The sequence below is a fragment of the Streptomyces griseorubiginosus genome (genome assembly GCF_001514195.1).
Lineage (GTDB): Bacteria > Actinomycetota > Actinomycetes > Streptomycetales > Streptomycetaceae > Streptomyces > Streptomyces griseorubiginosus.
Genome location: NZ_KQ948744.1, coordinates 165,553 through 220,072 on the forward strand (window position 1 = coordinate 165,553; position 54,520 = coordinate 220,072).

Sequence of the window (54,520 nt, forward strand, 5' to 3'; positions counted from 1 at the left end):
TTGCTTCACGCTGACGGCACCGGCGGCCGGTCTGTATCTCGTGTCGGACGACAACAGTGGGACGTACGCGCAGGTGTCGGCGGCCGACGGCACCGAGGTCGACTGCTACGACGAGCGGACCGGCCGGAACGGCGTGTGCGAGGTGCCCGCCGCCGGCACCTACACGCTCAGGATCGTCAACGGCGGGTGGGCCGACGCGCCGACCTCGTTCACCGTCGTGCCGCTCGGAGCGGGCACCGCGGGCTGCTTCGACTCCGTCGGCACGGGGTGGGACCTCGACCCGGTCAGCCGCACCTCCGTGGGCGGACTGGAGGTCGACTGCCAGGAGTTCGAGGGCACTCCGGGTGAGCGCGTCCGCCTCACCCACGGGACGAAGGTCTACGGCGACACGCTCGCGTGGATCACCGACGAGAGCGGCGCCTGGATCTGTCCGCGCGTCACCGAGGACGACGAGGACACCCGTAGTTGTGTGCTGCCCGGGGACGGCCCGTACCGGGTGCTGTCGACGGTGACGTACGCCGGGAGCGGCTATCCCGCCGAGTACGCGGTCAAGGTGCGCTCGCTGTCCGACCCGCGGGGCTGCCGTACCGCGTCCGTGCGGTCCTTCGGCAAGCTCGCCGGGCTGGAGTACGGCACCAACCCCTGCTTCACCTTCAGCGTCGACAGGCCGGGCAGCTATCTCGCGCACGCCGTGGACGTGTACTCGGCGGACGCGGTCCGCGTGTACGACACCGACGGGAAGATCGCCTGCCGGGAGAGCGACCCGTGCCGCCTGCCGGCCGCGGGCACCTACACGGCGGTCCTCGACGACGCCTACCCGTTCCCGTACGCGGACGGCGAGCCGGACGACCTGCTGCTGCTCGACCGTGCCTCGGACGCCGGGTGCGTGGCCACCGGGACCGGCGGACACAAGGGCGAGCTGAGCACGGTCGGGCAGTACGACTGCCTGACGCTGGACGCCCCGCAGGGCGCCCACATCGCCGCGCTCACCCCGCTCGCCTCGTCCGGCGTGGACGCCGAGGTGGCGGTCTACGACCGGGACGGGGTCACCCAGTGCACCGCGACGGAACTGGCCGACGGGGACTGCGTGTTGACGGGCGCGGCCCCCTACCGGGCGCTGGTGCACACCGACGACGTCGGTGAGGACGCGACGGGCCCGTACGCGATCGCCTTCCACCGCACCGACACCGCGAACGACTGCCCGGTCCTGCCGGCCGGCAGCTTCGCCGCGGACGGCGCGAAGGCCGAGCTGACCACCGGGGAGGGCGTCTTCTCGGGCTGCCTGAGCATCCCGGCCGACGCGCACACCGGTGCGGAACTCCTCCAGCTCGTGAACACCTCCGGTGGTGTACCGGCGAAGTTCTCCGTCCTGGACGCCGACGGCAGGAAGGTCTGCGACCGCACCTCCAGCACCAACGGCTGGACGGTCTGCCCGCTCACCCCGGGCCAGGCCCACACCGTCCTGGTCACCGGCCGCGACCTGGCCGCCACGTACACCCTGGCCCGGCGGGACGTCACCGCGACCGCCTCCTCGGCGGGCTGCGTGAGGACCGCCGCGACGACGGTCGGCGGACCGTCCGTGGCCGGCACGGCCGGCGAGCCGGGCACCGTGACCTGCCACCAGGTCACCACCGACGCGGCCTCCGACGTGCTGCACCTCGACGTGCGCGACGCGCTGGGCACCGCCAACATCGCGGTGTTCGGCGGGGACGGCGGCGCCGAGTGCTCCTACCGCAACCGCGCCTGCGCGGTCACCGGGTCCACCAGCCACCAGGTCCTCGTGCAGACCCCGGTCACCCTGAAGGCGGCGCCCGAGTACCGCCTGGACGCCCTGCGTGTGGCGACGGCGGACGGACCGGCGCCGGAGTGCACCAGGGTCCCTTCGGTGTCGTACGGCTACGGGCCGGTCACCGGCACGCTGGACGAGCGGCACACCGCGGTGTGCGCGGTGCTGCCGACCGCCGGGTTCGACCGTTTCGACATGGAGATCACGGACACCACCGGTGCCACCACCACCGCGGTGCCCGCGCTCTACAACAAGGCGTGGAACAACGGCTGTTCGCTGTACATACCGTCCGGCTACCAGTGCGCGGCGGGTGGCTCCTCCTCCGCGGCGAGCCCGAGCGTGTTCGTGCTCGGCCTGCCGGAGAAGGCGTCCAGCACCTCCTACAGCGCCCGGTTGGTCTGCCGGTCCACTCCGTGCGGTCCGGACCGGGTGGCCGTCACCGCCGTCAGCCCGACCACCGGAGTCGCCGGGACCAAGGTGAAGCTCACGGTCACCGGGACCGCGCTGCCCGCGGACGCGACCGTGCGGCTCACCCGGAGCGGCAAGACCCTGACCGCCACCGCGGACTCGGTCTCCGCCGACAACCGGACCCTGACCGCGACCGTTGACCTGACGGGCGCGGACGCCGGCACGTGGAACGTCAGCGTGTTCGCGGGCTGCTGCGAGTTCCAGCGGGGCCTGTTCACCGTCACCGAGCCCCAGCTCACCGGCACGGCCGCACCCAGGATCACCGGGACGGCGAAGACGGGCGCCAAGGTCACCGCGGAGCCCGGGAGCTGGTCGGCCACCCCGACGTCGTACACGTACCAGTGGAAGGCGAACGGCACGGCGATCAGCGGGGCCACGGCGAAGACGTACACCGTCGCCGCCGCGGTCGTCGGCAAGAAGCTGACGGTGACCGTGACCGCGGTGAAGAGCGGCTGGCAGAGCGGGACTGCGACCTCGGGCGCGGTGACCGTGGCCAAGGGCGACGCGCCCAAGGCAACCAAGCTGCCGGTGATCAGCGGTACGGCGAAGGTCGGCCGGACGCTGAAGACGTCCAACGGGACGTGGAGTCCGGCGGCCACCTCGTACACGTACCAGTGGTACACGAACGGCAAGGCGATCAGTGGGGCCACCAAGTCCTCGCTGGTGCTGAAGACCGCCCAGAAGGGCAAGAAGATCACCGTGAAGGTGGTCGCGCGCCGCACCGGTCACAAGGACGGGTCGGCGGTGAGCAAGGCGACGAAGGCGGTCGTCAAGTGAGCTGAGAACGAGGGGGCGGCATCGGAGTCATCCGGTGTCGTCCCCTTTTCTCATGCCTCCGGTTCCGGCTTCCTCATGCCACGGACTCCGGCACCGGTGCCGGAGCGGGCGCCCCCTGCTTCGGGGGCTTCGCCGTGACCATCAGGCCCGCGATGAGGCCGGCCAGGAGCATGATGCCGGCGGCCCACCAGATGGCCACCGTGTAGCCGTGGACCACGCCTTCCTTGACGACGAGGGCCTTCTGCGCGGGGTTGGTGAGGTGTGCGGTGATGTACGCCGTGCTGCTGGTGGTGGCGATCGTGTTGAGCAGGGCCGTACCGATCGAACCGCCCACCTGCTGCGAGGTGTTGACGGTCGCCGAGGTGACCCCGGAGTCCTGCGGGGCGACGCCCGCCGTGGCCGTGGAGAACACCGGCATGAAGGTGAGGCCCATGCCCAGGCCCATCAGGAGCAGCGCGGGCAGGATCTCGGTGGTGTAGGAGCTGTCCACCGTCATCTGCGTGAGGATCACCATGCCGCTCGCCGCGAGGATCATGCCGGGGACCATGAGCATGCGCGGTGCGACCCGGTTCATCAGCCGGGCCGAGATCTGGGTGGAGCCGACGATGATCGCGGCGGTCATGGGCAGGAACGCGAGCCCGGTGCGGACGGGGGAGTAGGCCAGCACGACCTGGAGGTAGTAGGTCATGAACAGGAACAGGCCGAACATCCCGATGACGGCGAGCCCCATGGTCAGGAAGCAGCCCGCGCGGTTGCGGTCCTTGACGATGTGCAGCGGGAGGAGGGGCATCGGGGCCCGGGACTGCCACCACACGAAGATCGCCAGGAGCACGACGCCCCCGAAGAGCAGCGTCATCACCAGCGGGTCGCTCCAGCCCCGCGGCTGGGCCTCGCTGAAGCCGTAGACGATCGCGACCAGGCCGCCGCAGCCCAGCAGCACGCCGGGCACGTCGAGGCGGGCGCCCGCGTGGCCGGGGCGGTCGTGGAGGAGGACGAGGGCGCCGAAGAAGGCGATCACCGCGATGGGCACGTTGACGAACAGGCACCAGCGCCAGTTCAGGTACTCGGTGAGCAGTCCGCCCACGATGAACCCGATCGCGGAACCGGAGCCCGCGAGGGCGCCGTAGATCCCGAAGGCCTTACCGCGCTCCTTCGGGTCGGTGAAGGTCGTCGTCAGCAGGGACAGCGCGGAGGGGGCGAGGACGGCCGCGAAGACGCCCTGGAGGGCGCGGGCGGCGAAGAGCATGCCGGAGCCGGTGGCGGCGCCGCCGAGCGCGGAGGCGGCCGCGAAGCCGACCAGGCCGATCATGAAGGTGCGCTTGCGGCCCACCAGGTCGGCGATGCGCCCGCCGAGCAGGAGCAGACCGCCGAAGGCGAGGGTGTAGGCGGTGATCACCCACTGCCGGTTGGCGTCGGACATGCCCAGGTCCTGCTGTGCGGAGGGCAGGGCGATGTTCACGATGGTCGCGTCGAGGACGACCATCAGCTGCGCGAGGGCGATGACCACCAGGCCCCACCAACGGCGTGGATCTTCACCTGTCCGGGTGACATTCACCTGGCCAGAAGACCATGGATCGGTACGGGACGCATCTGGGCGTGTCATGGCTCGAGGACCACCTTTCCGGTTGTGCCGCGGGTCTCCAGCGCGCGGTGCGCGGCGGCCGCCTCGGCGAGCGGGAAGCGCTGCACGGCGGGCCTGAGCCGGCCCGCCGCGGCTTCGGTGAGGGCGCGGAGTTCGAGGGTGCGGAGCGGTTCGGGTCCGGCCTTGCGCAGCATCGCGGGGCCGAGGACCTGTTCGGATACGCCTTCGACGAGGTAGGGACTGCCGTCGTGGATGCCTTCGCCGGACCAGCCGAAGACGATGTGCTGTCCTTCGGGGCCTAGGAGGCGAACGGATGCACGGGCGATGTCCCCGCCCACCCCGTCGAACACGACGGTGGCGGGCCGGCCGCCGAGGAAGGCGCGGACCTTGCCGGCCCACGCGGGGTCCGTGTAGTCGACGGCGAGGTCGGCGCCGTTCTCCGCGACCAGGGCGACCTTGCGCGGCCCGCCCGCGAGGCCGACGACGGTGGCCCCGGCGTTCTTCGCGTACTGCACGAGCAGCGTGCCGATGCCTCCGGCGGCCGCCGGGATCACCACGACGGAGTCCGGGCCGAGTGCGGCGAACTGCACGATTCCCATCGCGGTACGGCCCGTGCCGATCATGGCGACGGCCTGGGCGAAGTCGAGGCCGGCGGGGATCTCGTGGACGCGCTCCACGTCGGTGACGGCGAGTTCGGCGTAGCCGCCGGGGGCGAAGCCGAGATGGGCGACCACGCGCTTGCCGAGCCACAGCCCGGCGACGCCGTCCCCCAGCGACTCGACGATCCCGGCGACCTCGCGGCCGGGAACGGTGGGCAGAGCGGGCGGCTCGGGCAACGGTCCCTGGTGGCCCTCGCGCAGGGCGGTGTCCAGGAGGTGGACACCCGCGGCGCGTACGGCGACACGGACCTGGCCGGGACCCGGTGTCGGGTCGTCTGTGGTCTCGTAGGTGAGGTTCTCGGCGGGTCCGAAGCTGTGCAGGCGGATGGCGTGCATGGGAAGAGCTCCTCTGTCGTCCTGTCGGTCCGTCCTCGGGGGCCCACTCTTCGACCTCAAGCGTGCTTGAGGTCAAGGCCCCTGAGGCCCAGTGCCAGGGACACCCCCTATGACTGCCGGAGGGCGCCGGAATGTGACATGGGGGCTGTTGTTGCAGGTCGGGGAGGTTGTCAGCGGTGGGGTGCAGGATGGGGGCATGGTGAGCCGAGGGACGGGTGCGGGCAGGGTGAAGGGGGCGCGGCGGCCGGAGGTGCGGTTGCCGCCGCTGGAGCCGTTCGGGGGAGGGGAGCTGGAGCCGGACGGGGACTACGACGGGCTGGAGTTCCCGGAGACGGACTTCGCGGGCCAGGACGGGGCGGGGGCCCGTTTCATGGACTGCGCGCTGAGAGGCTGCGCACTGGACGAGACCCGGCTGCACCACGCCCGCTTCCTGGACTCGGTCCTCACCGGGGTCCGGGGTGTCGGCACCGATCTCGCCGAGTCGACCCTCCGGGACGTCGAGCTGGTCGACGCCCGCCTGGGCGGAGTGCAGTTGCACGGGGCGGCCCTGGAGCGGGTCGTGATCCGGGGCGGCAAGATCGACTACCTGAACCTGCGGACGGCCGTTCTGCGGGACGTCGTCTTCGAGGGCTGTGTGCTGGTGGAGCCGGACTTCGGGGGCGCGCGGCTGGAGCGCGTGGAGTTCGTGGACTGCGCGCTCAAGGGCGTGGACCTCACGGCGGCGACCCTCAAGGACGTGGACCTGCGCGGCGCCGCGTCACTGGAGATCGCGCGGGGGGTGGACCGCCTGGCCGGGGCTGTGATCAGCCCGTCCCAACTCCTGGACCTGGCCCCGGTGCTGGCGGCGGAGGTGGGGATCAGGGTGGAGTAGGGGTCCCCGGGGTCCGTCCGGACAGGTCAGCGCTCGGTGAGGACCCGGCGAGCGGCACCCCACGGCCGGGGTCGACCCGAGGAGATCCGGGAGCTGCTCTCGGTCACTTCACCCGTGGGAAGCGGGCCTGGAGGGTCCAGATCGCCGGGTTCTCGCCCAGGTCCTCGTGGAGGTCGATGAGGTCGGCGATCAGGTCGTGCAGGAAGTCACGTGCCTCGCGGCGGAGTTCGGCGTGGGAGAAGGTGAGCGGGGGCTCCTCGGCCCGCATCCAGTCGGCCTCGACGTCCACCCAGCCGAAGCGGCGCTCGAAGAGCATGCGGTCCGTGGACTCGGTGAAGTCGAGTTCCGCGTGCTGGGGGCGGGAGGCGCGGGAGCCGGCCGGGTCGCGGTCGAGGCGTTCGGCGATGTCGCACAGCGCCCACGCGAAGTCGAGCACCGGCACCCATCCCCAGGCTGTGGACAGCTCCCGGTCCTCCTTGGTGTCCGCGAGATAGACGTCCCCGCAGAACAGGTCGTGCCGCAGCGCGTGCACGTCCGCGCGCCGGTAGTCGGTCTGCGGGGGGTCAGGGAAGCGGTTGGAGAGGGCGTAGCCGATGTCGAGCACGTACGTGATGGTGTCACGGGGGGCTCGTAGGATCGCCGCGTGCCCCGTTCCGCGCCGTACGCCCCCCTCGCTCACCTCACTCCCCTCTCCGCCCGCTCCCCCCTCTTCCTGTTCCTCGCGGTCGCCCTGACCACGTGCCTGCTGACCGGGTGCGACGGCGGGGTGCACGGCACCCCCGGCGGCTCCGGCCTGCGCGACCCGTACTTCCCCAAGGCGGGCAACGGCGGCTACGACGTCTCCCACTACGACCTCGACCTCGCCTACGACCCGCACACCGAGCACCTCTCCGGCACCGCGACCCTCACCGCCCGAGCCACCCAGGACCTCACCGCCTTCGACCTCGACCTCGACGGCCTGGACGTCGAGAAGGTCACCGTCGACGGCGACGGGGCCCGCTGGAACCGCGCCGGTCAGGAGCTGACCGTACGGCCGCACCACGACCTCGACGAGGGCCGCGCCTTCCGGGTGACCGTCCGCTACTCCGGCACCCCGAAGACGATCACCGACCCGGACGGCTCCGAGGAGGGCTGGCTGCCCAATGACGACGGCGCGGTGGCCCTCGGCGAACCCACCGGGTCCATGGCCTGGTTCCCCGGCAACAACCACCCCTCCGACAAGGCGTCCTACGACCTCACGATCACCGTCCCCGAGGGCCTCCAGGCCGTCTCCAACGGCGAGTTGACGGCACAGCGGACCGCGGACGGCCGTACGACGTCCACCTGGCACACCGCCGAGCCCATGGCGAGCTACCTCGCCACCCTCGCAATCGGCCACTACGACATCCAGCGCTCCACCACCCCCTCCGGCCTGCCCCTGTACACGGCCGTCGACCGGACGGAGGTGGCCGCGAGCCGGAAGGTGCTGGCGCGGACCCCGGAGGTGCTGCGGTGGGAGGAGGACACCTTCGGGCCGTACCCCTTCTCCTCCGCGGGCGTGATCGTCGGCCCCCGGGGCTCCGCGGGGTACGCCCTGGAGACCCAGAACCGCCCCTTCTTCCCCGGCCCGCCCGACACCGCGACCCTCGTCCACGAGCTGGCCCACCAGTGGTACGGCGACTCGGTGTCCCCGCGAAGCTGGCAGGACATGTGGCTCAACGAGGGCTTCGCGACCTACGGCGAGTGGCTGTGGGAGGAGAAGCACGGCGGAAGAAGCGCGCAGCAGATCTTCGACGAGGTGTACGCCCGCGGCGCGGACGACGACGTCTGGGCCTTCCCTCCCGCCAAGCCGTCGAGCGCCGCGCACATCTCCGACAGCCCGGTCTACGTGCGCGGCGCGATGGTCCTGCACCTGATCCGGCGGACGGTCGGCGACACCGTCTTCGCCCGCATCCTGCGGGGCTGGGCGACGGTCCACCGGCACGGCACCGCGGACACCGCCGACTTCACGGCGTACGTCGAGAAGCAGGCCCCGGACAAGGACTTCACCTCGATCTGGGACGACTGGCTGTACGGCGAGGGCAAGCCCCCGAAACCGGGGTCCTGAGGCCATCGGCCGTCCTGCTCACCGCCCCTCAGCCGCGGCTCCCGCCCGACAGCTCCTTACGCAGCACCGCGCAGGGCCGGCCCCGGCCGCGGTCGGCCCGGTGGTCGATCACCTCGTAGCCGAGGGCCGTCCAGAAGGCGAGGGCGCGGTCGTTGCCGTCGAGGACGGCGAGGCGTACGGCGGTACGGCCCTCGGCGCGGAAGCGGTCCTCGACGAGCTCCGCCATCGCCCGCCCGTGGCCCTGCCGGTGCACTGCGGCGTCCACCATCAGCAGCCCGATCCAGGGGTCCGGGTCGGCCGGGTCGGGGTGGCGGCCGAGCGTGACCACGACCCCGACGAGGTGCCCCTGGCTGCGCGCGAGCAGCACCTCCGCGTCCGGCTGCGCCAACTCGTCGGCCAGTTCGGCGGCCACCTGCTCCGGGCGGATGTCGTCGGGATCGGGAAAGTCACCGCTGAGGGCGTGGAAGTCCCGGTTGGCGGCGTAGAGGGCGGTGAGTTCGGTGAGGAGAGGGGCCGGGATGTCACGGTCCGGCGTGAGGGGGAGGGGGCTGAGACGCATACCGGCACGGTAGTTGCCGCCTGCTGTCACCCGGGTGCGGCAGGGTCCCCGGCGGGGCGGTCGCGGCCGGGTCTCCGGGTCCGGCTGGGTCTCCCGGCGGGGCGGTCAGAGCCGGGTCGCCGTGCGGATCAGGGTGGCGAGGGGGAGTGAGCGGCTGTGGGCGGGCCAGACGATGTGGGTGACGACCGGGGGCGCGTCGGTCAGGGGGACCGCGGCGTGGTCCGACCACAGCCAGGCGCGGGCGGAGTCGGGGAAGACCGCCACCGTGCGGCCGAGCGCGATCAGTTGGGCCAGTTGCGTCTGGTCGTGGATCTCGGGGCCCGGGCCGGGCGGGTAGGTGCCGTCGTGGGACCAGCGGGCCAGCGGCAGGTCCGTCACGTCGGTGACCTCGGCCAGGGACAGCGACGCGCGCGCGGCGAGGGGGTGCCCGGCGGGCAGGACGGCGATCTGCCCCTCGGTCAGCAACTCCTCGCTGTCGAATCCGGCGAGGGAGTTGAACGGTGTGTGCATGAGCGCCACGTCGGCGCGGCCGTCGCGCAGCATCTCGCCCTGCTCGCACGTGCCGCTCGGCAGCACCTCGACCTCGACCGCGCCGGGCTCGGCGGCGTAGGCGTCGAGGAGCTTGTGCAGCAACTCGTGGGACGCGGCGGCCTTGACCGCCAGCACCAGCCGGTTGCGGCGGGCACCGGTGCCGTCGGTCGCACCGGCCCGGGAGGTCCGGCGGGCGGCGGCGGTGACCGCGTCCAGGGCCGCGCGGCCCTCGTGCAGCAGCATCTCTCCCGCGTCGGTCAGGGCGACCCCGCGGCGGTCGCGCTCCAGCAGACGGACGCCGAGCCGCCGCTCCAGCTGCTGGACGGCCCGGGACAGCGGGGGCTGGGCCATGCCGAGGCGCTGGGCGGCACGGCCGAAGTGCAGTTCTTCGGCGACGGCCAGGAAGTATCTCAACTCGCGGGTTTCCAGGGTCTCCACCCGTCCAGCGTAACCGGCCGGTGATACCCGCCGGGTATCACAGGACACCGCTTCGGTATTGGCGGCGCCGGTCCGGGTCGGCCGACCATCGAGCACATCGACGGCGTCGCGGCCCGATGTCCTTTTGACTCACCCGACGCCCTTTCGGCTCAGCAGGGGAGACACAGCCATGAGCACATCGTCCGCCGCACCGTCCACCGCACTGCCCGGTGGCACCTGGGCCCTGGGCGACCTGACCGTCACCCGCTTCGGCTACGGCGCCATGCAGCTCGCCGGACCAGGGGTCATGGGCCCGCCCGCCGACCATGACGGCGCGCTCGCTGTCCTGAGGGAGGCCGTGGACCTGGGCATCACCCACATCGACACCGCCGGCGCGTACGGGCCACGCGTCACCAACCGGCTGATCCGGGAGGCGCTGCACCCCTTCCCGGCCTCGCTGCACATCGTGACCAAGGTCGGTGCGGAACGCGACGGACAGGGCGGCTGGCCTCCCGCCCGGCGGCCCGAGCAGCTGCGTCGCGCGGTCCACGAGAACCTGGAGGACCTCGGTCTCGACGCGCTCGACGTGGTCCACCTCCGCCTCAGCGATGCGCAGGGCCCCCGCCCCGGCTCGCTCGCCGAGCCTTTCGAGGCGCTCGCGGAACTCCGGCGGCAGGGCCTGATCCGGCATCTGGGAGTGAGCAACGCGACCGCGGAACAGGTCGCCGAGGCGCGGGAGATAGCCCCGATCGTGTCCGTCCAGAACCTGTACAACCTCGCCCACCGCCACGACGACGACCTGATCGACGACCTCGCCGCCGAGGGCATCGCCTATGTGCCGTTCTTCCCGCTCGGCGGCTTCACCCCGTTGCAGTCGTCGGCGCTGACCGCCGTGGCCACCCGGCTGGACGCGACGCCGATGTCGGTCGCCCTGGCCTGGCTGCTCCGGAGGTCCCCGAACATCCTGCTGATCCCCGGCACCTCGTCGGTGGCCCACCTGCGCGAGAACATCACCGGCGCAGGCCTGACCCTCTCGGACGAGGACGTCACCGAGCTGGACAAGATCGGCACCTGAACATGCCTGGGGCCCCGGGAACGAACCTGCCCGGGGCCCCACAAACCGGCTGCTGCTTCCCTGTGACTGCCTACCAGCGATACCAGCGGCCCTTACGACCGCCCGCGTCCGCGCTGCGCAGCACGAAGCCGAGCAGCCAGACGACCAGCACGATGACGGCGAGCCACCACAGGGCCTTCAGCGCGAATCCCGCACCGAAGAGAAGCAGGGCCAGAAGCAGAACGACAAGCAGGGGAACCATAGTTATCAACCTCCGCCGATCCTGTTGCCCGGCGATTCGAAGAACACACAGCCAATCTGCCTGGTTTCTTCACGACTCTTCCGGGAACTGGACCCAGTTTCGTCACCGGCGTTCAGTGCGTTGCCGGTCGGCCGATCTCCGTGGCGTCCATGAAGTCGAGCATCTTCCGGTTGGTCAGTTCCGCGTGGTCGATCTGCGGGCCGTGGCCGGTCCGGGAGATGATCTCGGCCCTGGCGCCGGGGACCAGCCGGGGTACGCGTTCGACCTGCCGGTCGGGGTGGACCAGGAGGCTGCGCCTGCCGAGCACCAGGTACAACGGCGTGCGGATCGCACCCAGTTCGGCCTCGGTGAGTGGCTGCGGCACCGGACGGCGGATGCGGTAGGCGCGGACCGCCGTGCGGATCATGGTGCGCAGTTCCGGGACGACGAGTACGGGTTGCTCCAGCCAGGACGCGAGACGTGGCCGCAGCGCCTTGGGCGCGAAGGTGGCGAACAGGCTCGCGAAGATCCATACGAAGAAACGCAGCCCCACCTTCTCCAGGCCCCCGGGGTCGAGCAGCGTGACCGACGCGAGGCGTTCCGGTGCGCGGTGTGCCTGGTTCAGGACGAGCCAGCCGCCGTACGACGAGCCGAGGAGGTGCACCTGGTCGAGCTCGAGCCCGGCGAGTGTCTCGTCCAGCCACTGTGCGGCCCGCTCGGGCTCGTGGAGGGGTGCCCGCTGCACGCTGCGGCCCGGGTCGCCCGGGGTGTCGATGGCGTAGACAGGCCGTTCGGCGCTGAGGGCGGGGGTGTTCGGATACCACATGGCGGAGCAGGAGCCGGCGCCGTGGACGAGGACGACGGGGGTGCGCTCGCGGGCGGCCGGGTCCTGGGGGTCGTAGCGGTAGACGTGCGTGGTCCCGAAGGACGTCTCCACGTCCAGCTCCGCGGCGGCGGGTGCGCCCAGCGCGTAGACCGCGTCGCAGGCGGCGAAGTAGCGGTCGCGCCAGGCGTCGCTGACGAAGCGGCCGACATCGGGCTGGGAACGGGCGGTTGTGGGCTCGGGCACGGCCACCTCCTGGGCAGTCGATCTTTGTGATACGAACGTACCACGAAAATGGTACGGCTGTATCATAAAAAATCGGTGGCGGAGTCCCGGTAGCGGACCAGGAGCGGAGAGGTCGAACCATGCCCAAGCGCGTGGATCACGCGGAGCGGCGCACCGAGATCGCGCGGGCCCTCGTCCGGGCCGCCGGGCGGCAGGGGCTGCACGCGGTCGGGATGCGGGACGTGGCGGCCGAAGCGGGTGTCTCCCTGCGGCTGGTGCAGTACTACTTCGAGTCCAAGGAGAAGCTGCTCCTGTTCGGACTACGGCACCTGGCCGACAGGTTCGGGGAACGGGTGGCCGCCCGGGTCCGCGCCGCCGGTGACGACCCCGGGCCGCGGGCGGTGATCGAGGCGCTGCTGATGGCGGCGCTGCCGGTCGACGAGGAGAGCCGTCTGTTCCACCACCTCTACACCTCGTACGCCGTCCTCTCGGTCACCGACGAGGCCCTCGCGGCCCAGCCCTTCATCAAGGACCCCGACGCCGCTGAGACCACCCTCGCGGGGCTGCTGCGGCAGGCTGCGGACACCGGGCTGCTGCGGGCCGGTACGGACATCCACGCCGAGGCGGTCGGCCTGCTGGCCATGTCCGCGGGCCTCGGCACCAGCGTCCTGGTGGGCCAGCGCGACGCCGACTCCGCCAAAGCCGTACTCCGGTACCACCTGGACCGGATCTTCCGGGGCTGAAGCTAGTCCTGGTACCTCGGCAGGTCGTCCGTGGAGATGGTCCAGTCGCCGATGGTGACGGCCTCGCCGTAGACGAAGTCCTTGCGGGTGGCGTAGCGGGGGCCGGCCGGGGTGGGGTGGATGTCGGTGAGGACGGCGCCGGTGGCGGTGCGCGGGTCGAAGATCGCGTAGACGGGGACGCCGATCAGGGGGTAGTCGCGAACCTTGCTGACCCAGTCGTTGTCCGGGTTGGAGCGGGAGACGACCTCGATGGCGGCACGGACCGTCCGGGGGTCGAATGAACCGTCCCCTTCCATCTCCGCCTCGGTGATCACCATGACATCGGGGCGGCGCATGATGCCTTCGGGCTCGTCCTCGACGTCGGGTTCGCCCGTGTGAGCCACGAGCGCCTCTGGCATCACCTGCTCCAGACGTTTGCGGACGCGCAGCACGGTGAGTTCGTGCGGCTTGGAGGGCGACATCATGTCGAGGACGATCCCTTCCTTGGTGATCTCGAACTTGCCGGGAAGGGTGTCGTCCGTGGAAAGCACGAAGTCCCGCATGGCCCGGTAGAGAAGCGATGCGCCCTGCCGCATGTCGTCCGGGGCGATGGTCATGGCACTCGCTCCTCGTCGTCTGTGCCCAGGGGCCAGGATCGTCACGTCCATGCTAGGCCGCGCTCGCGAGATCGCCTCGGCAGTCGCGGCAGTGGCCCGGGGATGGGGCGCGGAAGGCGCGGTCGCAGGTGTCGCAGGTCTGGAGGGGGTGGCGGGTTTCCGGGGGTTGGACCGGAGGTCGGTACGGGGGCAGGGGTGGGAGTTCTGCTGTGAGGCGGTGGGCCAGGAAGGCCGCCGGGCGGTGCAGGGGTTCTGAGGGCAGGCGGGCTGTCAGGGCGTCGCGTACGGCGGTCGGGGTCAGGTCTCGTTCCAGCCAGGCGGCGACCCCGGGGGCCAGGTGTTCCGTGTCCGTGGCCGACAGGAGCAGGCGGGGGTCGTGGCGGCGCAGGGTGCTCAGGACGTCGATGGCCTGCTGGATGAGGGCAGGGGATCGGTAGCCCGGCTGCGGTACGGCGGGCAAACGGCGCGGGCGGGGCTCTTGCCGCTTCTTCGGCGGGCCGGGGGCCTGGTCCTCGCCGGCGCGGCTGCGATGACCAGGCCGGTTGCAGGAGACCGTGCGGGTGACGATGTGGCCCCCGGCGACGCGTTCGCGGGTGCGGCGCAGGTAGCCGTGGGCCTCCAGTTCCCGCAGGGCGGCGGCGATACGGTCCCGGCCCTCGGGGAAGCGGGACGCGAGGGTCTTGATGTCCACGGAGGCGCCGGCGGGGAGGGACTGGATGTACAGGGCCAGCCCTCTGGCCACGAGCGAGAGCTCGGGGTGCTGGGCGAGGTGGTTGCCGATCACCGTGAAGCGTTCGGTGTGCCGGGCGTTCTCGTGAACGAGGCCACCCACGCGGGGGTGGTTTTTGCCCTCGGTACGGGACTGGGGGCGCGGGGGCGCGCTAGGGTTTTGCGTGTCCATCGGGAAGCTCATTTCTTCCTAGGTGGCTGCCACCAGGAAGCGATCTCTTCCTTGGTGGCTAGGCCCTCGCATCGGGATGCCAGTCCCCGCGAGGGCCGTTGTCTTTCCGCGGCAGGTCCGCGGTCGTGTTGCGCTGACTGTAGAGCAAGCAACCGGGCCGAAATCCAGCTGAGTTGGCGATGTTCACTCGGGCGAGTGAGGCGAGTTGAGCTGCGGCTTCGGCGGGAGGAGGGGTGGGGCTTGGTGAGGTTTCTTTCTCCCGGAGTTCTTTCAGAAAGAGCGCCCGCGACACCGGCGCCCGGATCCCCAGGTGCCGGTGCTTACGCACTTATTGCACAAAAAATCTTCACCCCACCAGCGCGTGTTCCTAGGATGCGGAGATCAACAGACCCGTACGTGGGGGATACATGCGAATACGCCTTGTGGTCACCGCCGTTGTCTCCGGAGCCGTCGCGCTGTCCGCGCTCGCCGTTCCGGTCGCCGCGCAGGCAGCGGAACGTGTGCCGGCGAAGCTCCGGCCGAACGACTCGCTGGGGAACACCAAGTTCTCGAACGCCGTCGTCAACGGTGGCAAGGACATCGTGCTCGGCACCAGCGGCACGAAGTCCGTCGTCGTCACGTACACCGCCACCGACCAGAACGGCATCGCGCTCACCGAGGCGTTCCTCTGGCAGGGCACCGACAGCTCGACCACGGAGGGCATCACCGGTGGCCTCGGGACGGACGACGACCCCGACTGCACGGAGACGGCCACGCAGGGCACCTACCACTGCAAGGCCGTCTTCAACATCCACCCGGCCACCGACATGAAGGACAACGGCGTCGCCGGGACCTGGAAGCTGTTCCTGGGCGCCTGGGACCTCTACGCGAACGCCAGTTACAACGACGACGTCACCACCGCGTCCATCAAGAAGGCCGCCACGCTGACCGCCGACGCGACTCCCGAGCCGGTCAAGAAGGGCAAGACCATCACGGTCACGGGCAAGCTCGCCCGCGCGAACTGGTCGACGGGCAAGTACGCGGGCTATGTCTCGCAGCCCGTGAAGCTCCAGTTCCGCAAGAAGGGCAGCAGCACCTACACCACCCTCAAGACGATCAAGACCAACAGCACGGGCGTCCTGAAGACCACGGCCAAGGCCACGGTCGACGGCTACTACCGCTACTCCTTCGCCGGCACCTCCACCACCGCCCCGGCCACGGCCCCGGGCGACTTCGTCGACGTCAGATGACAGTGGAGGAGAACGCCGGCCGTGGAGACGAGGTCGTCGGGTTCGTCGCCCTGATGCTCCTGGGCAGAGCGGCCCTGACCTTTGTGTTCGACCTGTTCTCCCTGGCCCGCGACTTCTCCGTCGGAAAGCTGGCGGACACCCTGCTCGACCTGGTTGTGGGAGTGGCCGTCTCTCTCCTCCTGCTCTGGCTTCTCGTCCGGCTCAGGGCGTGGAAGAGGCGGCGGACGCAGAGCTAGGGGAACGTCACCTCGGCCCACACCGTCTTGCGCGGTGCGGGGCCGGGGGAGACGCCCCAGCGGGTGGACAGGGCGGCCACCAGCAGGAGGCCCCGGCCCGACTCCGCGTCCGGGGACGGGAGTTCGGGGTACGGGAGGCGGTCGCCCCTCGTGTCCGTGACCTCGATGCGCAACGTGTCGCCGACCACGTAGAGCGTCAGGCGGAAGTCCCTCCCTGGCACCCTGCCGTGCGTCGCCGCGTTCGCCGCCAGCTCCGCCACGATGTGCTCCGCCGGGTCCAACGGCAGGCCCCACTCCCGGAGTTGTTCGCACGCCAGCAGTCTCGCCAGGCGGGCTCCCCGGGGAGTGGCCGACAGCGGCACGCTGAAGTTCCTGATGACCGCGGTTTCCTGATTCACGTCACTCAGCGTGCTGACGCTCGCTTACCGTGAACAGTGACTGAGCCGATACGTACGGTGACTGTCCGGAGCTTGTCCGGTCGTGTCCGGGCTGTCCGGGGCGGTCGTACGGGTAGGGCGTCGCGGTAGGCACGTACGGCGGAGGGGCGCGGAATGAGCGTGGACGGCGAGACGGTCGATCCGGACGACGAGTGGGGTGTCGCGGTCATCGCGACGGTCGGACGGCAACTGAAGCTGCGGCGGGAGGCCGTGGGGATGCGGGCCGGCGAGTTCGGGGAGGCGGTCGGGTACGGGGAGGACCTCGTCTACAAGATCGAGGGCGGCAAGCGGATTCCCCGGCAGGAGTATCTGGACAGAGCGGACGAGGTGCTGGGGGCCGGTGGGCTCATCTCCGCGGCCTGGGAGGACGTCAAGAAGGTCCGGTATCCCAAGAAGGTCCGCGAGCTGGCCAAGTTGGAGGGGCAGGCCGTCGAGATCGGCGTCTACGAGTGCAACATCGTCGCCGGGTTGTTGCAGACCCCGGAGCATGCGCGAGCCGTCATCTCCGCCGCGCAGCCGCCGTATTCGCCGGACGACGTGGAGCGCATGGTCAACGCTCGGCTTGCGCGGCAGGCCGTCTTCGAGCGCGATCCGGCGCCGTCCATTCACTTCGTGCTGGAAGAGGCGGCCTTGCGTCGTCCCATCGGAGGCACAATGGTGTGGCGACGGCAGCTCGAACGCCTGCTGGAGGTGGGGCGGCTGCACAACGTCGTGCTTCAGGTGATGCCGCTGAACACCGAGGTGCACTCCGGTCTGGACGGAAGGATCGAGGTGCTGAAGTTCCCTGACGGTACGGCGGTTGGGCGGTCCGACGGTCGTGCGACCTCGGATCCGAAACAGCTGCGCATCCTGGAACTGCGGTATGGCACGATCCGCGCGCAGGCTCTCTCACCAGGGGAGTCGCTGGTCCTCATCGAACAACTGCTGGGAGCAACATGATCCGCAAGCCCGCTGCCGGGGAGGTCTCCGACCTGGCGTGGTTCAAGAGCAGTTACAGCGGCGGCAATGACGGCAACTCCTGCGTCGAGATCGCGGTGGCGCCCCGCACGGTCCACGTCCGTGACTCCAAGCACGACACCACCGGCCCCCGCCTGGCCTTCACCTCGGCCAGCTGGACCGCGTTCGTGTCGCAGGCCTGACGCCGGAGCCCCCGGCCGGTACGACCAGGGGCTCCCGCTCAGCTCAGCGCAGCGGAACGTCAGACGTTGACGCCGAAGTCCTGCGCGATGCCCGCCAGGCCGGACGCGTAGCCCTGGCCCACCGCGCGGAACTTCCACTCCGCGCCGTTGCGGTACAGCTCGCCGAAGACCATCGCCGTCTCCGTGGCCGCGTCCTCGGAGAGGTCGTAGCGGGCGATCTCGGCGCCGCCGGCCTGGTTGACGATGCGGATGTAGGCGTTGCGGACCTGGCCGAAGTTCTGCGAGCGGTTCTCCGCGTCGTAGATCGAGACCGGGAAGACGATCTTGTCGATGTCGGCCGGGAGGCCGGCCAGGTTGACGTTGATCGCCTCGTCGTCGCCCTCGCCCTGGCCGGTGCGGTTGTCACCGGTGTGGACGATGGTGCTGTCCGGGGTCTGCTTGTTGTTGAAGAACACGAAGTGGGCGTCCGAGTAGACCTTGCCCTGCGTGTTGACCGCGATCGCGGAGGCGTCGAGGTCGAAGTCCGTGCCGGTGGTGGTGCGGACGTCCCAGCCGAGGCCCACGGTGACGGCGGTCAGGCCCGGAGCCTCCTTGGTGAGCGAGACGTTGCCACCCTTGGACAGGCTTACAGCCATTGTTGGGAGTCCCTTCCCTCGTTAAGTAACGGGCACGAAGCTACAGCTACCTCTATGAACGCCGCGAGAGGTGTCCAAGGTTCCCCGCTTCTTTACTTTCTTTACCCAAGCCGGAGCAGGCGGCGGGCCGGGGATATTGGGGTGACGTGGACCGGTCAGAGGCGGGAACATGGACCCCATGTCCGGTCCTCACGTCATCCGCGGCTCCGTCTCCCTTCCCGAGGCCGAGCTCATGTGGCGTTTCTCGCGGTCGTCCGGTCCGGGCGGTCAGCACGTCAACACCAGCGACTCCCAGGTGGAGCTGCGCTTCGACCTCGCCCGCACCGAGGCCCTGCCCGACGTCTGGAAGCAGCGGGCCCTCGACAGGCTGGCCTCGCGACTCGTCGACGGGGTCGTGACCGTACGGTCCTCCGAGCACCGGTCGCAGTGGCGGAACCGGGAGACCGCGGCCGTGCGGCTGGCCGCGCTGCTCGCCGAGGCGACGGCGCCGCCGCCCAAGCCCCGGCGGCCCACGCGGATCCCTCGCGGGATCAATGAGCGGCGGTTGCGGGAGAAGAAGGCGCGGTCGGACACGAAGCGGGGGCGGTCCGGGCGGGACTGGGGGTAACCGGTCGTCGGTCGGGTGCGGCGCCGTCGTGGCTGGTCGCGCCCACGCGGCGGGGCCGCAATTGATACAGTCCCGCGCCCCTTAAAAAGCAGGCTCGCCGCGTTCACGTTCGTACACGGCCTACCCGAGGTCCAGGACCCCCACCGTCTCGCCCCCGCTCAGCTCGCCGTTCCTCCGGAAGCCCAGCCTGAGGTAGAACTCCGCCGGGCCCTTCTCGCCCTCGTGCCAGGTGACGTACAGCTCCTTCGTGCCCCGGCGGCGCAGCTCCGCGGCGACGGACTCGACGGCGAACCGGCCGTAGCCCTGACCCTGCGCGTCGGCCGCGATGTTCAGCCGCCACAGGCCGGAGCGGCGCAGGGTGCCGCCGTCGGCGCGCCAGTCGATGTCGAGGAAGGCCATGAGGAAGCCGACCGTGCGGTCGCCGTCGACGATCAGGCGCGGCCAGGCCACGCCCGGGGGATGGACGTAGGCCTCGGCGAGCGACTGCATGACGGGGGAGACCGCGAATTCCTGGTCGGGGTGAACGCGTATCGCGGTCGCGGTTTCGAAATTCCCGGGTGTGACTTCTTCGAGGCGTGGTGCGAATGTCATCCGGGGACCTTAGGCGGGAGCATGCGTGCGCCGCCAACGGAATTCATCCCAACTGCCGATACCTGCCCCGGAAATAGGCAAGCGGCCCGCTGTCCGCGCTCGGCACCTCCGCCGTCAGGACGCGGCCGATCACCAGGGTGTGGTCGCCGGCCTGGACGCGTTGCTCGGTGCGGCACTCCAGGGTGGCGAGGGCGCCGCCCACCAGTGCGGCGCCGGTCGCCGCGCCGCGGACGTACGGGATGTCCTCGAACAGGAGGCGGTCGCTGATGCGGCCCTTCATGGCGAAGCGGCCGGCGATGTGCCGCTGGCTCTCGGACAGGACGGAGACCGCCCAGTGCGGCTGCTCGTCGAGCAGGTCGTCCATCCGGGAGCCGGTACGCAGGCTGACCAGCACCAGAGGCGGGTCGAGGGAGACCGACAGGAAGGCCGTGGCGGTCATGCCGACGTCCTCGCCGCCGGGGCCGTCGGCGTCGAGCGGGGGCTCGAACGCGGTCACCAGGACCACACCCGCGGCGAGCCTGGACATGGCCGCGCGGAACTCGTCGTTGCTCACCCCCACAGCATGCCCGGAGGTGGGCGAGGGGATCATCGGGGCGGCGGGGGCGGAGGAGTTCGACACGCCGGAAACGCTAATCTCGGCGGCGCGTGCCGCGCATCGGGCCTCCGCCCGAGACCGGACCTAGGTCTCCCGGCGGAGCGCCCACCAGCGTCTCCACAAAGAGCCAAAGTTTGTGCTCAGTAAGTGCACAGGAAAAACGCAGAAACCCCGCTCAATTGCTCACCTTTCGCTGTGACTTGAGTCACAAGAGGTGCCAATTGTTGACCCTGTGTACCGAGCGGGCAGCGCGCTGTGATTCAGTGGCTGGACAGATGACCCTTGATTCGCTGCGAGGTCTCGGGGGGAGGGCAAGCAATGGAGACCGAGTCGGAGCCCTACGTCCGTCTAGCGTCCTTGCGACAACTGCACCAGGTCATGGCCGACATGAACACGGCCCGTAGCCTGGCCGACACATTGCAGACCGTCGCCAACGGCGTGGTCACCGCACTCGGTTACGAGCTGGCGTGCGTCAATCTCGTGCGCCCCGACGGCGACCTCGTGGTCGCCGCCCTCTCCGGCAACCAGGCCGCCGAGGCACTGATCACCGGCCGGACCGGCTCCCGCGAGTCCTGGGAGCGACGGCTGAGCATGGGCGAGACCTGGGGCGACCTGGTCTTCATACCGCACACCGAGGGCTGGGTCCTCGACGACGACGACGTCCCGCAGTGGTACACCGACGGGCCCGCGCCCCGCTTCGAGGACGAGTGGCACCCCTCCGACCGGCTCTTCGCGCCCATGTACACCCCGAGCGTGTCCGGCGGCCAGTGCGGCGAGCTGATCGGCGTGCTCTCCGTGGACCGGCCGCGCAACGGCCGCAGGCCCGGCGCCTGGGGTCGTGAAGCGCTCCAGATGTACGCCTTCCAGGCCGCCATCGCGATCAGCAACGCGCGTCTACGTGCGAACATGCAACGGGCACTGGTCAGGCTCGAAAGGGAGCAGCAGGCCCTGCGGGCCAGCGAGGAGAGCTTCCGGCAGGCGTTCGAGTACGCCCCCTCCGGCATGGCCATCGCCGAGATGGGCGGCGACCAGCACGGCCGGATCCTGCGCACCAACGACGCCCTGTGCCGCCTGCTGGGCCGCCCCGCCTCCGCGATGCGCCGCTACTCCTTCTCCGACCTCGTCCACCCCGAGGACATAGGCACCCTGCTGCGCACCTCGGCGGAGGGCGGCCGCGCGGAGCTCCGCCTCTGTCGCCGGGACGGCACCTACCTCTGGGTCTCCCTGCGCAACTCGGTGGTCGCCGACGCCGCCGACGGACCGCGCTTCCTGCTCACCCACGTCGAGGACATCGCGGAACGCAAGCAGCGTGAGATGCAGCTCGCCCACCGCGCCTCCCACGACTCCCTGACCGGGCTGCCGAACTCCGCCGAGCTGCGCGCCCGGCTCTCCTCCCGGCTCTGTCAGCGCCCCACCCACTCCGGCGCCCTGGAGCCGATCGACGCGGCGTTCGGCCACCCCGCCTTCGACGCGGCCGGCCACGGCTTCGACTTCCGGCAGGGCGGCGCGCAGGCGTACGACACCTTCGACCACCATGTGCACACCGTCGCCCCCGAGGGGGACCGCGACGACGGCACCAAGGGGCTCGCGGTCCTCTTCTGCGACCTCGACGGCTTCAAGTCGATCAACGACCGGTTCGGCCACAACGCGGGTGACGCGGTTCTCATCGAGGTCGCCCGGCGGCTGTCCCAGTGCGTCCGCGACGGCGACACCGTGGCCCGGCTCGGCGGCGACGAGTTCGTGATCCTCGCCGACGGGCTCGGCAAGGCCGACGCCGCCGACCTCGCCGTACGCCTGCGCAACGAGATCATCCAGCCGATCCGGGCCGAGGGACGGGCCGTGCGGGTCGGCGCCAGCTTCGGCATCGGCTGGGCGCACTGCGGGATGACGGCGGACGAAGTGTTGAAGTCAGCCGACGAGCGGATGTACGTCGAGAAACGATCTCGTCCCAAACAACACAGACGCGCGGGCTGACGCCCAGGTCAGCGAGTTGATGCGATCCGGGTCACCCGTTTGGGCCATCGAGAGCGGGTAGGCTCGCCATTCTGACTCCACGTATCGCATCCGATCGCACCTGCTTGAGGAGTACCAAGGGATGACGTCCGGCAACAACGGCGCGAGCACGCCAGAGGACGACGACCCGTTCGGCTACCTCTACGCCGACGGCCAGGCCAATGGGGCCCAACCGCCCTCCGGTGGTTACGGCTACCCGAACTCCGTCAACAGAGTGCGTTCGGTCGGCCAGCGGCAGTACGGCCAGCAGCAGGCACCCACCGCGCCGACCGCCGCGTACGGCCAGGTCCCGCAGCAGCCGCAGGGCGCCTACGGCCAGCCGAGCGCGCACTACGCGGCCCCCGAGACCTTCCCGGGCTCGGCCCCCACCAGCCAGCAGCCCATGCCGGGCTACAGCGGCGGCGGCGGTCGCAGCGGCGGCCCCAACACCAAGGGTCTGCTGATCGGCGCGATCGCGGTGGTCGCGGCGGTCGTCATCGGCATCAGCGTGGCCATGCTGGGCGGCGACGACGACAAGAAGGACACGGGCAACCAGGCGGGGACCACGCCGAGCGTCTCGCAGAGCGCGGAGCCGAGCGCGTCCGCGTCGTCGACGGAGGAAGAGGCCGACCTTCCGCAGGCCGACGTGAAGACGATGCGACTGGAGGGCGGCCCCAGCACCGCGTCCGACGTCGAGGGCGCCAAGTCCGACGGCGGCGTGTACGTCCAGGGCTTCAACCAGCAGGGCGCCTCGGTCACCTGGACGGTCAACGGCATCAAGAAGGCCGGCGTCTACCGGGTCTACGTCCGCTACGGCCTCCCCGACGGCGACGCCAACGCCACGGTGACGGTCAACGGGAAGTCGTCCCCCCGGCCCCTGAACATGAAGAACTTCGGCAAGCTGCCCGCCAACGGATGGCAGGAGACCTGGGCCCAGGTCTCCCTGACCAAGGGCACCAACACCATCCAGCTCTCCTGCCAGCAGGGCAACCAGTGCAACGCCCTCCTCGACCAGTTCAGGGTGACGGAGAACGTCGACTCGTAGGAGTCACGCCGCGCTGACCTCCCCGGTCACCGTCACCCGCTCCAGCAGGCCCTCATAGGCCGCCTGGTCGAAGTCGCCCGCTGTGCCGGCCATCACCGTGGCCGCGGACAGCGCCGTCGCCCGGGTCAGGCGGTCCGGCCAGGGGAGGTTCTCCACCAGGGCCGACAGCAGGCCCGCCACCACCGCGTCGCCCGCGCCCGTCGGGTTGCCGTGGACGGGGGCCGGCGGGGTGGCCCGCCAGCGGCCCTCCGGGGTGGCCGCGAGGAGGCCCGACCTGCCCAGGGACGCGACGACCGCGCGGGCGCCCCGGCGGCGGGTGTCCTGGGTCGCCCGGAGCGGGTCGTGGGAGCCGGTCAGTTCGGCCAGTTCGTCGGCGTTCGGCTTGACGATGTCGGGGCGGGCCGCGACGCCCCGGCGCAGGGCCTCGCCGCTGGTGTCCAGCAGCACCGGCACCCCGGCCGCCTTCGCCGTGCGGATCAGGGCCGCGTACGCCCCCACCGGCACCCCCGGCGGCAGACTCCCGCACAGGGCCACCGCCGAGACGGACGGCACCAGATCCTCGTACGCCTCCTGGAAGGCGGACCACTCCGCCGCGGACACCGTGGGACCCGGTTCGTTGAGCTGCGTGGTGTCGCCGGACCGCTCGTCCACGACCGCGATGGTGCGCCGGGTCGCGCCGGTGACCGGGACCAGCGCGTCCACCAGGCCCGGCACGGCGGTGAGTTGCTCCTGGACGGTACGGCCCGTGGCGCCGCCCGTGAAACCCGTCACCGTCACCTCGTGGCCGAGCGCGGCCAGCACCCGGGCCACGTTCAGCCCCTTGCCGCCCGGGCGTTCGACGACCTCCGTGACCCGGTGACTGGTGTGCGGCCGCAACGACCGTACGCGATAGGTGATGTCGAGCGCGGTGTTCAGCGTGACCGTGAGGATCACTGGGCCGGCCTCCCCGACGACGGAATGATGTGCCCCTGCGCCCTCCAGTCTCCCAGGGCTTACCCGGCCCCAACAGCCGGACACATCACCCCAGTTGGGGATCGACCACCCATTCTCCCCGGCGCATGACTCCCTTGAGGTCGAACCGCTCGTCGAGAAGGACCAGGTCGGCGTCCTTGCCGGGTTCCAGGGAGCCGATGCGGTCGGACATCCCCAGCAGCCGGGCCGGGTTGGCGGAGATCGCCGCGACCACGTCCTCGACGGGCAGGCCGTCGACGGTCACCGCCCGCTTGAACGCCCGGTCCAGCGTGAGGGTCGAGCCGGCGATCGAACCGCCCTCCACCAGACGGGCGACCCCTTCGCTGACCTCGACCTCCAGGGGGCCGAGCATGTACCGGCCGTCGCCGAACCCCGCCGCGTCCATGGCGTCGGTGATGAGGGCGACCCTCTTCGCCCGCGCGTGATGGAACGCCAGTTGCAGCGCGGCCGGGTGCAGATGCGTCCCGTCGTTGATGAGCTCGACCGTGATCCGCTCGTCCTCCAGGAGGGCGGCGATGGGGCCGGGATCGCGGTGACCGAGGGGCGGCATCGCGTTGAAGAGGTGGGTGGCCACGGTCGCGCCCGCCTCGATCGCCTCGACCGTCTGCTCGTAGGTCGCGTCCGTGTGGCCGATCGCCGCGATGACCCCGTGCTCGGCGAGCAGCCGCACGGAGTCGAGGCCGCCGGGGAGTTCGGTGGCGAGGGTAAGCATCCTGGCCTGCCCACGCGCCGCGTCGATCAGCTTGCGGACCTCCGCGGGGTCGGGGTCGCGCAGCAGCGCCTCGGAGTGCGCGCCCTTGCGGCAGGGGGAGATGAACGGGCCCTCGAAGTGGATCCCGGCGATGTCGCCCTGCTCGGCGAGTTCGGAGAGGAGGCCGGCCCGTTGGGCGAGGAAGTCCATGTCGCCGGTGACGGTGGATGCGACGAGGGTGGTGGTGCCGTGGATCCGGTGGGTGTGGATGCCCTTGAGGATCTCCTCGGGGGTGCCCGAGGTGAAGGAGGCTCCGCCGCCGCCGTGGTTGTGGAGGTCGATGAATCCCGGGACCAGGTAGTGGTTGGTTACGTCGATGAGCTGGGCGGTTTCCGGGGTGGTGCTGGTGATGCGGGTGCCCTCGACTACTACTTGGCCGTTCTTCACCGGGCCTGTGGGGAGGACGACCGTTGCGCCGGACAGGACGAGGGGGGTGTTGGCCGTTGCGGGGTGCGGGTTCGTTGTGGCTGGTCGCGCCCGCGCGGCGGTAGCCGCAAATTCAGCACTGTCCCGCGCCCCTGGGTGGGCTGCCATCAGCTCGTTGCCTCCGTACCGTCGGTCTTGTCGAGGAGATCCCAGGCCAGCAGGCCCGCGCCCAAGCAGCCCGCTGTGTCCCCCAGCGCCGCGGGGACGATCGTCGGGGATTTCTGGAAGGTGATCCGGCTGCGCACCGCCTCCCTCAGCGGTGTGAACAAGGTTTCCCCCGCCTCCGCCAGGCCGCCACCGATGATCAGGGTGCGGGGGTCCAGGAGGGTGAGGGCGGTGGTCAGGCCGTCGGCCAGGGTGTCCACGGCGTGCTGCCAGACCTCCCGGGCCTTCGGGTCGTCGGCGTCCACGGCCCGCGCGCAGTCCGCCGCGTCCGCCTCCGGGTTCCCGGTGACCGCGGCCCAGGCCTCGCTGACCGCCGCCGCGGAGGCGTAGCGCTCCAGGCAGCCCCGCTGGCCGCAGGGGCAGGGGGTGCCCCCGGGCCGTACGACGACGTGGCCGATCTCGCCCGCGAAGCCGTGCGCGCCTGCCTCCACCCGGCCCGCGATGCCGATCGCGCCCGCGATGCCGGTGCCCAGGGCGACGAACAGGTAGCGGTCGGTGCCCTGACCGGCTCCGATGCGGCCCTCCGCGAGACCGCCGGTGCGGACGTCGTGGCCGAGGGCGACGGGGGCGCCGCCGAGGCGGTCGGTGAGCAGCGCCCGCAGGGGGACGTCCCGCCAGCCCAGGTTGGCGGCGTAGGCGGCGACGCCGTGCTCCTCGTCGACGATGCCGGGGACGGCGACGCCGGCCGCGAGCGCGGGGGCGCCGAGCTGTTCGACGCCGTACGCGCGCAGTTCGGCGGCGAAGTCGAGGATGCCGTCGACGACCGCGTCGGGTCCGCGTTCGCGGCCGGTCGCGCGGCGGGCCCGGTGCAGGAGTTCGCCGCCCGCGCCGACCAAGGCCGCCTTCATCCCGGTGCCGCCCACGTCGAGGGCGATGACATGTCTCACGGGGAACAGTGTGGCCCTTCGACCCGCAAGAGGTCTAGTCCACTTACGTGGTGTAGACCTTAGGGCAGAGATATGTATGACTTTTCGAAAGTTTCGAACGTGAGTGTGGGGCGGTTGTCGGTGCGGCGGCGTAGGACGGGAACGATCGCGGCGGTGTCCGCACTGGGCATGACGGCGGCCCTGGGCGGCTGCGGCCTGGGCGGCGGATCGGACGAGGTGACGCTGAGACTGGTCGCCGCCGACTACGGCGACAGCGCCGCCAACAGCTCCCGGAAGTACTGGGACACGCTCGTCAAGGAGTACGAGGCGAAGCACTCCGGCGTGCGGATCGACGTCAGCGTGTACTCGTGGACCGACGTCGACCGCAAGGTCAAGGAGCTCGTCGCCGCCGGGGAGGCGCCCGACATGGCGCAGATCGGCTCGTACGCCGACTACGCCGACAAGGGGCTGCTCTACAAGGCCGACGACCTGATCGGGATCCGCGAGCAGGCCGACTTCGTCGCGCAGCTCGGTGCCGCGGGCCGGATCAACGGGATGCAGTACGGGATGCCGTTCGCCGCGTCCACCCGGCTCCTCTTCTACAACAAGACCCTCTTCGCCGACGCCGGCCTCACCCCGCCCAGGACGTGGAAGCAGCTGGCCGCCGACGCCGAGGCGCTCAAGGCGGACGGGGTGAAGTACCCGTACGCGCTGCCGCTCGGCCCGGAGGAGGCGCAGGCGGAGACCATGCAGTGGCTGCTCAGCGGGGGCGGCGGGTACATCGACTCCGTCGGCACGTACGGCATCGACTCCGACGAGAACGTCACGACGATGAACTGGCTCAAGGACGACCTCGTCGGCAAGGGGCTGACCGGGCCCGCCGCGCCGGAGAACCTCAACCGGGCCGCCGCGTTCTCGGCGTTCGCCGCGGGGGACGTCGGCATGCTCAACGGGCATCCCTCGCTGATGAAGATCGCCGCCGCGAAGGGGGTGAAGTTCGGGATGGTGCCCATGCCCGGGGCGGCTGGGCCGACCAAGAACTCCATGGGTGTCGCCGACTGGATGACGGCGTTCAAGCAGAACGGCCACGCCGAGCAGGTGGGGGACTTCCTCGACTTCGTGTACAGCGAGAAGAACGTGCTCGCGTTCTCGCGGGAGTACGACCTGCTGCCGGTGACCAACTCCGCGTCCACGACGATGAGCGGGGCCTCCCGGGACGCCGACCTCAAGCCCTTCCTCGACGCGCTGCCCACCTCCGAACTGCCGCCGGTGGACAAGACGTCCTGGGCGTCGGTGAGCGCGGCGGTGAAGAAGCGGATCGGGTCGGCGGTGAGCCCCGGCGGGAGCCCCGAGGAGGTGCTGCGGGAGCTTCAGCTGACCGCGCAGAACGCGGAGTAGCAGAACGGCTCGCGTTGTCAGTGGCGGGGGCTACGGTTTTCGGTATGGAGCATCCGGAGCTGGACCGCAGGGAGCGGGACGTCCTCGCCCTGGAGCGCCGCGGCTTTTCCGGCCCCGGCGCGAAGGAGCGCGCGATACGCGAGGAGCTGGGCCTGGCGCCGGTCCGCTACTACCAGCTCCTCAACGCCCTGCTGGACGACGAACGCGCCCTGGCCCACGACCCGGTGACGGTCAACAGGCTGCGCCGGGTACGGGACGCGCGACGCTCCGAGCGGTAGCCGTCGGCGGCGGGACGGGGTCGCCGGGTGAAGCCGTTCGGTCAGGTGAGGTGTTCGGCCAGTGTGCGCAGCAGGGTGACCACGCCGTCCGGGCCGTCCACCACCAGGTCAGCCCTCTTGCGTAGCTCCGTGACCTCGTCGCTGCCGCTGCACACCAGGAGGCCGGGGGTGCCGGTGGTGCGGAGGTTCTCGACCGTGGAGAAGGCCGGGAGGTCGCCGAGGTCGTCGCCGGCGTAGAGGACGGAGGTGGCCGACAGCTCGCGCATGTGGGTCTGGAGGGCCACGCCCTTGTCCATGCCCGGCGGCCGCAGTTCCAGGACCAGCCGGCCGGGTTCGACGATCAGGCCGTGCCGGACCGCCAGGTCGGTGAGGGGAGTGCGGAGCGCGTCGAAGGCGGCCTGAGGATCCGGGGCACGGCGGGTGTGGACGGCCACCGCCCGGCCGCCCTTCTCCTCGATCCAGGCGCCGGTGCCGTCGAGGAGGGCGGGCAGCTCCGCGCGGACCGCCGCCACACCCGGGTGCGGTTCCGGCGCCGTGACCTCGCCCGTCGCCGCGTCCCAGCGCTCCGCGCCGTAGTGGCCGAGCACGGTCAGGTGCTCCAGACCGGCGACACCGGCGAATCCGCCGTGGCGGACCGCGACCTCGGCCGGGCGGCCGGTGATCACCGCCACCGAGGCCACCTTCGGGGCCAGCGCGGCGAGCACCGACACCGCCTCCGGATGGGCCCGCGCCCGCTCCGGGTCCGCCACGATCGGCGCGAGCGTCCCGTCGAAGTCCAGCCCGATCACCGCTCCGCTCGGGTGCGAGAGGAGTGCCTGGAGACCGTCGTGGCCGGCCGGGGTGCTGGGCGTGGGAAGGCTCATGCGTCCAGCGCCTTCAGCGCGTTCAGCTGGTCCAGGAACCACTGGGCCGGGGGCAGGGCGGTGGCCGCCGCGGCCAGCCGCTTCGCGCGTTCGGCGCGGTCGTGCGGCGGCAACGTCAGGGCCTCGTGCAGGGCCGCCGCCGTCTGCTCGACGTCGTACGGGTTGACCGTGATCGCGTCCTCACCCAGCTCCTCGTACGCCCCGGCCTCCCGCGACAGCACCAGCGCGCACCCCTCGTCGGAGACCACCGGCACCTCCTTCGCGACCAGGTTCATACCGTCCCGGATCGGGTTGACCAGCGCCACGTCGGCCAGCCGGTACGCGGCGAGCGAGCGCGCGAAGTCGTCCTTGACGTGCAGCACGACCGGCGTCCAGCCCGGCGTGCCGAACGCCTCGTTGATCTCGTCCGCGACCCGCTGCACCTCGGCCGTGTAGTCCCGGTACACCGCGAGGTCCTGCCGGGACGGGTAGGCGAACGCCACGTGCACGACCCGCTCCCGCCACTCGGGCCGCGACTCCAGCAGCCGCCGGTAGGCGAGCAGCCCGCGCACGATGTTCTTCGACAGCTCGGTCCGGTCCACCCGCACGACCGTCTTCCGGCCCGCGCCGATCTCCTCGCGCAGACCGACGATGCGCTCCTCGACATCGGCCGCGTGCGAGCGCTCGCGCAGGAAGTCCGCGTCCGCGCCCAGCCCGTGCACCCCGACCTGCGTGTCCCCGAGCCCGCCCGCGAACGCCGTGGCACAGGCCGTGAAGGCGTCCGCCCACCGGCGGGTGAGGAAACCGAGCCGGTCGGCGCCGAGCATGCCGCGCAGGAGCTGCGCCGCGATGTCGTCCGGCAGCATCCGGAAGTAGTCCACCGGCGCCCACGGCGTGTGCGAGAAATGGCTGATCCGCAGGTCCGGGCGGAGCTCGCGGAGCATCCCCGGCACCAGACACAGGTGGTAGTCCTGCACCAGGACCGCCGCCCCCTCGGCCGCCTCCTCCGCCAGCGCCTCGGCGAAGGCGCGGTTGTACGTCTCGTACGACGCCCACTGGCGCCGGAACTCCGCGTCGAAGACCGGCTCCAGCGGGGTCTGGTAGAGCAGGTGGTGGACGAACCAGAGCACCGAGTTGGCGACGCCGTTGTACGCGTCCGCGTGCACGTCGGCGGGGATGGCGAGCATCCGCACGCCGTCCTCGCCGACGCCCTGCGCCACGGCCTCGCGGTCGCCGTCGGAGAGCGCCGAGCAGACCCACAGGGCGTCGGCCTCCGGCCCGATCGCCGAGAGGCCGGAGACCAGGCCGCCGCCGCCGCGCTTCGCTGTGAGTTCGCCGTTCTCCTGGACCTCGTACGAGACGGGGCCTCTGTTGGATGCGACCAGTACGTGGGCGGTGTGGGAGGGAGCCATGACTCGACATCTAGCCCGGGGTGCAACCGCTCAAACGTTCCCTTGGGGCGCGTGGTCGGCTACCGGCCGGTGGGGGCTGGTCGCGCCCACGCGGCGGAGCCGCACATCGATACAGCCCCGCGCCCCTGACGGGGCGCTCTTACGCAGCCTTTTTCTTCATGTACTCCGGGATCTCCGTCATCGGCGGGCGTTCCTCCGTGTCCACCGAGTACGTGCGCGGTTCGAAGCCCTCCTGGCCCCGCTCGAACTGGGTCAGGGACGGGCGGATCAGGTGGCCGCGGGCCAGGCGGAGCTGGGCCGTGCGGTAGATCGCCGCCGACATGCGGCCCAGGGCCTGGCCGTCCTGGTGGCGGTGCTTGCGGACGCCGACGTCGACCTGGGCGAGGGCGTCCAGGCCCACCAGGTGCAGCGCGTCGACCAGCATGCCCAGCTCGACGCCGTAGCCGACGGGGAACGGCAGCTGCTCCAGGAGGCTGCGGCGGGCCGCGTACTCGCCGCCCAGCGGCTGCACGAAGCCGGCCAGCTGCGGCCAGTGCATGTTCAGCAGCGGGCGCGCCATGAGCTCGGTGACCCGGCCGCCCTGACCCGCCGCGCCGCCCAGGGGACGGTCGTACATGCCCTTGACCAGGTCGACGCCGGGGTCGGTGAGCAGCGGGCCGACGATGCCCAGGACGAAGTCCGAGGAGAACTCCTTCAGGTCGGCGTCGATGAAGCAGACGATGTCCCCGCGGGTGACCAGCAGGGAGCGCCACAGCACCTCGCCCTTGCCCGGGAGGGCGGGCAGCCTGGGCAGGATGTCGTCGCGGTGCACCACGGTGGCGCCGGCCGCGGCGGCGACCTCGGAGGTGCGGTCGGTCGACCCCGAGTCGACGACGACGATCTCGTCGACGAGCGGAACCTGCCGCACCAGGTCGTGACGTATCACGGAGACGATGTCACCGACCGTCTCCTCCTCGTTGAGCGCGGGCAGCACGACACTGACCGTCTGCCCGGTGCGCTGCTTGGCGGCCATGATCTGGTGGAGCGGGCGATCGGTCACCGACCAGGAGCGGGTGCTCAGCCAGCGCTCGACTTCTTCCAGCACGTAGGCGGCTCCTTCGTGTGTGGTCCGGGTGATCCGTCTCGCGGTTCGGACGGACTATCTCAACTGTCCTGGTTGTCGGTTACAGTCTTGAACAACGCGGGTGACCATCGCATGTCCTGGACCGCCCGCCGACCACAACTTCATACCGCTCATCCAGAGGGGCAGAGGGATACGGCCCGATGAAGCCCCGGCAACCCTCCAGTCGGTTCTCGTAGATCACCGTTGATCATTTCGCGAGGCTCCCGGCTAGGGAAGGTGCCAAATCCGTCTCACGGCGAAACGCGTCGTGAGGAAGATGAGGAGAAAGGGCCTCGCCTCCATGGCTGCGCAGACTGTTGCAAGCACCACGAACTCCGTCGACCTGGGTCCCGCCGCGGCACTGAGCTGCCGCGAGTGCGGTCACCGCGTGCCGCTCGGCCCGGTCTTCGCCTGCGAGGAGTGTTTCGGCCCGCTCGAGATCGCGTACGACTACTCGGCCTACGAAACCGAGGAACTCCGCAAGCGCATCGAGGCGGGACCCGCGAACATCTGGCGTTACGCCCCGCTGCTGCCCGTCCCCGCGGACGTGGCGGACAAGCCCAACATCAACCCCGGCTGGACCCCGCTCGTCAAGGCCGACAACCTCGCCCGCGAGCTCGGCGTCACCGGCGGCCTGTACATCAAGGACGACTCCGGCAACCCGACGCACTCCTTCAAGGACCGCGTCGTCGCGCAGGCCCTGGAGGCGGCGCGCGCGTTCGGCTTCACCACCCTCTCCTGCTCCTCCACCGGCAACCTCGCCGGTGCGGTCGGTGCCGCCGCCGCCCGGGCCGGCTTCCGCTCGTGCGTGTTCATCCCGCACGACCTGGAGCAGGGCAAGGTCGTCATGGCCGCGATCTACGGCGGCGAGCTCGTCGGCATCGAGGGCAACTACGACGACGTGAACCGCTTCTGCTCCGAACTGATCGGCGACCCGGCCGGCGAGGGCTGGGGCTTCGTCAACGTCAACCTGCGGCCCTACTACGCCGAGGGCTCCAAGACGCTGGCGTACGAGATCTGCGAGCAGCTGGGCTGGAAGCTCCCCGACCAGCTGGTCGTGCCGATCGCGTCCGGCTCCCAGCTCACGAAGATCGACAAGGGGCTCCAGGAGCTGATCAAGCTCGGGCTCGTCGAGGACAAGCCGTACAAGATCTTCGGTGCGCAGGCGGAGGGGTGCAGCCCGGTCTCCGTCGCGTACAAGGCGGGGCACGACGTCGTACGGCCGCAGAAGCCGAACACCATCGCCAAGTCCCTCGCCATCGGGAACCCGGCGGACGGGCCGTACGTGCTGGACATCGCCCGTCGTACGGGGGGTGCCGTGGAGGACGTGAACGATGAGCAGGTCGTCGAGGCGATCAAGCTGCTCGCGCGCACGGAGGGCATCTTCGCGGAGACCGCCGGTGGTGTGACCGTGGGTGTGGCGAAGAAGCTGATCGAGAGCGGTCTGCTGGATCCCTCGCTGACGACCGTTGTGCTGAACACCGGGGATGGTCTGAAGACGCTGGACGCGGTGGCGGGTACGGGTCTTACCGCCACGATCCGTCCCAACCTTGATTCGTTCCGCGAGGCTGGTCTCGCATAAGTAGGTCGCTGTTCGGCTGCGGGTCCGTGGGGGCTGGTCGCGCAGTTCCCCGCGCCCCTAGGGCGACTACCTGACCGGAGGTCCTGAACATGAGCGTTTCCGTCCGTATCCCTACCATCCTGCGCACCTACACCGGCGGGCAGGCCGAGGTGACCGCCGAGGGTGCGACCCTCGGCGAGGTCATCGCCGATCTGGAGAAGAACCACACCGGTATCGCCGCGCGTGTTCTCGACGACCAGGGCAAGCTGCGCCGGTTCGTCAATGTGTACGTGAATGACGACGACGTGCGGTTCGAGCAGGGGCTGGAGACGGCGACGCCCGACGGGGCGGGAGTCTCGATCATCCCGGCGGTCGCCGGCGGGTGACCGTATGACTGGTCATTACCATCGGTAACAGTAATTACCGAGAGTTCATCTGATTGCCCCCTCCGCGAGAGAAGCGGAGGGGGCAATTCTCTATGGTTGAGCGCGGTACAGTTGGGGAACCAGGGTCTTTCTCCTTGCCGTACGCATATGAGTTCTCGCTCCACATGCGATGAGAAGTAGCCAAAGTGTGTGCACCTTATGTGGCTTATGCGTCCTTTATGGGGCCCGACTTGCCCCGAATTCGGGCGAATTCTCACTACATTCCGGACCCCTTCCGTCCAGAATTCTCGTCCGATTGACCTGTTGCAGACGGCAGTTGGACAGATACATTCAGCCGCGGTCGACGCGTTCCGGCGCACGCCCCCAACCATGTGGGGGGTGAGGTCTGACCCGGATCCGCGAAGTGCGGATCCGTGCAAGGGCCAGTAATAGGGGAGTTAGGCATGGCTCAGGGCACCGTCAAGTGGTTCAACGCGGAGAAGGGGTACGGCTTCATCGCGGTCGACGGTGGTGCGGATGTATTCGTCCACTACAGCGCGATCCAGATGGACGGTTACCGCACCCTTGAAGAGGGCCAGCGGGTCGAGTTCGAGATCTCGCAGGGTCAGAAGGGGCCGCAGGCGGACATGGTCCGTCTCGCGACTGGCTGAAGCACGCGCCGGGTAACAGCAGCGTCGTTCTTCTTTTCTCAAACGAAGGGCTCGTACCCCATGGGGAGTCATGGGTACGGGCCCTTCGTCGTGCGCCGGTGCCTCCGGCGGTCGGGCGGGCTCGGTTCGGGTCGGGGTTCGGGTTTCGTCCGCGGGTCCGGTGGGGGCGGACGTTTTGCGCAGTTCCCCGCGCCCCTGAGTGCGCAGTTCCCCGCCCCCCCTGAGGGTGCTTGGCGCCGGGCCGCTGGAACCTCCCCAGGGGCGCGGGGAACTGCGCGCTCGGCCCCCACCGGTCGGCAGCCGTCCGACGGCCGAACCCACCCCGGTCTTGGGTAGGCGCTTGCACTCGACCATGCCGAGTGCTAATCATTGGCGTTAGCACTCTGAAGGTGAGAGTGACAACGAAGGACCGGGTCGGTGAGGCCCGCAGGCCGGGTGGGGAAGGAACCCACGAGGTGTGCGAGCCGTCCGTCGCGGGCGCGGGCGCGGTCCGAAGGAATCACCCCCAGTCCTGGAGGGACCACTTCACATGGCCAAGATCATCGCGTTCGACGAGGAGGCGCGGCGCGGCCTCGAGCGCGGCATGAACCAGCTCGCGGACGCCGTCAAGGTGACGCTCGGCCCCAAGGGCCGCAACGTCGTCCTCGAGAAGAAGTGGGGCGCCCCCACGATCACCAACGATGGTGTCTCCATCGCCAAGGAGATCGAGCTCGAGGACCCGTACGAGAAGATCGGCGCCGAGCTGGTCAAGGAAGTCGCCAAGAAGACGGACGACGTCGCCGGTGACGGTACGACCACTGCGACCGTGCTCGCCCAGGCCCTGGTCAAGGAAGGCCTGCGCAACGTAGCCGCCGGCGCCAACCCGATGGCCCTCAAGCGCGGTATCGAGAAGGCCGTCGAGGCCGTCTCCGCCGCCCTGCTCGAGCAGGCCAAGGATGTCGAGACCAAGGAGCAGATCGCTTCCACGGCCTCCATCTCCGCCGCCGACACCCAGATCGGCGAGCTCATCGCCGAGGCGATGGACAAGGTCGGCAAGGAAGGCGTCATCACCGTCGAGGAGTCCCAGACCTTCGGTCTGGAGCTGGAGCTCACCGAGGGTATGCGCTTCGACAAGGGCTACATCTCGGCGTACTTCGCCACCGACATGGAGCGCATGGAGGCGTCGCTCGACGACCCCTACATCCTCATCGCCAACTCCAAGATCGGCTCCGTCAAGGACCTGCTCCCGCTCCTGGAGAAGGTCATGCAGTCGGGCAAGCCGCTGCTGATCATCGCCGAGGACGTCGAGGGCGAGGCCCTGTCGACCCTGGTCGTCAACAAGATCCGCGGCACCTTCAAGTCCGTCGCCGTCAAGGCCCCGGGCTTCGGTGACCGCCGCAAGGCCATGCTCGGCGACATCGCCATCCTCACGGGCGGCGAGGTCATCTCCGAGGAGGTCGGCCTCAAGCTGGAGAACGCGACCCTGGACCTCCTGGGCCGCGCCCGCAAGGTCGTCATCACCAAGGACGAGACCACCATCGTCGACGGTGCCGGTTCCTCGGACCAGGTCAACGGCCGCGTGAACCAGATCCGCGCCGAGATCGAGAACAGCGACTCGGACTACGACCGCGAGAAGCTCCAGGAGCGCCTGGCCAAGCTCGCCGGTGGCGTCGCCGTCATCAAGGCCGGTGCCGCGACCGAGGTCGAGCTCAAGGAGCGCAAGCACCGCATCGAGGACGCCGTTCGCAACGCGAAGGCGGCCGTCGAGGAGGGCATCGTCGCCGGTGGTGGCGTGGCCCTGCTCCAGGCCTCCCAGGTCTTCGAGAAGCTGGAGCTCGAGGGTGACGAGGCGACCGGCGCCAACGCCGTGAAGCTCGCCCTGGAGGCCCCGCTCAAGCAGATCGCCGTCAACGGTGGTCTCGAGGGTGGCGTCGTCGTCGAGAAGGTCCGCAACCTCACCGTCGGCCACGGCCTGAACGCCGCGACCGGTGAGTACGTCGACATGATCGCCGAGGGCATCATCGACCCGGCGAAGGTGACCCGCTCTGCCCTGCAGAACGCCGCCTCCATCGCCGCGCTGTTCCTCACCACCGAGGCCGTCATCGCCGACAAGCCGGAGAAGGCCGCCGCGCCCGCCGGTGGCGGCATGCCGGGCGGTGACATGGACTTCTGATCACCCCCGGGCCGCGAGGACTGACGGTTGATCAACGGTCTTGCCGGGGGCGGCACTTCCTGGGAACAGGGGGTGGCCGCCCCCGGTCTTTTCTTGCGCTATAGTTGATCACGAGCCGCCCGACGTGAACTCCCGTCGGTCGACTACGCGTTGGTGGTCCAAGGAAAGACGCCCCGCTTCCTGCGGGGAAATGCAGGTGCAAGGCCTGCCCGGCGCTCCATGTGAAGCCCGTCCCGCACTCGCGGGGCGGGCTTCAGTCGTACGTGGCCGGAGTCACAGGCGGCGGGGAAATCCAGAGGCGGATGAGGCGGTTGACGTTGAAGCACCGTCTATGCGCATGCACATACCGAGGAGTACCTCCCCATGACCACCCCCGCCTCCGCCCGCGCCGCCGAGATCCTCGCCCGACCGGTCCACATCAACGGTCTGACCGTCCCGAACCGCATCGCGATGGCGCCCATGACCCGCATGTTCTCCCCGGGCGGCATCCCCGGCGAGGACGTGGCGTCGTACTACTCCCGCCGCGCGGCTGCCGGAGTCGGTCTCATCGTCACCGAGGGCACCTACGTCGGGCACGAGTCGGCCGGGAACAGCGACCGCGTCCCGCGGTTCCACGGCGAGGAGCAGCTGGCCGGCTGGGGGAAGGTCGCCGAGCAGGTGCACGCGGCGGGCGGCACCATCGTCCCGCAGCTGTGGCACATCGGCATGGTGCGTGAGCAGGGCCAGGCGCCCTACGCCGACGCCCCCGCCGTCGGTCCCTCCGGTCTGCGCATCGGCGCCGACGAGCCCACCGGCAAGGCCATGACCCAGCTCGACCTGGACGACGTCATCGGCGCGTTCGCCCAGGCCGCGGCCGCCGCCGAGCGCATCGGCTTCGACGGCGTGGAGTTGCACGGCGCCCACGGCTACCTCCTCGACCAGTTCCTGTGGGCCGGCACCAACCGGCGCGGCGACTCCTACGGCGGTGACCCGGTCGCCCGTACGAAGTTCGCGGCGGAGATCGTGGCGGCCGTACGGGAGACGGTGTCGCCGGAGTTCCCGATCATCTTCCGGTACTCGCAGTGGAAGCAGGAGGCGTACCAGGCGCGGCTCGCGGAGACGCCGGAGGAGCTGGAGGCGATCCTCACGCCGCTGGCCTCCGCGGGGGTGGACGCCTTCCACGCCTCCACCCGCCGCTACTGGCTGCCGGAGTTCGACGGATCCGACCTCAACCTGGCCGGCTGGACGAAGAAGCTGACCGGCAGGACGACGATCACGGTCGGGTCGGTCGGGCTCGACGGCGACTTCATCCGCGGGTTCATGGGCGAGGGCTCGCCGGTCAAGGGGATCGACGACCTGCTCGACGCGCTGGAGCGCGAGGAGTACGACATGGTGGCCGTGGGGCGTGCGCTGCTCCAGGATCCGCAGTGGGCGGCGAAGGTGCTGGCCGGTCGGTTCGACGAGCTTCAGCCGTATGACGCGGCCGCGCTCAAGTCGCTGAGCTGACGGTAGTCGTCCTGGCGCGGGTCGGTGGGGGTTGCTGTTCCTGGGGGCTGCGCCCCCAGACCCCCATCGGCCCGAAGGGCCTCGTCCTCAAACGCCGGACGGGCTGAAACCCACGTGGCCGAGAATGGGGCGATGCCCCTCTGCCGCATCGCCACCCCCGCCGACACCGACGCCGTCGTCTCCGTCTTCACCAGTGCCTTCTTCCACGACCCCGTCTGGGGGCCCGCCTTCCCCGACGAGGCGCGGCGGGCCGAGCAGGCCGCTGTCATGTGGCGGGTGTACGCCGGTTCCGCCGTGCGGTATCCGTGGACCCTGGTGACCGAGGGCGTGGAGGCCGCCGCCGTCTGGATTCCGCCGGGCGGGACCGAGCTCACTGTGGCCGAAGCGGCCGATCTTGAAGGGACGTTGGCCGCGGCCACCGACCCCGGCACCGCCCGGGCGATCATGGAGGTCGGGGAGCGGTTCGAGGCGGTCCATCCCGCCGAGCCGTTCTTCTATCTCACCATTCTCGGCACCCACGCCGACCATCGCGGCAAGGGCCTCGGCATGGGGCTGCTCGCCGAGGGGCTCCGCCGTGTCGACGAACTCGGCGCCCCCGCCTACCTGGAGTCGACCAACCCCGCCAACCTCAAGCGCTACGAGGGGGCGGGCTTCGCCAAGCGGGACGAGATCGCTCTCGCGGGTGGGCAGGTCGTCACGACCATGTGGCGGCCCGCGCGCTGACGCGGGACCGCAACTCCCGCTAGCGTCAAGGGACATGCGGATCCTTCAGCTCTCGGACACCCATGTGGAGCGCACCGACGCTCCGAACAGGAACGGCGTCAACGCCACCGAATCCCTGCGGCTGATGCTCGCCGAGCTGCGGCACCTGCGGGACGTCGACGCGGTCGTCGTCACCGGGGACATCGCCGACGCGGGTGAGGTGGAGGCGTACACGGCGGTGCGCGAGCTGGTCGGGGAGTTCGCCCGGCCCCGGAACGCCCCCGTCTTCTACACCACCGGCAACCACGACGAGCGGGAGGCCTTCGGCAAGGTGCTGGGCAGCGGGCATGCCGAGCCCGAGTGCGTGCTGGAGACCGACGCGGCGGAACGGGCCGCGGTGAGCACGGTCGGCGGTCACCGGTTCGTCACCCTCGACTCGTTGGTGCCGGGAAAGGTGTACGGCCGGATCAGCCCCGCTCAACTGGACTGGCTGCGGGAGGTGTTGAGCACCCCGGCCGAGCACGGCACGGTCCTCGCGTTCCACCACCCGCCGATCAGCCTCGCCCTGTCCGTCACCCAGCAGGTCTTCGGGCTGCTCGACCCGGGGGAGCTGGCGGCGGCGATCCGGGGCAGTGACGTACGGGTGATCCTCACCGGGCACTACCACCTCCAGCTCTTCGGGATGCTGGAGTCCTTGCCCGTGTGGGTGACGCCGGGGGTGGTCAACAGGATCGACCTGACGACGCCGTACGGCACCGAGCGCGCGGTACGCGGCGCCTCGGCCTCGCTGGTGGAGCTGGGCGGGCCGGCGAGCCCGATGTTCCACACCTTCCACGCACGGGACCCGCGGGCGCACGAGACGGTGTACCAGCTGGACGAGGAGCGCACCCGGGCGGTGGTGGCGGAGCACGGACCCTGACCGACTTGGTTGACTCAGGCAAGGGGGTCGGCTGGAGTGGTGAGGACCAGCCCCCTGGCCCCGAGGAGTTCGACGATGACGTCTGCTGCGGATCTCGACGTGCGTACCACCGCCGGTGCGGTGCGTGGGCGGGAGGAGGGGGGTCTCGGCGTCTTCCGGGGCATCCCCTTCGCCGAACCGCCGGTCGGCGAGGCCCGGTTCCAGGCGCCAAGGCCCGCGCGGAGCTGGGACGGGGTCCGGGAGGCGTACGCGTTCGGGCCGCCGCCCCCGCAGGAGTCCGGGTTCCAGGGCCGGGCGGCCGTGGTGGACCAACCCACGGGCGACGACTGGCTGACGGTCAACGTCTGGACCCCGGCCGCCGATCCGGCTGCCCGCCGTCCGGTCATGGTGTGGATCTACGGCGGCGCCTACAAACTGGGTCACGCGGGCAGCCCCGGCTACGACGCCCAGCATCTCGCGCGCGCCGGTGACGTGGTCGTCGTGACCCTCAACTACCGCGTCGGCATAGAGGGGTTCGCCCTGCTGGAGGGCGCTCCCGCGAACCGGGGGCTGCTGGACCAGGTCGCGGGACTGGAGTGGGTGCGGGACAACATCACGGCGTTCGGCGGGGATCCGGATCAGGTCACGGTGTTCGGGGAGTCGGCGGGCGCGGGGTCGGTGGCGTCCCTGCTGGCGATGCCGAGCGCACGGGGGCTGTTCGGGCGGGCGGTCGCGCAGAGCGTGCCCGTCACGTACTTCTCCGCCGAACTGGCCCGGGACATCGCGGTGGAGTTCGGCAAGGAGGCGGGACTTGCCGCCACGGCCCAGGCCCTGGCCGCCGTGGACCCGCGTGAACTCCCTTCGGTGGGCGAGCGGTTGAGCCTGCGGATGCGCGAGTACGACGACCGGTGGGGACGGGTCGCGCACACCGCCACCCCCTTCTCTCCCGTCGTCGACGGCGAGGTGCTGCCGTGCACGCCCTGGGAGGCGCTGGCGGCGGGCGCGGGGCGGGAGGTGGAGCTGCTCGTCGGGCACAACCGGGACGAGTACCGGCTCTTCCTGGCGCTGGCCGACCGGCTCGGCAAGGTCACCGAGGAGCAGGCGGCCGCGGCACTGCGGACGTTCGCGCCGGGCCCCGACGGGGAGCGCGCCTATCGCGCTGCCTTCCCGGACGCCGCACCGGCCGAACTCCACGAACGCGTCCAGACGGACTGGCTGTTCAGCGTGCCGTCCCAGCGGCTCGCGGAGGCGCAGGTCGCGGGCGGCGGCCGGGCCCACCTCTACGAACTGACCTGGTCCGCACCGGTGTTCGGCGGCGCGCTGGGCGCCTGCCACGGGCTGGACATCCCGCTGCTGTTCGGCACGTACGAGGCCGACCTCGGGGCTCTCCTCTTCATGGGGGCCGGGGTGCCGCCCGAGGCGAGGGAGCTGACCGCCCGCTTCCAGTCGGCGTGGACGGGGTTCGCGCGGACCGGAGACCCGGGCTGGCCGGCGTACGAGCCGGCGAGCGGCCGGCTGACGCAGGTCCTGGACGTGGAGCCGGAGGTGCGGCCGTACCCGGAGGAGGTGACGCGGCGGCTGTGGGAGTCGTACGACATCCGGGCGCTGCCGCTGCTGAAGTGACCGGGCCTGCCGGGCCGGAGCTGCGGAAGCAGCCGGGCCGGCCGGACTACAGGTTGCCGAGGGGCTCGATGTCCACCTTCACCGGGGTGCCCCACACGCGCAGCACCTCGTAGTCCGTGAACTCGTGGACGAGCCGGTAGGCCATCGCCGGGCGCGGGCCGCGGCGCTGGGCGTTGAGGTAGAGCTCGGCCTCGTGCCGGTCCCGCCTCGGCGTCCCGCACAGCTGCCACTCCTGGCCGGTCCACAGCTCCGGCAGCCAGCGCTGCTGGGGCTGGGGGCGGTCCTCCCGCACTCCGTACCGGGAGGGGGTGGGGCCGGCGGTCCTCGGGCGGGCGCCGGGCCCGTTGATCTCGGCGCGGCGGGCCGCACGGCGGCGGGTCTCGCACAGCAGGCACAGGTCGGGGGCGTTCTCGTCGACCGGGCCGTTCGGGTGCTCGGCGCAGCGGGTGGTGGGGGCGGCGGCGCTGACGCTGTCCTCCAGCAGGTCCAGGGCCCGCTTCAGATCGGCCTTCATCTCGTGCAGCTTGGCGTCCGGGGTGTCGCCGGTCAGTGCGTCGCCGTGCTCGCCGAGGAGGCGCAGGGCACGGCCCAGGGCGGTGAGCTGGGCGTGATTCATACGTCCAGGGTAGGCACCGCGGCGGCTCCCCGGAGGGCGCGGCTCTGCTGGAATGAGCCCATGCGTGTCCTGGACGCCCTCGCCCGCCTGAACGCCGCCTACCCCTGGTCGCACAACGCCCACTACCACGCGTGGATCATGCGCGGACTGCCCCGCCGCTTCGACCGCGCCCTCGACGTCGGCTGTGGTGCCGGGGATCTCGTGCGGCTGCTCGCCACCCGTGCGGCACAGGTGCACGGCATCGACAGCGACAGCCGGATCATCGATGCGGCGAGGGCGGCCACCGCGGCGGACCTTCCCGTCACCTACGCCGTCGCGGACGGAGGGTCGTACGACCGGGGCGGGCCCTACGACGTCATCACCTGCGTCGCCGTCCTCCACCACCTGCCCCTGGGCGCGGCGCTCAGCCACTTCCGGCGGCACCTCGCGCCCGGGGGAACCCTGGTGGTGGTCGGGTGCGCGCGGGAGGACACCTGGGTGCAGCACCTGCTCGGGCTCGTCTCCGTCCTGCTCAACCCGCTGTACGGATGGGCCAGGAACCGGGGACGCCGGGCCGCCGCGCCTCCCCTCGCGATGACCGCCGTGACCCGGCAGCCGGACGTCCCGTACACCGAGCTGGTCCGAGAGGTCCGCCGCATCCTCCCCGGCGCCCGCCTCAGACGCCGGCTGTTCTGGCGCTACACGCTGGTCTGGCGGGCCTGAGGAGAGCTCACCGGGCGCTGGACCTGCCTCGAAAAATAGTGCGGGGCGGTGTCGATTCCGTCAGGGTTCGAACGACGCACAGGTGACAGGCAAGAGGACGGCAGCATCACGAGAGGCGGCGATCATGCCCAAGGTTCGCGTACACAACGTCACGGTCTCCCTGGACGGCTTCATGGCCGGCCCGAACCAGCGGCTGGACGCCCCCTTCGGGGACGGTGTCGGATGGGGGGACGAGCTGCACGCCTGGTTCGTCGGGGCCATGGAGGATCTCGCCGCCGGGAAGGGCGGCACCGACGTCGAGTACTTCGCCCGCGGGGACCGGAACATCGGGGCCACGATCATGGGGCGGAACATGTTCGGGCCGCAGCGCGGGGCCTGGGAGGACGAGTCCTGGCAGGGCTGGTGGGGGGACAACCCGCCGTACCACCACGACGTCTTCGTGCACACCCACCACCCGCGGCCGACCCTGGAGATGGCCGGCGGGACCACTTTCCACTTCACCGACGAGTCGCCGGACCAGGTCCTCGGGCGCGCGTTCGCGGCCGCGGACGGCAAGGACGTCCGCATCGGCGGCGGCGCGGCGACCATCCGGCAGTACCTGAGCGCCGGGCTGATCGACGAACTCCACCTGGCCGTCGCACCGATGCTCATCGGGCGCGGCGAGCGGCTGCTCGACGACCTGGGCGCCGGGATCGACGGCTACCGGGTGTCCGAGCTGGTCGGCTCGTCCACGGTCACCCACGCCGTGCTGGTGCGCCGGTGAGCCGTCGGTGAGTCACAGGGCCGCCGCCAGCGCCGCCCGCAGATGGCCCCCCGACTCCTCCAGCAGACGGGCCGCCGTGGGGCCGTCGACGTCGGCCAGGATCGTCAGGATCGCGTTCTTGACCTCGCCGTCCGTGGCGGCCAGCGCCCTCTCCACCTCCTCGTCCCCGGCGCCGGTGGCCAGCGCGACGATCCGGCGCGAGCGGGCGCGCAGCTTGTCGTTGGAGGCCCGGACGTCGACCATCAGGTTCCCGTACGTCTTGCCGAGCCGGATCATCGTGATCGTCGACAGCATGTTCAGGACCAGCTTCTGCGCGGTGCCGGCCTTCAGACGGGTCGAGCCGGTGAGCAGCTCGGGACCCACGACCACCTCGATGCCGTGGTCGGCGGCCGCCGCGAGCACGCTGCCCGCGTTGCAGGACAGGCCGATCGTCAACGCCCCCTGAGCGCGGGCGTGTTCCACCGCGCCCACGGCATAAGGGGTACGACCGGACGCGGACACCCCGACCACCGTGTCCAGGGACGTCACCGCGAGCCCGTCCAGGTCGGCCCGGGCCAGCTCGGCCGAGTCCTCGGCGCCCTCGACGGACGTGACCAGTGCCTGCGGGCCACCGGCGATCAGGCCCACGACCCGCGCCGGATCCGTGTTGAAGGTCGGCGGGCACTCGGAGGCGTCCAGCACGCCGAGGCGTCCGGCGGTGCCCGCGCCGGCGTAGATCAGCCGGCCGCCCCGGGCCATCCGCTCGGCGACGGCGTCGATGGCCGCGGCGATCCGCGGCAGCTGCCGGGCCACGGCGGCCGGTACGGAGGCGTCCTCGCCGTTCATCAGCCGGGCGATGTCGAGCGTCGGCAACCGGTCGACGTCGGCGAACTCGGGCCGGAACGCCTCGGTGGTCAGCGACTCCAACTGGGCTTGCAGGTCACGGGGGTGGGAGGGGGAGGTCATGGAGGAACGGTTCTTTCTTCGTGACGGACATCTGGGACGTCTGCCGGGAGACCTGGGTGGCTACCGGCGATGCCGATGCGCCAGCGCCTCGTACGACGCGGCCAGCGCCGGCGCCGCCGTCTCGTACGTCCGCTGGGCCACGCCGATGAACAGACAGTCCACCACCAGCAGTTGACTCGTCCGGGACGACATCGCCGCCGGGCGCAGCTCGCTCTCCCGGGCCGTGGACGTGGTCAGCACATGGTCGGCGTACTGCGCCACCGTCCCGCCCGGCCGCCCGGTGATGGCGACGGTCGTGGCCCCGTGCTCGAAGGCGACCCGGAGCGGCTCGATGACGTCCCCGGTCGACCCGGAGTGCGTGATGGCGATCGCGACGTCCCCCGAGCGCAGCTGCACCGCGTTGGTCACCGCGAGGTGCGGGTCGCTGTGCGCCTGGGCTATCAGCCCTATCCGCAGCAGCTTTTGCGTGAGGTCCTGTGCGACGAGACCCGAGGCGCCCACCCCGTACACGTCGATCCGCCGCGCCGAGGCCGTCGCGGCCACCGCCGCCCCCAGCTGCACGGTGTCGAGCCCGGCCGCGGTGTCCGCGAGGGTCTGCTGCTCGTCGTAGGCGAGCTTGGCGACCACGTCCGCGATCGGGTCGTCCACCGCGATGTCCGTGGTGATCGCGGGCGACCGCCCGGACTGCTGCTGGGCGGCCAGCCCGGCGAGGGCGAGCCGCAGGTCGCGGTAGCCGGGGTAGCCGAGGAGCCGGGCCGTCCGCACGACCGTCGCCTCGCTGGTCCCGGTCCGTTCCGCGAGGCCGGTGACGGTGAGCGCCGCGCAGCCCGCCGGGTCGCTCGCCACGGCCTCGGCGACGCGCTGCATGGAGCGCGTCATCGACGGACCCAGCGTGCGCACCTTCGCGGCGAGCGCGCTGCCGAAAATTTCCTTCACTTCCTGGGGCACCTCTGAAAGATATTTTCGGCTCCGGGTCGTGGTCAAGAGCGCGCACAATGGACGGATGGAGTCGATCGGTCCACTGGAACAGAGCCTGCACACGGCCCGTGCCCTCGTCCTCGCCGACCTCGCGGTGGGTGATGCCGCCGCGCCGGACGTGGTGTCGATGGTCGAGGACTCCGTCGTGCAGCGTCGCTGGTGGGTGGAGCAGTGGCCCGAGGGGGCGGACTTCGTGGCGGGGCTGGTCGCCCAGGACGTCCAGGACGCGATCCTGGAACGTCACGGCCGCTGGCCCCTGTGCCCGGTCTGCGGTGCGGGCGACCCGCACGCCCTGGAGGTCGAGCCGGAGCTCGGCGCCGACCCGCACTGGGTGTGCCACAAGGCGGGCGTGAAGGTCGCGGCGGTCGGCTCGCTCGGCACCGCGACGGGCGAGGCCCCCGCCCCGTGACCGTCTACATCGACCCGCCGACCTGGCCGGGGCACGGCCGTATGTGGTCCCACCTCATCAGCGACGTCTCCTTCGACGAACTGCACGCCTTCGCCGAGGAGTTGGGCGTCCCCTCCCGGGCCTTCGAGCGCGACCACTACGACATCCCGTCGCACCGGTACGCCGACGTGGTCGCGGCCGGTGCGGTGGAGGTCAGCAGCCGGGAAGTGGTACGGCTGCTGACGGGGTCGGGGTTGCGGCGCCCGAAGGGTCGTTAGGCGGTCGGGGCGTACGGCTCACGGGGTGTCGGGCGGTCGGACGGCTCAAGTGGCCTCAGGCGTCGGGCCGGAAAGGACGTACAGCCGGAGGCCCGGTTCCTTCTCGCCGTACGCCTGCTCCTCCTCGACGCTCGCCCGCAGGAAGCCCGCGCGGGCGATGACGCGTTGCGAGGGGGCGTTGTCGGGTTCGATGGTGGCGCAGAGGCTGCGGACGTCGTCGCGGGCCAGCGCCCAGTCGCTCAGGGCGCGCAGGGCCTCCGTGGCGTAGCCCCGGCCGCGGGCCGAGGGGGCCAGGTCGTAGCCGACCTCGGCGCGGCCGTCCTCGTCGGGGGCGCCGTGGAAGCCCATGCCGCCGATCGCGCGGCCGTCCTCCCGCCGTACGAGGACGAAGAGGCCGAACTCCGGGCGGTGGACGCCCGCCTCGTACGCCTTGAGGGTCATGCCGGCGGCCTCGCGGGTGCCCTCGAAGGGGCCGTCCTCGACCCAGTCGAAGCCGCCGTCGCCGCCCGCGGCCAGGTCGGTGGCGGAGGCCGGGGTGACGCCCTGGAGGGTGAGTCGTTCGGCGGGCAGGACGAGGTTGTTGCTCCAGCGCCACTCGGTGCGCCGCGCGCGGCCCGGCAGGTCGCCACGGCCGGTGGCCCACAGGAGGGTGCGCCAGGGGTCGGGGCCCGGCTGGACCTCGGGGAAGATCCGGGTGAGGACGTACTCGGGGAGGTGGGCGGGCGGCTCGTAGGCGAGGTCCAGGCCCCGCGTGACGTCGTACGTGTGCAGCAGGACCTCGGTGATGCCCATCGCGGCGAAGCCCTCGCGGTTCGCGCTGCGGAAGGGGTACGGGTGGAAGGCGCGGGCCTCGCGGGGCGCGGTGCGGACCGCCGCGGCGAGCAGGGCGCCGCCGGTCTCCAGGACGTGCAGCAGGCCCGTGTTGTCGGTGCCCTCGTCGAGCGTGATGTCGAAGGGGACGTAGTCGTCCTGGGCGCCACCCGCCAGGTTCCCGGCGTAGGCGATCAGACAGCCGCAGATGTGGAAGGCCGTCTCGTGGACGGTCCACTCCATCCCGGCCGGCTTCACGGCCGTCCAGTCCCGGTCCGTCACCGTCCGCAGGACCGCCACCGCGCCGGCGACGGCCTCCGTCACCCTGTGTCCGCCCACGTCCCCGCCCATGTCTGTCATGCGTGCAGGCTATGACCCCCGACGCCTCACAGCGACAGCATTTCCAGCTCCGAGGTGAGGTTGTAGCGGGCCGTCGCCTCCCATTCCCGCGCCCCGTACGGCGTCCTGAACAGCTGGGGCAGGTCGAGCAGTTGACGCAGGATCGCGGACCGGCCCTCGCGGAAGGCGTCGGTGGGCACGAAGCCGTACTCCTCGCGTACGGCAGCCGTGTAGGCGGCGTACCCGGCGGGCGGGGCGGCGAGGATCGCGAGGTCGGCGTCGCACAGGACCTGGCCGTTGCGGTCGTCGTCGGCGGGGGCGTGGGTGGTGGTGAGGCGGACCAGGCGGGCCACCTCGGCCGTCGCGGCGACCGGGACGCCGGCTTCGGGGAGGGCACGTTCGGCGAGGCGGGCGGAGCGGTCCTCGTTCTCCGAGCGGTCGGGGAGGTAGACGGCGTCATGGAACCAGGCGGCGAGACGGACCAGGTCAGGGTCGTCCGCGTGGGATTCCAGCACGTCGATGTGGTCGAGGACCGCCGTGAGGTGCGCGAGCGTGTGGTACCGGCGCTGCGGTTCCTGCCAGCGGGCGACGAGGTTGTCGGCGTACGGCAGCGGGTCGGGGCCGTCGGTGCCCCTCGCTGCGTCCAGGGCGGCGGTGAAACGGGCGCGGAGGTCGTCGAGATCGGCCATGGCCTCATTGTCCCCCCGGGCCACCCCTGGCAGGTTGGCCCCATGACTGCTGACGACGTACGCGACCCCGCGCTGCCCGGCCGCCTCCTGACCACCGAACGCGACGCCCTGATCCCCCTCCTGCGCTCCCGCCCGGACGCCGACTTCGCGCTGCCGACGCGGGGGTGTCCGGGGTGGAGCGTGCGGGACGTGCTCGCGCACTGCTCGTCGGCGCTGATCCGGGTGGTGGAGGGCCGGTTCGAGAAGGGGGTGTTCTCGCCCGAGTCCAACGACCGGGACATCGCCGAACGCGCCGACTGGACGAACCAGCAGGTCGTGGACGAGCTGGAACGCGGGATGACGGAGGCCGGACCGGTGATCGCCGGGGCGGGCGGGGTGCTGGACGTCATCGCATTGGGGGAGTGGGTGCACGCGGGGGACGTGCGCGAGGTGTGGGGGGAGCCCGGCGCGTACGCGGGCGCGGGGCTGCCGGACGCGCTGGCCCTGCTCGCCCGCGCGACCCGGGAACGCGGCCACCTCCCCCTCCACGCCGACCTCGACGACCTCGACGAACCGCTCCGGCTCGGCGACGTGACCGGCGACCGGACTCCGGCGCGGTACATCGGGGACGCGGCGACCCTCGTACGGCTGTACGCGGGGCGTCCGGCGGAGGGGCGGGCGTACGAACTCGCGGGCGCGGAGGCGAAGGAGTTGAACATCTTCGCCGGGATCGCCTGAGACGCCCGGGGAGATGGCTTAAGCCCCCCTGGCGAGATCGCCCGGGACCCCCTGCGAGATCGCCCGGGACCCCCTGCGAGATCGCCCGGGACCCCCTGCGAGATCGCCCAGGGCCCACGGGCGAGGGCGGCTGACACGCGCGGGCGAGATCGTCCGAGATGCGCCGGTGAGCGGGACCCGTCGCGGCGTATTCTTGAATTGGACTAGACCTGTAGCCGCCCAAGACCGTCGACGAATGGGGTCCCATGAGCAAGCGTGCAGTCCTGGAGGTGATCGCCCTCGACGTCGAGGACGCGCTCGCCGCCCGGGCCGGAGGCGCGGACCGGCTGGAACTCGTGACCGACATGGCGGCGGACGGGCTGACGCCGGCGGTCCCGACGGTCGCCGGGATCCGGGAGGCGGTGGACCTCCCGGTACGGGTGATGCTGCGGCTGTCGGACGGCTTCGGCGCCGGGGACGTCCCGCGGGTGGTGCGGTCGGCACGGGAACTGCGGGGCGCCGGGGCCGAGGAGTTCGTGCTGGGGTTCCTGGACGCGCACGGCGAGCTGGACCTGGGGGCCGTGGAGCGGGTCGTCGAGGCACTGGACGGCTGCCGCTGGACCTTCCACCGGGCGATCGACCACACCGCCGACCGGGACGCGCTGCGCAAACAGCTAGCCGACCTGCCGGGCCTCGACACCTACCTCACCGCCGGCTCGGCGGCGGGCGTGGACGCCGGGCTCGCCGTGCTGCTCGCGGAGGCGGCGCGCGCCGGGGAACCGGGGTACGAGCAGCAGCTGCTGGTCGGCGGCGGACTGCGGCTGGACCACGTGCCGCGGCTCCGGGCCGCCGGGATCGACGCCTTCCACATCGGCGGGGCGGCCCGGCCGCACGGGTGGGAGGCGCCGGTGGCGGCGGACGCGGTTCGGGAGTGGCGGCGGGTGGTGGACGGACGCTAGCCCTTCAGAGGGCGTCACCCTGTCCGGTGAGTCGGTCCGGCGAGCTGTTCAGGCAGTGGGGCCGTGTGCGTCACGATCAGGCCCGACACCGCTCGGGTCAGGGCCACGTACAGCCGTCGCAGGCCGGTCCGTTCGTCCGGTTCGCCGTCGACCACCGCCTGCGGCTCGTCCAGGACGACGTAGTCGTACTCGAGGCCCTTGGCGAGGGAGGCCGGGACCAGGGTCAGGCGGGTCTCGGCCGTGGTCTCCTCACCGGGGGCGAGGTACGGGATGCCGGCCGCCGTCAGGGCGTCCGCCAGCTCCGGGACGCGGGCGTCGGCGGCGATCAGGCCCGTGGAGCCCTCGTTGCGCAGCAACTCCTCGCACGCTGCGACCACTTCACCCGAGCTGGAGGTCCCGCGCAGATCGAAGAAGCCCGGGTTCTCACGGACCGACGCGACCGGAGTGAGTCCCGGCGCGATGTGCGGGAGCAGCCGGGAGGCGTACGTGATGACGTCCGTCGGCACACGGAAACCGGCCGTCAGCTCCTCGATCACGCCGTCCGCCTTGCCGAGGTGGGCCAGCGCCTCGTCCCAACTCCTGGTCGCCCAGGGCGTGGTGCCCTGCGCGAGGTCGCCGAGGACGGTCGCCGAACCGGTCGAGCAGCGCCGTCCGACCGCCCGGTACTGCATGGGGGAGAGGTCCTGCGCCTCGTCGAGGACCACGTGCCCGAGCGAGTGCGTGCGCTCCACGATGTCCGTCGTCTCGTCGATCAACACCGCGTCCGCGGCGGACCACTTGGCCGACTTCACCGAGCGGACCGGCTTCGCCCACAGGATCGTCTTCTGCTCGTCCTCGTCGAGGATGCCCTCCGCGTGCGCGGCGAGGAAGTCCCCGTCCGTGAGCAGCCGCAGCACCAGCTTGGCCGGATCCACCGGCGGCCAGATCGCCTTCACCGCCGCCTTCACCGCGGAGTTGCGGGCCACCGCGTCCTGCACCCGGTCGTCCGGCGCCTCCCCCGACCGCTCCATCTGCACCAGCACGGCGTGCGCGATGCGCTGCGGAAGGGCCTCCCGGGCGGCGCCGTAGCGGATGCCCCGGTCCAGCAACTCCCGCACGATCTCCTCGATCTCGTACGCCGGCACCCGCCACCTGCGTGAGCCGCGCACCACCATCACCGGCTCGGTGGGCAGGGTGACGTGGGAGTACACGGCCCGCCGGAGCACCTCCGCCATCCGCGCGTCGCCCTTGAGGACGGCGGCGGGCGCCTCGTCGGTGCCGCGCACCTCGGCACCCTTCGCCACGAGGTCGTCCACGGTGGCCTGCTGCACGCTCAGCTCGCCCAGCGCGGGCAGCACCTGCTCGATGTAGTGCAGGAAGGAGCGGTTCGGTCCGATGACGAGGGTGCCGGTGCGGGCGAGCCGCTCGCGGTGGGCGTACAGGAGGTAGGCCACCCGGTGCAGGCCGACGGCGGTCTTCCCGGTGCCGGGGCCGCCCTGCACGCAGACCGTGCCGCCCAGACCGGACCGTACGATCTCGTCCTGCTCGGGCTGGATGGTCGCCACGATGTCGCGCATCGGGCCCACGCGCGGGCGCTCGATCTCCTGCTGGAGCAGCTTGCTGGTCCGGGCCGTCTCCGCCGGGTCGGAGAGGTGCTCGTCCTCGTACGCGGTGATGTCGCCGCGGGTGTAGCCGAAGCGGCGGCGCAGCCCGACGTCCATCGGGTCCTTCTTGGACGCCCGGTAGAACGGCTGCGAGACCGGCGCCCGCCAGTCGATGACCATCGGGTCGCCGTCGTGGTCGTGGACGTGCCGGCGCCCGATGTAGAAGCGCTCCCCTTCCGCGCCCTCGGCCTGCTCGGCGCCGGGCGCGTGCAGGTAGTCGAGGCGGCCGAAGAAGAGCGGGGTGTCGCTGAGGTCGGCCAGCGCCTTGATGCGCTCGTCGATCTGGCGGGCCAGGACCTCGGCGTTGACCCAGTTCGCGGTGACGTCCTTGATGTCGAGCGACTCGACGTCCTCGCGCATGGCCCGCAGCGCGGCACGGGATTCGGCGAGGTGGGAGCGTTCGCGGAAGAGGGGGTCGTCGGTGGGCAGGGGCGTGGACAAGGGGGTGCCTCCGAAGGGACCTGCGGGACGGGCGCGGGGGGTGCCGACCGGTTTCCGTCCGGACGGCGGCACTCCGTGAGGGAGGCGGGCAAGAGCGGAGATTTTAGGGGAGGCGGTCGACAGGACGCCAACCGTTTTTCCGTCCCCTAGGGGACGGCCCCTGCCATTGCCTGAGGCGAACCCACCCCCGGGCCGTCCTCAGGTAGCACAAGAAGTGGCTACCTGAGACCGATGCCCCCTTTATGCCTGATCGGCCACCATGGATACATGAGTGCAGCGACCTTCACCCCAGCCCCCGGTCGCCCGTCCGGAGCGACCCCCGTATCGAGTGGCCACACCCACCGTCTCGGCGACGCCCTGCGCGCCGTGCGCGTCTTCGCCGGCGCCGCCTTCGACGTCGTCATACTCGGCGAGTACGGCCAGGAAGCCGGCGTCCGCCGTAAGTAGCGGCAGGGCAGCTCTCAGCAAGCAGCCGCCGGTCAGCTCTCCGCGAGCAGCTCGTCCGCGTCCACGATCCGGTAGGCGTAGCCCTGCTCGGCCAGGAACCGCTGGCGGTGCGCGGCGAAGTCCTGGTCGATGGTGTCCCTCGCGACCACCGAGTAGAAGTGCGCCTGGTGCCCGTCCGCCTTGGGACGCAGCACCCGTCCCAGCCGCTGCGCCTCCTCCTGCCGTGATCCGAACGTGCCCGAGACCTGGATGGCGACCGTCGCCTCCGGCAGGTCGATGGAGAAGTTCGCCACCTTCGACACCACCAGCACGCTGATCTCGCCCTCCCGGAAGGCGTCGAAGAGCTTCTCGCGCTGGGCGTTGGAGGTCTCGCCCTTGATGACGGGGGCGCCCAGATGCTCACCGAGCTCGTCGAGCTGGTCGATGTACTGGCCGATCACCAGGATCTGCTGGCCCGCGAAGCGCTTGACGAGCGCCTCGGTGACCTTCCGCTTGGTCGCGGTGGTGGCACAGAAGCGGTACTTCTCCTCCTGCTCGGCGGTCGCGTAGGCGAGCCGCTCGGAGTCCGTGAGGTTCACCCGGACCTCGACACAGTCGGCGGGCGCGATGTAGCCCTGCGCCTCGATCTCCTTCCACGGCGCGTCGAACCGCTTGGGCCCGATGAGCGAGAAGACGTCCGACTCCCGGCCGTCCTCGCGTACCAGGGTCGCGGTCAGACCGAGGCGCCGCCGGGCCTGGAGATCGGCGGTGAACTTGAAGACGGGCGCGGGCAGCAGGTGCACCTCGTCGTAGACGATCAGCCCCCAGTCCCGGGAGTCGAACAGCTCCAGGTGCGGGTAGACACCCTTCCGTCTGGTCGTCAGCACCTGGTAGGTGGCGATGGTGACGGGCCGGATCTCCTTCTTCGTCCCGCTGTACTCGCCGATCTCCTCCTCCGTCAGCGAGGTCCGCTTCACCAGCTCGTGCTTCCACTGCCGGGCCGAGACGGTGTTGGTGACGAGGATCAGCGTGGTCGACTTGGCCTGGGCCATGGACCCGGCGCCGACGAGGGTCTTGCCCGCACCGCACGGCAGGACGACCACGCCGCTGCCGCCGTGCCAGAAGTTCTCCACGGCCTGCTTCTGGTAGGGCCGCAGGGCCCACCCGTCCTCGGCCAGCTCGATGGGGTGCGCCTCGCCGTCCACGTACCCGGCGAGGTCCTCGGCGGGCCAGCCCAGCTTCAGCAGCGTCTGCTTGATCTGCCCGCGCTCCGAGGGGTGCACGACCACGGTGTCCGGGTCGAGCCGCGCGCCGACCAGCGGGGTGATCCGCTTCGAGCGCAGGATCTCCTCAAGGACCGGCCGGTCGGTGGTGGTGAGCACGAGCCCGTGCGCGGGGTGCTTGCTGAGCGTGAGCCGCCCGTACCGGTCCATCGTCTCGGCGACGTCGACGAGCAGGGCGTGCGGCACGGGGTAGCGGCTGTACTGCACCAGCGCGTCCACCACCTGCTCGGCGTCGTGCCCGGCGGCGCGCGCGTTCCACAGGCCCAGCGGGGTCACCCGGTAGGTGTGGATGTGCTCGGGCGCCCGCTCCAGCTCCGCGAACGGCGCGATGGCCCGACGGCACGCGTCGGCCTGCTCGTGGTCGACCTCGAGCAGCAGGGTCTTGTCGGACTGGACGATGAGAGGACCGTTCACGTACAGGCATCCTTCCGCACGGGCCAAACGTCCAGTGTGCCTCAACCGGGGACGATCAAGACAGGCCGAGGAGCGCCGCCGGGACGCCTCCGGTGCAACCTCGGCCCCCTTTCCGTTGTCTTGACTGGCGGAAGCGGCCTGGGGAGGACGTATGGGGATGTCTGCGGGCAGATGGGCGGTCGGTGGGGGAGCGGTCGTGGTGCTGGTGGCGACGGGGGCGTGGGCGCGGTGGCCGGGGGGAACGGGCGTCGACGCGGACCTGTGGAGCCGGGTGCGGCCCGCGGTCGAGGCGCGGTTGCTGGAGCAGGCGCACGGGACCGGTGTCGGGGAGCCCGGGGCGCGGTGGTTCTGCCGGGCGGAGGCGGTGGATCTCGACGAGCGGGGCGGTCTGGTGCGGGCCGGGGTCAGCACCCTGTGCGTGGAGTACGGGGTGCGTGCGGGGAGCCTGGAGGAGTGCTCCGGGGCCGAGGTGCCGCAGGTGATGCGGCTGCGGCGGGAGGCGGACGGCGACTATGTGGTGGTGTCCGCGGAGACGGCGCCCGACGGGGCCGGCCACGCGGAGTGGGTGACGGCCCGCTTCGGCCACGTCACCGCCGCGGCCCTCGACGCGACGATGTCGTCCACCGCACTGGAGTCCGCAGCCCGCAGCCACTTCGGCCTGCCGGCCGATGCGCCGGTGGGCCCGTGCTGACGCGCTGGGGCGTCTCCGGCGCCGGCCTGATGCCGCTGAGCTGACAGACGCGGTCCCCGGGAGCCCGCCTGGCACCGCCCGGCTGACTGGATGCGGTCCCGGGGAGGCCGCCTGGCACCGCCCGGCTGACTGGATGCGGTCCCGGGGAGGCCGCCCGGCACCGCCCGGCTGACTGGATGCGGTCCCCGGGAGGCCGCCCGGCACCGCCCGGCTGACTGGATGCGGTCCTCGGGAGCCTGGCACCGCCCGGCTGACAGGACGTTGCTTTCGGTGCTCGGCTCAGCCCGCCGGACGGGTCCTAATCCCCCGCCAGTTCCGCCACCCCCGTGATCCGGTGCAGGGGGTAGGTGCGGACCTCGTCCGCGGTGTGGTCGTAGGCCGTCACGAAGCCGCCCTCCACGCGGACGGGGGCGATGACGCGTTGGCTGGCGGCGCCCTCGGCGTTGACGTAGCCGATCCACAGGGCCTCGCCGGTGAGGACGGCGGCCTGCATGGTGGCGAGGGTCTCGGCGGCGCCGGTGCGGGGGAGTTCGCCGGTGGACAGCGGTGGCCGGTCGCCCTGCTTGCGGGGCGTGGTGGAGGCGAGGTCGCCCGCGCGGACGGCCCGGATCGCGGCCGCGAGGAGCGTC

Annotated in this window: 57 protein-coding genes and 1 riboswitch (2 of these 58 running past the window's edge); of the genes, 30 read left to right on the forward strand and 27 right to left on the reverse strand. The window is 71.2% G+C overall.

Annotation, left to right across the window (positions count from 1 at the left end; translation table 11 throughout):
- On the forward strand, positions 1-3,031 hold the 3' portion of the coding sequence (locus AQJ54_RS35935) for a hypothetical protein (protein WP_062244743.1). Its footprint begins 206 nt before the window's first position; the window shows 3,031 of its 3,237 coding nt (coding positions 207-3,237); its start codon lies off the left edge, out of view; its stop codon occupies positions 3,029-3,031.
- 73 nt (positions 3,032-3,104) lie between these two features.
- Here the strand turns inward: AQJ54_RS35935 and AQJ54_RS35940 are convergent, their stop codons facing one another.
- Positions 3,105-4,634 (reverse strand): MFS transporter, encoded by a 1,530-nt coding sequence (locus AQJ54_RS35940; RefSeq protein WP_391147472.1) that lies wholly within the window; start codon positions 4,632-4,634, stop codon positions 3,105-3,107.
- Entirely contained in the window at positions 4,631-5,608 is a 978-nt protein-coding gene (locus AQJ54_RS35945) for a zinc-binding dehydrogenase (RefSeq protein WP_062244749.1), read from the reverse strand. The genes AQJ54_RS35940 and AQJ54_RS35945 overlap by 4 nt, the downstream gene beginning before the upstream one ends.
- Before the next feature lie 196 nt (positions 5,609-5,804).
- Here AQJ54_RS35945 and AQJ54_RS35950 point away from each other — a divergent pair, with 196 nt between their 5' ends.
- A complete protein-coding gene (locus tag AQJ54_RS35950) occupies positions 5,805-6,479 on the forward strand; it encodes a pentapeptide repeat-containing protein (RefSeq protein WP_174856938.1) in 675 nt (224 codons plus the stop codon).
- Positions 6,480-6,582: 103 nt separating this feature from the next.
- Here AQJ54_RS35950 and AQJ54_RS35955 read toward each other — a convergent pair whose 3' ends face one another.
- Positions 6,583-7,083 (reverse strand): hypothetical protein, encoded by a 501-nt coding sequence (locus tag AQJ54_RS35955; RefSeq protein ID WP_020140113.1) that lies wholly within the window; start codon positions 7,081-7,083, stop codon positions 6,583-6,585.
- Between the two features lie 39 nt (positions 7,084-7,122).
- Between AQJ54_RS35955 and AQJ54_RS35960 the strand changes: the two genes are divergently transcribed.
- Positions 7,123-8,565 (forward strand): M1 family metallopeptidase, encoded by a 1,443-nt coding sequence (locus AQJ54_RS35960; protein ID WP_211278623.1) that lies wholly within the window; start codon positions 7,123-7,125, stop codon positions 8,563-8,565.
- Between the two features lie 28 nt (positions 8,566-8,593).
- On the opposite strand, the gene AQJ54_RS35965 is transcribed toward AQJ54_RS35960, so the two are convergent.
- A complete protein-coding gene (locus tag AQJ54_RS35965) occupies positions 8,594-9,124 on the reverse strand; it encodes a GNAT family N-acetyltransferase (protein WP_062244752.1) in 531 nt (176 codons plus the stop codon).
- Positions 9,125-9,229: 105 nt separating this feature from the next.
- On the reverse strand, positions 9,230-10,093 hold the full coding sequence (locus AQJ54_RS35970) for a LysR family transcriptional regulator (RefSeq protein ID WP_062244755.1): 864 nt from the start codon (positions 10,091-10,093) through the stop codon (positions 9,230-9,232).
- Positions 10,094-10,262: 169 nt separating this feature from the next.
- Between AQJ54_RS35970 and AQJ54_RS35975 the strand changes: the two genes are divergently transcribed.
- Positions 10,263-11,147, forward strand: coding sequence for an aldo/keto reductase family oxidoreductase (locus AQJ54_RS35975; protein ID WP_062244757.1), 885 nt, complete (start codon positions 10,263-10,265; stop codon positions 11,145-11,147).
- A 70-nt stretch (positions 11,148-11,217) separates the two neighbouring features.
- Here the strand turns inward: AQJ54_RS35975 and AQJ54_RS35980 are convergent, their stop codons facing one another.
- Positions 11,218-11,388 (reverse strand): hypothetical protein, encoded by a 171-nt coding sequence (locus AQJ54_RS35980; protein ID WP_020140110.1) that lies wholly within the window; start codon positions 11,386-11,388, stop codon positions 11,218-11,220.
- A 112-nt stretch (positions 11,389-11,500) separates the two neighbouring features.
- Positions 11,501-12,436 carry an alpha/beta fold hydrolase gene (locus AQJ54_RS35985; RefSeq protein ID WP_248845509.1) on the reverse strand — a complete coding sequence of 312 codons (936 nt, stop codon included), beginning with the start codon at positions 12,434-12,436 and terminating at the stop codon, positions 11,501-11,503.
- Positions 12,437-12,555: 119 nt separating this feature from the next.
- On the opposite strand from AQJ54_RS35985, the gene AQJ54_RS35990 reads away from it, so the two are divergent.
- The gene (locus AQJ54_RS35990; RefSeq protein ID WP_062244763.1) at positions 12,556-13,158 is read left to right on the forward strand and encodes a TetR/AcrR family transcriptional regulator; all 603 of its coding nucleotides are present in this window, start codon (positions 12,556-12,558) and stop codon (positions 13,156-13,158) included.
- A 2-nt stretch (positions 13,159-13,160) separates the two neighbouring features.
- On the opposite strand, the gene AQJ54_RS35995 is transcribed toward AQJ54_RS35990, so the two are convergent.
- Entirely contained in the window at positions 13,161-13,754 is a 594-nt protein-coding gene (locus AQJ54_RS35995) for a Uma2 family endonuclease (RefSeq protein WP_062032572.1), read from the reverse strand.
- 52 nt (positions 13,755-13,806) lie between these two features.
- Positions 13,807-14,655, reverse strand: a complete 849-nt coding sequence (locus AQJ54_RS36000) for a helix-turn-helix domain-containing protein (protein WP_062244765.1) — start codon at positions 14,653-14,655, stop codon at positions 13,807-13,809.
- 407 nt (positions 14,656-15,062) lie between these two features.
- Here AQJ54_RS36000 and AQJ54_RS36005 point away from each other — a divergent pair, with 407 nt between their 5' ends.
- Positions 15,063-15,884 carry a hypothetical protein gene (locus AQJ54_RS36005; RefSeq protein WP_062244768.1) on the forward strand — a complete coding sequence of 274 codons (822 nt, stop codon included), beginning with the start codon at positions 15,063-15,065 and terminating at the stop codon, positions 15,882-15,884.
- Complete coding sequence (locus AQJ54_RS36010) at positions 15,881-16,120, forward strand: hypothetical protein (RefSeq protein WP_159055601.1); 240 nt, start codon at positions 15,881-15,883, stop codon at positions 16,118-16,120. The genes AQJ54_RS36005 and AQJ54_RS36010 overlap by 4 nt, the downstream gene beginning before the upstream one ends.
- Here AQJ54_RS36010 and AQJ54_RS36015 read toward each other — a convergent pair.
- Positions 16,117-16,518, reverse strand: coding sequence for an ATP-binding protein (locus AQJ54_RS36015; protein WP_062244773.1), 402 nt, complete (start codon positions 16,516-16,518; stop codon positions 16,117-16,119). The genes AQJ54_RS36010 and AQJ54_RS36015 overlap by 4 nt on opposite strands.
- Positions 16,519-16,671: 153 nt before the next feature.
- Here AQJ54_RS36015 and AQJ54_RS36020 point away from each other — a divergent pair, with 153 nt between their 5' ends.
- Complete coding sequence (locus AQJ54_RS36020) at positions 16,672-17,496, forward strand: helix-turn-helix domain-containing protein (protein ID WP_062244776.1); 825 nt, start codon at positions 16,672-16,674, stop codon at positions 17,494-17,496.
- A complete protein-coding gene (locus tag AQJ54_RS36025; protein WP_062244779.1) occupies positions 17,493-17,696 on the forward strand; it encodes a DUF397 domain-containing protein in 204 nt (67 codons plus the stop codon). The genes AQJ54_RS36020 and AQJ54_RS36025 overlap by 4 nt, the downstream gene beginning before the upstream one ends.
- Positions 17,697-17,755: 59 nt before the next feature.
- Here the strand turns inward: AQJ54_RS36025 and AQJ54_RS36030 are convergent, their stop codons facing one another.
- Positions 17,756-18,331, reverse strand: a complete 576-nt coding sequence (locus AQJ54_RS36030; RefSeq protein ID WP_030318007.1) for a TerD family protein — start codon at positions 18,329-18,331, stop codon at positions 17,756-17,758.
- A 178-nt stretch (positions 18,332-18,509) separates the two neighbouring features.
- Between AQJ54_RS36030 and arfB the strand changes: the two genes are divergently transcribed.
- Positions 18,510-18,938 carry an alternative ribosome rescue aminoacyl-tRNA hydrolase ArfB gene (gene arfB / locus AQJ54_RS36035; protein ID WP_030318004.1) on the forward strand — a complete coding sequence of 143 codons (429 nt, stop codon included), beginning with the start codon at positions 18,510-18,512 and terminating at the stop codon, positions 18,936-18,938.
- A gap of 120 nt (positions 18,939-19,058) precedes the next feature.
- Here the strand turns inward: arfB and AQJ54_RS36040 are convergent, their stop codons facing one another.
- Together AQJ54_RS36040 and AQJ54_RS36045 are read right to left on the reverse strand one after the other, a co-directional pair.
- Positions 19,059-19,529: a GNAT family N-acetyltransferase gene (locus tag AQJ54_RS36040; protein ID WP_062244783.1), complete on the reverse strand. Its 471-nt coding sequence runs from the start codon at positions 19,527-19,529 to the stop codon at positions 19,059-19,061.
- A 43-nt stretch (positions 19,530-19,572) separates the two neighbouring features.
- Complete coding sequence (locus tag AQJ54_RS36045) at positions 19,573-20,118, reverse strand: flavin reductase family protein (protein WP_107121212.1); 546 nt, start codon at positions 20,116-20,118, stop codon at positions 19,573-19,575.
- Positions 20,119-20,442: 324 nt separating this feature from the next.
- Here AQJ54_RS36045 and cdgB point away from each other — a divergent pair, with 324 nt between their 5' ends.
- Positions 20,443-22,098 carry a diguanylate cyclase CdgB gene (cdgB, locus tag AQJ54_RS36050; RefSeq protein ID WP_062033663.1) on the forward strand — a complete coding sequence of 552 codons (1,656 nt, stop codon included), beginning with the start codon at positions 20,443-20,445 and terminating at the stop codon, positions 22,096-22,098.
- Positions 22,099-22,219: 121 nt separating this feature from the next.
- Positions 22,220-23,161: a CBM35 domain-containing protein gene (locus AQJ54_RS36055; protein ID WP_062244789.1), complete on the forward strand. Its 942-nt coding sequence runs from the start codon at positions 22,220-22,222 to the stop codon at positions 23,159-23,161.
- Between the two features lie 3 nt (positions 23,162-23,164).
- Here AQJ54_RS36055 and AQJ54_RS36060 read toward each other — a convergent pair whose 3' ends face one another.
- From AQJ54_RS36060 to AQJ54_RS36070, 3 genes are all read right to left on the reverse strand, one after another.
- Positions 23,165-24,094 (reverse strand): 1-phosphofructokinase family hexose kinase, encoded by a 930-nt coding sequence (locus tag AQJ54_RS36060; RefSeq protein ID WP_062244793.1) that lies wholly within the window; start codon positions 24,092-24,094, stop codon positions 23,165-23,167.
- 85 nt (positions 24,095-24,179) lie between these two features.
- Positions 24,180-25,418 (reverse strand): N-acetylglucosamine-6-phosphate deacetylase, encoded by a 1,239-nt coding sequence (gene nagA / locus AQJ54_RS36065; protein ID WP_248845510.1) that lies wholly within the window; start codon positions 25,416-25,418, stop codon positions 24,180-24,182.
- Positions 25,418-26,362, reverse strand: a complete 945-nt coding sequence (locus tag AQJ54_RS36070; RefSeq protein WP_062244796.1) for an ROK family protein — start codon at positions 26,360-26,362, stop codon at positions 25,418-25,420. Before AQJ54_RS36070 ends, nagA begins: the two co-directional genes overlap by 1 nt.
- 72 nt (positions 26,363-26,434) lie before the next feature.
- Between AQJ54_RS36070 and AQJ54_RS36075 the strand changes: the two genes are divergently transcribed.
- Together AQJ54_RS36075 and AQJ54_RS36080 are read left to right on the forward strand one after the other, a co-directional pair.
- Positions 26,435-27,739 carry an ABC transporter substrate-binding protein gene (locus tag AQJ54_RS36075; RefSeq protein WP_449487249.1) on the forward strand — a complete coding sequence of 435 codons (1,305 nt, stop codon included), beginning with the start codon at positions 26,435-26,437 and terminating at the stop codon, positions 27,737-27,739.
- A gap of 44 nt (positions 27,740-27,783) precedes the next feature.
- Entirely contained in the window at positions 27,784-28,017 is a 234-nt protein-coding gene (locus AQJ54_RS36080) for a DUF3263 domain-containing protein (RefSeq protein WP_062033651.1), read from the forward strand.
- A gap of 41 nt (positions 28,018-28,058) precedes the next feature.
- On the opposite strand, the gene otsB is transcribed toward AQJ54_RS36080, so the two are convergent.
- The 3 genes from otsB to AQJ54_RS36095 all read right to left on the reverse strand — a co-directional run bounded on the left by otsB (position 28,059) and on the right by AQJ54_RS36095 (position 31,355).
- Positions 28,059-28,880 carry a trehalose-phosphatase gene (gene otsB, locus AQJ54_RS36085; protein ID WP_062244799.1) on the reverse strand — a complete coding sequence of 274 codons (822 nt, stop codon included), beginning with the start codon at positions 28,878-28,880 and terminating at the stop codon, positions 28,059-28,061.
- A complete protein-coding gene (locus AQJ54_RS36090; protein WP_062244802.1) occupies positions 28,877-30,271 on the reverse strand; it encodes an alpha,alpha-trehalose-phosphate synthase (UDP-forming) in 1,395 nt (464 codons plus the stop codon). The genes otsB and AQJ54_RS36090 overlap by 4 nt, the downstream gene beginning before the upstream one ends.
- A gap of 139 nt (positions 30,272-30,410) precedes the next feature.
- Positions 30,411-31,355, reverse strand: a complete 945-nt coding sequence (locus AQJ54_RS36095; protein WP_062033642.1) for a glucosyl-3-phosphoglycerate synthase — start codon at positions 31,353-31,355, stop codon at positions 30,411-30,413.
- A 146-nt stretch (positions 31,356-31,501) separates the two neighbouring features.
- Positions 31,502-31,657: riboswitch (SAM riboswitch) on the forward strand.
- 17 nt (positions 31,658-31,674) lie between these two features.
- On the opposite strand from AQJ54_RS36095, the gene thrC reads away from it, so the two are divergent.
- From thrC to AQJ54_RS36135, 8 genes are all read left to right on the forward strand, one after another.
- On the forward strand, positions 31,675-32,955 hold the full coding sequence (gene thrC / locus AQJ54_RS36100) for a threonine synthase (protein WP_062244805.1): 1,281 nt from the start codon (positions 31,675-31,677) through the stop codon (positions 32,953-32,955).
- Positions 32,956-33,044: 89 nt separating this feature from the next.
- Positions 33,045-33,320, forward strand: coding sequence for a ubiquitin-like small modifier protein 1 (locus AQJ54_RS36105; RefSeq protein ID WP_062033637.1), 276 nt, complete (start codon positions 33,045-33,047; stop codon positions 33,318-33,320).
- A 443-nt stretch (positions 33,321-33,763) separates the two neighbouring features.
- Positions 33,764-33,970, forward strand: a complete 207-nt coding sequence (locus AQJ54_RS36110; protein WP_007382895.1) for a cold-shock protein — start codon at positions 33,764-33,766, stop codon at positions 33,968-33,970.
- Positions 33,971-34,499: 529 nt separating this feature from the next.
- Entirely contained in the window at positions 34,500-36,122 is a 1,623-nt protein-coding gene (gene groL, locus AQJ54_RS36115) for a chaperonin GroEL (protein WP_020140084.1), read from the forward strand.
- A gap of 363 nt (positions 36,123-36,485) precedes the next feature.
- Positions 36,486-37,607, forward strand: a complete 1,122-nt coding sequence (locus AQJ54_RS36120; RefSeq protein WP_062244808.1) for an NADH:flavin oxidoreductase — start codon at positions 36,486-36,488, stop codon at positions 37,605-37,607.
- A gap of 132 nt (positions 37,608-37,739) precedes the next feature.
- The gene (locus AQJ54_RS36125) at positions 37,740-38,330 is read left to right on the forward strand and encodes a GNAT family N-acetyltransferase (RefSeq protein ID WP_062244810.1); all 591 of its coding nucleotides are present in this window, start codon (positions 37,740-37,742) and stop codon (positions 38,328-38,330) included.
- Between the two features lie 34 nt (positions 38,331-38,364).
- Positions 38,365-39,228: a metallophosphoesterase family protein gene (locus AQJ54_RS36130; RefSeq protein WP_062244813.1), complete on the forward strand. Its 864-nt coding sequence runs from the start codon at positions 38,365-38,367 to the stop codon at positions 39,226-39,228.
- Positions 39,229-39,303: 75 nt separating this feature from the next.
- Positions 39,304-40,830: a carboxylesterase/lipase family protein gene (locus AQJ54_RS36135; protein ID WP_062244815.1), complete on the forward strand. Its 1,527-nt coding sequence runs from the start codon at positions 39,304-39,306 to the stop codon at positions 40,828-40,830.
- Positions 40,831-40,876: 46 nt separating this feature from the next.
- Here AQJ54_RS36135 and AQJ54_RS36140 read toward each other — a convergent pair whose 3' ends face one another.
- Positions 40,877-41,446 (reverse strand): hypothetical protein, encoded by a 570-nt coding sequence (locus AQJ54_RS36140; RefSeq protein ID WP_030317957.1) that lies wholly within the window; start codon positions 41,444-41,446, stop codon positions 40,877-40,879.
- 60 nt (positions 41,447-41,506) lie between these two features.
- Between AQJ54_RS36140 and AQJ54_RS36145 the strand changes: the two genes are divergently transcribed.
- Positions 41,507-42,148, forward strand: coding sequence for a class I SAM-dependent methyltransferase (locus AQJ54_RS36145; protein WP_062244818.1), 642 nt, complete (start codon positions 41,507-41,509; stop codon positions 42,146-42,148).
- 124 nt (positions 42,149-42,272) lie between these two features.
- The gene (locus AQJ54_RS36150) at positions 42,273-42,911 is read left to right on the forward strand and encodes a dihydrofolate reductase family protein (protein WP_062244821.1); all 639 of its coding nucleotides are present in this window, start codon (positions 42,273-42,275) and stop codon (positions 42,909-42,911) included.
- A gap of 12 nt (positions 42,912-42,923) precedes the next feature.
- On the opposite strand, the gene murQ is transcribed toward AQJ54_RS36150, so the two are convergent.
- Positions 42,924-43,856: an N-acetylmuramic acid 6-phosphate etherase gene (murQ, locus tag AQJ54_RS36155; RefSeq protein WP_062244824.1), complete on the reverse strand. Its 933-nt coding sequence runs from the start codon at positions 43,854-43,856 to the stop codon at positions 42,924-42,926.
- Positions 43,857-43,916: 60 nt separating this feature from the next.
- Positions 43,917-44,804, reverse strand: coding sequence for a MurR/RpiR family transcriptional regulator (locus AQJ54_RS36160; protein ID WP_428843815.1), 888 nt, complete (start codon positions 44,802-44,804; stop codon positions 43,917-43,919).
- A 55-nt stretch (positions 44,805-44,859) separates the two neighbouring features.
- On the opposite strand from AQJ54_RS36160, the gene AQJ54_RS36165 reads away from it, so the two are divergent.
- Together AQJ54_RS36165 and AQJ54_RS36170 are read left to right on the forward strand one after the other, a co-directional pair.
- Positions 44,860-45,243, forward strand: coding sequence for a hypothetical protein (locus tag AQJ54_RS36165; protein WP_062033610.1), 384 nt, complete (start codon positions 44,860-44,862; stop codon positions 45,241-45,243).
- Positions 45,240-45,500, forward strand: coding sequence for a DUF4031 domain-containing protein (locus AQJ54_RS36170; RefSeq protein WP_062033607.1), 261 nt, complete (start codon positions 45,240-45,242; stop codon positions 45,498-45,500). The genes AQJ54_RS36165 and AQJ54_RS36170 overlap by 4 nt, the downstream gene beginning before the upstream one ends.
- Before the next feature lie 45 nt (positions 45,501-45,545).
- On the opposite strand, the gene AQJ54_RS36175 is transcribed toward AQJ54_RS36170, so the two are convergent.
- Both AQJ54_RS36175 and AQJ54_RS36180 read right to left on the reverse strand, forming a co-directional pair.
- Positions 45,546-46,661 carry a GNAT family N-acetyltransferase gene (locus tag AQJ54_RS36175; RefSeq protein WP_062244829.1) on the reverse strand — a complete coding sequence of 372 codons (1,116 nt, stop codon included), beginning with the start codon at positions 46,659-46,661 and terminating at the stop codon, positions 45,546-45,548.
- 35 nt (positions 46,662-46,696) lie between these two features.
- Entirely contained in the window at positions 46,697-47,338 is a 642-nt protein-coding gene (locus AQJ54_RS36180; protein ID WP_062244832.1) for an HD domain-containing protein, read from the reverse strand.
- Between the two features lie 42 nt (positions 47,339-47,380).
- Between AQJ54_RS36180 and AQJ54_RS36185 the strand changes: the two genes are divergently transcribed.
- Positions 47,381-48,055, forward strand: coding sequence for a maleylpyruvate isomerase family mycothiol-dependent enzyme (locus AQJ54_RS36185; protein ID WP_062244835.1), 675 nt, complete (start codon positions 47,381-47,383; stop codon positions 48,053-48,055).
- A 245-nt stretch (positions 48,056-48,300) separates the two neighbouring features.
- On the forward strand, positions 48,301-48,993 hold the full coding sequence (locus tag AQJ54_RS36190; RefSeq protein ID WP_062244837.1) for a copper homeostasis protein CutC: 693 nt from the start codon (positions 48,301-48,303) through the stop codon (positions 48,991-48,993).
- A gap of 14 nt (positions 48,994-49,007) precedes the next feature.
- Here AQJ54_RS36190 and AQJ54_RS36195 read toward each other — a convergent pair whose 3' ends face one another.
- Positions 49,008-51,077 carry a HelD family protein gene (locus AQJ54_RS36195; RefSeq protein WP_062244840.1) on the reverse strand — a complete coding sequence of 690 codons (2,070 nt, stop codon included), beginning with the start codon at positions 51,075-51,077 and terminating at the stop codon, positions 49,008-49,010.
- A gap of 267 nt (positions 51,078-51,344) precedes the next feature.
- Here AQJ54_RS36195 and AQJ54_RS36200 point away from each other — a divergent pair, with 267 nt between their 5' ends.
- Complete coding sequence (locus AQJ54_RS36200) at positions 51,345-51,524, forward strand: hypothetical protein (protein ID WP_030317931.1); 180 nt, start codon at positions 51,345-51,347, stop codon at positions 51,522-51,524.
- A 32-nt stretch (positions 51,525-51,556) separates the two neighbouring features.
- Here AQJ54_RS36200 and AQJ54_RS36205 read toward each other — a convergent pair whose 3' ends face one another.
- Positions 51,557-53,200: a DNA repair helicase XPB gene (locus AQJ54_RS36205; protein ID WP_062033587.1), complete on the reverse strand. Its 1,644-nt coding sequence runs from the start codon at positions 53,198-53,200 to the stop codon at positions 51,557-51,559.
- A gap of 157 nt (positions 53,201-53,357) precedes the next feature.
- Here AQJ54_RS36205 and AQJ54_RS36210 point away from each other — a divergent pair, with 157 nt between their 5' ends.
- The gene (locus AQJ54_RS36210; protein ID WP_062245094.1) at positions 53,358-53,891 is read left to right on the forward strand and encodes a hypothetical protein; all 534 of its coding nucleotides are present in this window, start codon (positions 53,358-53,360) and stop codon (positions 53,889-53,891) included.
- Positions 53,892-54,189: 298 nt separating this feature from the next.
- On the opposite strand, the gene AQJ54_RS36215 is transcribed toward AQJ54_RS36210, so the two are convergent.
- On the reverse strand, positions 54,190-54,520 hold the 3' end of the coding sequence (locus AQJ54_RS36215) for a helicase C-terminal domain-containing protein (protein ID WP_062244843.1). The gene runs 2,336 nt beyond the window's last position; the window shows 331 of its 2,667 coding nt (coding positions 2,337-2,667); its start codon lies beyond the right edge, outside the window; its stop codon occupies positions 54,190-54,192.

Bases quoted from the DNA above. Each gene is read 5' to 3' on its own strand.
- AQJ54_RS36030 (WP_030318007.1), bottom strand. From the start codon at position 18,331: ATGGCTGTAAGCCTGTCCAAGGGTGGCAACGTCTCGCTCACCAAGGAG.
- AQJ54_RS36200 (WP_030317931.1), top strand. From the start codon at position 51,345: ATGAGTGCAGCGACCTTCACCCCAGCCCCCGGTCGCCCGTCCGGAGCG.
- AQJ54_RS35990 (WP_062244763.1), top strand. From the start codon at position 12,556: ATGCCCAAGCGCGTGGATCACGCGGAGCGGCGCACCGAGATCGCGCGG.
- murQ (WP_062244824.1), bottom strand. From the start codon at position 43,856: ATGACCTCCCCCTCCCACCCCCGTGACCTGCAAGCCCAGTTGGAGTCG.
- AQJ54_RS36090 (WP_062244802.1), bottom strand. From the start codon at position 30,271: ATGGCTCCCTCCCACACCGCCCACGTACTGGTCGCATCCAACAGAGGC.
- AQJ54_RS36005 (WP_062244768.1), top strand. From the start codon at position 15,063: ATGCGAATACGCCTTGTGGTCACCGCCGTTGTCTCCGGAGCCGTCGCG.
- AQJ54_RS35940 (WP_391147472.1), bottom strand. From the start codon at position 4,634: ATGACACGCCCAGATGCGTCCCGTACCGATCCATGGTCTTCTGGCCAG.
- AQJ54_RS35945 (WP_062244749.1), bottom strand. From the start codon at position 5,608: ATGCACGCCATCCGCCTGCACAGCTTCGGACCCGCCGAGAACCTCACC.
- AQJ54_RS36175 (WP_062244829.1), bottom strand. From the start codon at position 46,661: ATGGGCGGGGACGTGGGCGGACACAGGGTGACGGAGGCCGTCGCCGGC.
- AQJ54_RS36180 (WP_062244832.1), bottom strand. From the start codon at position 47,338: ATGGCCGATCTCGACGACCTCCGCGCCCGTTTCACCGCCGCCCTGGAC.
- AQJ54_RS35975 (WP_062244757.1), top strand. From the start codon at position 10,263: ATGAGCACATCGTCCGCCGCACCGTCCACCGCACTGCCCGGTGGCACC.
- cdgB (WP_062033663.1), top strand. From the start codon at position 20,443: ATGGAGACCGAGTCGGAGCCCTACGTCCGTCTAGCGTCCTTGCGACAA.
- AQJ54_RS36075 (WP_449487249.1), top strand. From the start codon at position 26,435: ATGTATGACTTTTCGAAAGTTTCGAACGTGAGTGTGGGGCGGTTGTCG.
- nagA (WP_248845510.1), bottom strand. From the start codon at position 25,418: ATGGCAGCCCACCCAGGGGCGCGGGACAGTGCTGAATTTGCGGCTACC.
- AQJ54_RS36130 (WP_062244813.1), top strand. From the start codon at position 38,365: ATGCGGATCCTTCAGCTCTCGGACACCCATGTGGAGCGCACCGACGCT.
- groL (WP_020140084.1), top strand. From the start codon at position 34,500: ATGGCCAAGATCATCGCGTTCGACGAGGAGGCGCGGCGCGGCCTCGAG.
- AQJ54_RS35965 (WP_062244752.1), bottom strand. From the start codon at position 9,124: ATGCGTCTCAGCCCCCTCCCCCTCACGCCGGACCGTGACATCCCGGCC.
- otsB (WP_062244799.1), bottom strand. From the start codon at position 28,880: ATGAGCCTTCCCACGCCCAGCACCCCGGCCGGCCACGACGGTCTCCAG.
- AQJ54_RS36140 (WP_030317957.1), bottom strand. From the start codon at position 41,446: ATGAATCACGCCCAGCTCACCGCCCTGGGCCGTGCCCTGCGCCTCCTC.
- AQJ54_RS36120 (WP_062244808.1), top strand. From the start codon at position 36,486: ATGACCACCCCCGCCTCCGCCCGCGCCGCCGAGATCCTCGCCCGACCG.
- AQJ54_RS36055 (WP_062244789.1), top strand. From the start codon at position 22,220: ATGACGTCCGGCAACAACGGCGCGAGCACGCCAGAGGACGACGACCCG.
- arfB (WP_030318004.1), top strand. From the start codon at position 18,510: ATGTCCGGTCCTCACGTCATCCGCGGCTCCGTCTCCCTTCCCGAGGCC.
- AQJ54_RS36165 (WP_062033610.1), top strand. From the start codon at position 44,860: ATGGAGTCGATCGGTCCACTGGAACAGAGCCTGCACACGGCCCGTGCC.
- AQJ54_RS36185 (WP_062244835.1), top strand. From the start codon at position 47,381: ATGACTGCTGACGACGTACGCGACCCCGCGCTGCCCGGCCGCCTCCTG.
- AQJ54_RS36000 (WP_062244765.1), bottom strand. From the start codon at position 14,655: ATGGACACGCAAAACCCTAGCGCGCCCCCGCGCCCCCAGTCCCGTACC.
- AQJ54_RS36190 (WP_062244837.1), top strand. From the start codon at position 48,301: ATGAGCAAGCGTGCAGTCCTGGAGGTGATCGCCCTCGACGTCGAGGAC.
- AQJ54_RS36020 (WP_062244776.1), top strand. From the start codon at position 16,672: ATGAGCGTGGACGGCGAGACGGTCGATCCGGACGACGAGTGGGGTGTC.
- AQJ54_RS35995 (WP_062032572.1), bottom strand. From the start codon at position 13,754: ATGACCATCGCCCCGGACGACATGCGGCAGGGCGCATCGCTTCTCTAC.
- AQJ54_RS35980 (WP_020140110.1), bottom strand. From the start codon at position 11,388: ATGGTTCCCCTGCTTGTCGTTCTGCTTCTGGCCCTGCTTCTCTTCGGT.
- thrC (WP_062244805.1), top strand. From the start codon at position 31,675: ATGGCTGCGCAGACTGTTGCAAGCACCACGAACTCCGTCGACCTGGGT.
- AQJ54_RS36150 (WP_062244821.1), top strand. From the start codon at position 42,273: ATGCCCAAGGTTCGCGTACACAACGTCACGGTCTCCCTGGACGGCTTC.
- AQJ54_RS36145 (WP_062244818.1), top strand. From the start codon at position 41,507: ATGCGTGTCCTGGACGCCCTCGCCCGCCTGAACGCCGCCTACCCCTGG.
- AQJ54_RS36080 (WP_062033651.1), top strand. From the start codon at position 27,784: ATGGAGCATCCGGAGCTGGACCGCAGGGAGCGGGACGTCCTCGCCCTG.
- AQJ54_RS36105 (WP_062033637.1), top strand. From the start codon at position 33,045: ATGAGCGTTTCCGTCCGTATCCCTACCATCCTGCGCACCTACACCGGC.
- AQJ54_RS35950 (WP_174856938.1), top strand. From the start codon at position 5,805: ATGGTGAGCCGAGGGACGGGTGCGGGCAGGGTGAAGGGGGCGCGGCGG.
- AQJ54_RS36110 (WP_007382895.1), top strand. From the start codon at position 33,764: ATGGCTCAGGGCACCGTCAAGTGGTTCAACGCGGAGAAGGGGTACGGC.
- AQJ54_RS36135 (WP_062244815.1), top strand. From the start codon at position 39,304: ATGACGTCTGCTGCGGATCTCGACGTGCGTACCACCGCCGGTGCGGTG.
- AQJ54_RS36045 (WP_107121212.1), bottom strand. From the start codon at position 20,118: ATGATCCCCTCGCCCACCTCCGGGCATGCTGTGGGGGTGAGCAACGAC.
- AQJ54_RS36210 (WP_062245094.1), top strand. From the start codon at position 53,358: ATGTCTGCGGGCAGATGGGCGGTCGGTGGGGGAGCGGTCGTGGTGCTG.
- AQJ54_RS36010 (WP_159055601.1), top strand. From the start codon at position 15,881: ATGACAGTGGAGGAGAACGCCGGCCGTGGAGACGAGGTCGTCGGGTTC.
- AQJ54_RS36125 (WP_062244810.1), top strand. From the start codon at position 37,740: ATGCCCCTCTGCCGCATCGCCACCCCCGCCGACACCGACGCCGTCGTC.
- AQJ54_RS36040 (WP_062244783.1), bottom strand. From the start codon at position 19,529: ATGACATTCGCACCACGCCTCGAAGAAGTCACACCCGGGAATTTCGAA.
- AQJ54_RS36025 (WP_062244779.1), top strand. From the start codon at position 17,493: ATGATCCGCAAGCCCGCTGCCGGGGAGGTCTCCGACCTGGCGTGGTTC.